This window comes from Brevibacillus jepli (genome assembly GCF_047229145.1).
In the GTDB taxonomy this organism is placed as follows: domain Bacteria; phylum Bacillota; class Bacilli; order Brevibacillales; family Brevibacillaceae; genus Brevibacillus.
Window position 1 is genome coordinate 173,015 of sequence record NZ_JBFEFW010000005.1, and the last position, 57,671, is coordinate 230,685.

The following is a 57,671-nucleotide window of genomic DNA, read 5'->3' on the forward strand; positions in this document are numbered from 1 at the left end:
CTCGTCGATATCGAGATGGATTTTGACGTTGTCTTTTGAGACCTCAATGACTTTCCCTTGCACAGATGCCCCGACAATCACCGAATTGTGGAGCGGCTTTTGGCTCATTCCTTTTTTGGACGCGAGCAAATACTTGTGCTTGAGCAAGCCTTTCTTCATCTCGGTATGGGCTTCATACACATACAGGCTCTTCCCTTTGAAATCCACACCATTGCCCAAATCGAGCACGCGATCCGTCTCTACCTCGTAAAAAATGTAGTCATTTTCATCCACGCCCTTGACCCCGTTTTCCGAGGAATGGCGGTATTCATTCAGATTTTTGCGCACCCGGTAGTGAAAATCGTCCAGCTTGCCTTTCGATGCACCCTCTGGCACACCAAAGCTGAACTTCGGCTTTTCAAAAACAGATGCCGGCATCAATCCAGTCTGAAAACGCGAAGCAAGCCGCTTGAGGAATTGCCAATCCGTCTCCTGATATTGCATGGTAAAGGAGCCAAGCGCTCCGCCATTGGAGGCCATATCCATGATGTCCATCCCCGGGTATTCCCCAGCAATCGTTTTCAAAAGGGCACCATAGGTCAACGCTTTGTTTTGAAAGGATCGGCTCTTGCGCTTCACATCGAGATTGTACGTAGGAGAAACGGCCTCAACGTACAGATAATAAACATCCCGTACGGCTTTGACGCCTATCTCCAGCACGATTCCGGCAAAAAGTGGCGTGGCGTTGCCTTCGTTATCCACCTGACTGATTTCGATAGGGGTCTGTGCTTCCGTCATTTCTACATAGCTGTCCTTCATTTCTTCTGGTACGATCCCCGTAAATGTCAGGCGAGCATGCTCATTGATCTTTTTCGTAATCGTCAGCTCTACCAGATGCGTCAATTGATAAGGAGAGATTTGCAAATTGTTGTAGGCAATGACAGGAAGACTCATATTTTCCCTTCTCCCTTCCCATTTTCATCCGACCCTGTAGACACGATCGACAAGGAATCCATGATTCCCCAGCCGATTGGCTTCCAGTCTGACAGCTCTTGCTCCGTGCAATTGAACGTACAGAGAAGCGCTCGTCCCTGCAGCGAGACAAAGCTGATCAGGTTGTAAATGTCCGTATCCAGTGCTGGCGCGACAAACTCGAAAAATCCGACGCTGTTCCCCGCGATCTCGCGTATGCCTTCCTCCTGCCAACGGGCGAGGGGCTGTGTCTTGCGCAAAACCTGCTTCATCACATCCATGAAGGCTCTCAGCTGTTCAGGAGAATCGGTCAGCCTACTCTCGGTATAGGTAAAAGCCAGATTGATCGACGCGGTTTCATTCGTAAAAATCAGCGAAGGTCTGCGTTCCGATGGATACTTCAGGGCAGCGACCTCTGGGCTCATGATGGTAAAGTTCTTGGGGAGTCGAATCTGTACGAGGTCGTCGAGGACACGCTTGTCCTCCATGGGAATTTTCTCTTCCCCGACCGTAATAAAGGATTTGCTCACCACATCCAGTCGGTTCTTTCCCTTTGGACCAAAACGTATGGCTGCTGGCTGTGCATCCTCGCCGGAAAGCTCATTCAACATGCCGATAATGCTTTCATCCATGCGCTCCATTTCCATTCACCATCCTCTCGTTAATCAACAATAACTCGCTGACGCCCGCCTGTTTTCCACTCGGGTTTTGAGGACCTTCCACCGTTCTTGGCGTCATCCAGTATGCGTGCGAGGTATTTGAGAATCTGCAGGTTCGTGTACTCTCGGTAACCAGTCCCCAATCTGTTGCCTATATAATGAAGAATCAGCTGTCGCTCTACTCTTTCTGCATTGAGGCCCTGCATGGCAAAGGCGAGATCATACGGGTGATTGGTACCAGTATTTAGCATTTCACTCGCAAAATACTGCAGGATGTAGGGAGCAAGCGTTGGCTCGTTTTGCCCAGAATATTCGACATGTACGATATTCCACGTATTGAATTCGGTTGCCATATCGGATAAATGCTGATAATCGGCGCGGAGTCGAGCACCCTCCTTGAGCTTGAAGCGCCCCAGCTCCCGTTCATCCCCGCGGGACTCTATCTCTGTATCGAGAACATAGGATGTCTCGTAGGCGTAATAGTCGGTTAATGAAGTCTCCTCGTGAAAACGAATCTTGAGCACCGTCTCCCTGCCTGCGGCCTCATACGGGACGCGCTCTTCACGTTCGAACAAGTAAATCCGCCCTTGGTGCTTGACGATGCCCCTGCCGATAGTGAGGTGACCTTCACCTATCGTGACATCCATCCCAGAAATGATGCCGTCTGTATAATCATGAAAGTATAAATCTACAAAATGCCGCGGGTAATCACGCAAGCTTTCAAGCATCTCTCGCTTGAGGATTCGCCCTTTATGAAAATTGGGATAGAGATGGGAAAACACCGCTGTTCCCCCTTCCTGTTCAATTAAGCTGCCTGGTTTTCGATTATTTCAGCCCGTCAAAGAAATCCAGCTCTGACAAGTCACTCTCAAATGCGAAGAAAACCTTTTTTCCCAAAGAGAGCTGTTCATTCAGCCGAGCTACTGGCACGACATGGAAGCCCCACTCACTGCCACTCGCAAAAACGAAGTATTTCGCCTCGCCATTTTGGATCGAGTCCGTCTCATCCTGCGGGATATGCGTACCGTACTTACTCGCGATGTCCTCATACAGCACTGTTTTGTAATGAGCAGGTTCATCCATGTACAAGTACCTCTGCCGCAGCTGTCCATCGCTTTCCTTGAGAAAGAATTCAACCTCGCTCACCCCGTAGGGACGCGAGATGGAGCCATGCACTTGACTCAACTTTTCCTGACTGTGAATGAGCACTCTCTCTTGCTTGTTATGGGTGAAGGCCGTCACGGAATACGGGACGATCGGCGCATGATTCGTAATGTTCGCTTCGATAAATCCTGCTTTTTGCGCGCTTTGATAGCGTAGTGCTCCGCGCAAGCAAGACAGCTTCAGGTCTGGCACCTTACCCGCATCCTCCGACTTTTGCCGGAATTCGATGCTGCGCCCAGGGACGAACTCTTTCAGTGCTTCACGGAAAACATCAATGCGGCACGACTGTCCAGTCAGCTTGATAATCGAGAATTCTGCCAGTCTTCCTTGCTGATAAAAATCATCGAGGAAAACACGCAAAATCTCGTAAATATCCGCCTTGATCAGATGATTGATCTCTTTGGCATTGAAGACGACATCAGGAAAGTCAAACACATCCCGGAAGCGACCGTCCTCTCGAATCGACAACACCCATCGTTCAACTGCTGTCAGCTTTAAATCAGGCTCTTGACGATTTTCGGTTTCAGCAGTAAATCGATTGCGTAAAATGCCCGTCTGACGGAAGAATTCCTTTTTCATATGGTCAGCGAGGTCCCACAAAAAGTGAAAATTGTTGCGGACGCGTTGATAATCGTCCCGGCTCTTGTTTTCGTACTCCTTGTAGCGGGTCGGTAATATCGCCTCCGCTTCCCGATATCTCGCCTCGAAGCGTTCATAGATGGAGTCTACGCCGTATTCATCCACGTACCGGAAAATTTCCGATCCGGGGATGTCAATAATCTGGTCGATGTCGGTCACTTGCCGCCCTTTGCCATAATAGTCAGCAAAGACGATTTTCATAAATTGCATGATCCGATACGTAATGTTGTTGCCGCCAAAATTGGTGTCGCCGTTTTCATAGGTGGTATCGATATCGATGCGATAGGAGATGTGTCCGTCCTCGATCCGGAAATGGCATGATGACAGATCGGTCGTTCCCCCACCACAGTCAATGACGAGCGCTTGATACGTCTCTCCGTCCAGAAAGCTGTTTTTGTCAATCTGATCAGCAATCGTATTAAACAGAACGGCCATCCCTTCATCGAGGGCGTGCTCTGATTCGATGCGATACTCAGGCAAAATCTCCGTGAACATCTCAAGGAACTGTGTCTTCAGTTTGACCGGACTCGTGATATGGAGGTGACGAAAACGGCATTTGAATTGATGCTCGGCCATCTGGATGACGTGGAGGAGATACTGACGCAGGATGTCACTTCGTTTCACAGTCGCAGTATTTCCTTGGCTATCCATGACCTCTTCCATCTTGTGATAGCTGTTCACCCAGCGCTTGATGCCTTGAAACACCGTCGCGTTCGTGCTGTACCCGTTCTTTTTCATGTGCCGCAGTGCATCATAGCCGATATGAAAGCGAACCTCATGTTGAGAGGAGCAATCCGCCACGCTAACGGCCGTCGGTAGTACCTCAATCCATTCTTCAACCTTTTGCGTCGTATCGGGGAAGGAAACGTAATTGATCGCATTCAAGCGGATGCGTCCATTCAACAAGTCGTTGCTGGAAGGAGAGCTGACATACTGATGGTCCAAAAAAACACCTGCTGTCGTCGAAGAGGTGCCAAAATCAATAGCCAGAACGGCATCCGTTTCTTCCAATTCCCTGATCTCGAGGTCAGTCACGGGTACTTTGTAGTAGTGGAGATTGACAGGCGGCAACGGATGGTCCTGATGATACGCCTTGTATAAATACTCCGAATCCTGCTTGCGGAAAAAGAGCAGACTGTAGTTTTGATTGACCGTTTTTCTCAGTTGGGCCTCTTTATGAGCGAATAGCGTAAAATGGCCCGCCCTGGTATCATCTTTGTCCTTGCGCAGATGCAGAATGCCGCATAGCTCCATATGGTCGTTCACCAAAAGCACATTGGATTCGGACAAGCCTTGGGCGGATTCGACGCGATAATTGTCCAGCTTGTCGATGGCGAGACCCATGTACAAGCACATTTTCGCAGGAATTTTGATCGTATCTACACCTGACATCGGGGTATTCAAATATTTGTGGAGGACGGCTTCGAGGCGTTCAAAACCACCCGGAACAACGCGCTCAATCAGGAGGCTTTCCTCCGCGCCCCTAAAACGCAAAATCGTATGCAGCAGCCCTTCCCGATCGAGATTGTTCACGACAGAGCCGACCAGCTTTTCCTTGTAGCAAATATTGCGGAGCTGAAAAGTCGTCATCTCCATCAGTTCATCCCGCGTGTAGGTCGCTTCGCCTGCATGATTGCGCTGATCGCCATCCCCGCTGCCCTTTTGGAGATGAAGCTTATAAGAATACGTAGACATGCCAACTCTCCTTTCTCTCGACGTTCGTTGGGGTCAATCTGTCAGAGCTTCTAATACAGTGCGACGCTGTCAATCAGCATCGTTTCCTCGACATCCAAGATACCGAAGTGGTTTCGCCAATATATCTCTGTATGGAACCGAACCGGCAGAAAAATATCCTTGATTAATGAGAGCTTGGCATGTGCGGTTTTACTTTCCGACTGCCCGACGTAAATCAGCAGCTCATCCTTTTCTTCACAATTGGCGTAAATCGTAGAGTGAGAGAATATTTTACGCATCGTATCCTTAAGTAGGTACACCGCTTCGCCGGTCTCATACAAGCGCAAAATATTGCCCGCGATAATCTCTCGCTCCTCTTTGGTAAAAAGCCGGATATTTTCCTGTACCCGACTGCCGAAGAGCCCCTCTTCCAAATCACGCAATACAAAGCGAATGTGGTATTCGCGCTTGTTCATGCCTTGCGTCAGATCGATTTCCGCGAGCAAGTGGATGATGATGTCGAACAAGGTATGCCGGAGCTCTGCATCATCCGTGTAGTTGGCATCAAAAAGATCTCGGAAAATATCATCGAAGCGGTAATACGGATTCACCTCTACCGTTTTGTCCACCGTTTTGGCGTTGATCGCCTCATGACTCAGCTCCATATAGGGCGAGTACACTTTTGCCGCTTTGAACTGGATGTCTTTTTTGGCGATCCCGGCGCGTTGTGCACGAATAACCAAATCCCAGATGTAATTCAAGCCCATTCTCCTTCACACTTGTATTCAGGAAAATACATCTGAACCTCGGAGACGAGAAAGCTCATCATGTCCTGGAGAATAAAGCTGTTCTCGCCACGTCTCCTAAACCCGAGAGACATGATCTTTTTGTCATTTTCTACGCGGACGTTATCGCTAATGAAAGGATTCAAGCCGTAGGTGGCGGGAGGACGATTATTTTTTTCCCGAATTTCTGCATACACCAGCTCCAAATGCTCGGCTGCTTCAAAGGAATGAACGATCCGAATAATTTCCCCTTTTGCCCGTACCGTTATCGCTTGTTTCCGGGCATAGCTCCCGACGAAGCTGTTTTTACGACGATTGGACACCAATTCGTAATCGAGCCTCCCGATTCGGGTCGTGACAGGCTTCGTAATTTTGCATACATTCCAAATCCCCGATTTCTCCTGCGGCGAGACGACTGTCAGCTCCTCCGGCGATCGCTTGATGTAGCGAATCAGCTCCTCATCTCCATCCACCAAATACCCGTGCTCACTCCCCGTCTTACGTAACGACAGGACATGCTCGAAATTCACTCGGTCGATGGCGGGTACTGGAAAGCCAATGTTTTTCAAAGCTAAACGCTCGATGTTCCAAAGCGGGATGACGTCCAGCTTTTTATAAGGCTCCCACTCATCGAGAGTAATCGACATTTCCAGAATCTCTTCGTCTTCTGTAAACGTGCCCTCACACGCAACCAGAATGACATCAAAAAATTTGCTGGCGTATGGATGATTCACCGTTTTCCATGGCATCCCGTTCTTTTGAAACATGTTGTACAGCTTTTCCAGCTCATCCATATACAGACGACTTTGTTGCAGTCTCACCTCGATTGGAAAGTGGTTGCCAGCGGTTTTCAGGCGTCCCTTGAACGTTCGCTTGCTCATCATCAGCGCCTGTATCCGTTCGTAATCACACTCTAGAAAAATCGTCATCAGTACCGCTTCTTCCTGGTTGCTGAGCTTGACCGCCAGCTCTTTGCGGTCGCATAGCTTCTTTTCCTCATCGCCAGGGATCATCGGGTACAAGTACTCGTGGATCGGGTCGAAGTCATCGCGGTGACAGAGCGTCACGTAGATATCATGCTTCTCTTCTTTGTCCTCGATCTCGGAAAAGACACGCTCCTCCAGCTTCTTCTGCATCTCTTCCTGATACTCGACCAGATTGAGAAAAACACCGTTCATCAGCTGCTTCAGCAACCTCCGCTGCTCCAGCTCCTCCATTTTGTTTAAACGATCCAGTACGATCTCTTTCATGGCGTTGTCGCTGCCTCCTCCTGTGTCGGGTTGGCCGTGGCTGGTGGCGGAAGTTGCTGAGTCGCCGGAGCTGTCCCGGCTGGCGGGACTGCTTGGGGTGCCGGAGCTGTCTGGTAAGGTGGAGCTACCGGATTAGCCGGAACAGCCTGATTAACCGGAGCAGTCTGATTGGCCGGGGCTGTTTGATTGACCGGAGCCGTCTGATTAGCAGGAGCTGTCTGATTGGCCGGGGCCGTTTGATTAGCCGGAGACATCGGGTTGACTGGAGCCGTCTGATTGACCGGAACTGCCGGAGGTTGACTCGCAGCACTCGTCCCCTGCACAGGTGGCTGGCCTGCTGGCGCACCTGCTGATGGCGGAGCAGCAGGCGGATTCAGCTTCTCCTCCGCTTTCGTCACCTTGCGCTCCATCGCCAAAACTTTTTCCAGCACACCAATTTCCTGATAAATTTCCTGCGCCATCGTATACGATTGGATCGCTCCCTCGAAGTCTTGCGCCGCATAGCTCTCGTCGCCCTGCTTCTCCAGCTTGTCTCCGTCTAGCGTCTTCTTCTCCTTATCTATGCCAGTCTTTTTGGAAGCTACCTCGTCCAGCTTGGTGCGCAGCTCCTTTTCTCCCGTCACAAAAGACGTTTCCAACGCCAGCTTGCGCGCCTTTTGGTAATAGGCTTCTGCACCAGCGTAATCCTGCGCCTCAAACAAGAGATCGCCTTCTTTTTTCCACTGCATGACGAGTACATACGATTGCGTCTTTTCTTTTTTCTCCAAAATCTCCGGTTCGTTAAAATCTTCGCGCCCTTTCATTTCCTTGAGCGCCTTGTCGTATTTATCCAGTGCTTTGGCGTACTGCTCATCTTTAACAGCCGTATCTCCATCCACGATCAGCTGTGTTATGCGGATCTTTTTGGCCAAGAGGGCGGCCTGCACTTTGTTTTTGACGATATTCGCTGCATTCCGGGCATCGCTGTATGCTTTGAGTGCCTTCGGATAATCGCTCTCCGCAATGAAAGCGTCCCCGGCTGTTTCATGCTCGAACATCCCTGTCGCTGCATCTGCCATGCGTTCGGCTTCCTTCATCTTGAACAGCAGAGCCCCGCCTCCAGCCAGTGCAAGGACGAGAAGGATGAGCGCCACCCGTTTGATGATCCGCCATTTTTTTTGCGGGTCAGTCTTGAATATTTTGTTCGCAAAAATAGCGGCTGCCGTGTAATTATGGACGACATGCTCCTGCTTGCTCAAAAGCACGTCTTCCAGCGTATCGATCCAGGCTTCCGGATCTGTCGCCTCTTGGAGCCCGTCCTGCATTTCGGCCGGATTGACTTTCTCCCACAGACCAGGGGTAGCAAGCAGAAAAACATCACCGTCATAGAGCGGAAGCTTCTTGGAGACAAACGGGCGAAACTCATTGGGCGTCCCCAAATAGCTCAAGAGATTATGGCGCTCCTCATGCTGATCAAGCGCGTCCTCTGCGATTTCCTCCCCATCCACCATCTGTTGGGCAAGGCTCTGATCCTTGCTCTGCCATTGCAGACGACCATTGCGAAACTGATACAGCCTGGTGTTGCCTGCGACACCGTACCTCACTCTGGCATAGTCCGTTACGATTACGGTCAAGCTCGCCTTGAGCCTGACTCGATGGCTCTCGGCTTGCAGAACACGGTGCGCTTCCTGCAAATAGCGGCGAATGCGATAGCGCGAGATCGACGGCTTTTGCAAAAAGTAGCCCAGAACGCTTTTGGCCGCCAGCTCTGCACTCTCTACTTCCTGATCGTTGTCCAATCCGCGGGCGATTACCCAGCAAGCGATATCATCCAGCTCGGCGTAGGCAAAGTAATCCTTGTTGCGAACGAAGCTGCCTGATTCGGATAGAAACCCGGTAATGAATTCACTGTTGTCCTTTCTCATTCGTACTACCCGCTCCCCCGTTACCAGCCTTTTTCCAGGATGAGAATGGTTGCGTTGTCCTGATTGGCTTTTTGCTTGCTTTCCACTGCTTCAATGATTTGGTCAGCCGCGTCATGGGCAGCGATATTTTGAAACAAAATCTGCTCGAGCTCCATCTCGGTTAACGTATCGTAGACGCCGTCACTACACAGAATGACCTTGTCTCCCTTCTCAAGCGGAAACGGCTCACGTCCAATTTCAATATTTTGAAAGTTGTCGTAGCCCAAGTAGTTGATCAGCTGTTTTTTCTGCGGGTGCTCCAGCGCCTCGTCCTTCGTAATCTCTCCAGACAGAAAACGCGCCTCCAGCACCGATTCATAGATGTCTTTTTGATTGATCGGGATGAATTCTCCATTCCGGAAAACGGTAATGATACTGTCTCCAACCGCTCCCCAATGCAGCTTGTCCTGTACAATCACGGCTGCGACCAGCGTCGTTCCACCCCGACTCCCACGCAGCGCTTGCAAAATCTCCGAATTGGCAAGGGAAGCTGCACGGGAAAAAAAGAGGGACATGTGCTTCGGATTGTCCAGCTTGGTAAACTCGCGGATAAACGTAGTCACGGCAAGCGTAGAGGCAAGTCTACCGTTAGCCAGCCCGCTGATCCCATCCGCCAAAACCGCAATCGTCCCATGAGAGGATGTTGACGTTGAAAAATAATCATCCTGTTCTTCTCGCCTGCCGATCGTCTGTCCATTTCCGATCTGGATGACAGGATTCATTTCTTGCCGAACCCAAGCTGCACGCAGACGAAACAAGAGAGTAATGGCGACGATCACGCCAAGGACGACCAGATACGGGATTACGCCATGTTGAAACATGCTCATCATTCCTTGCCTTTGTTGGAGTTGTCCCACTCAAAGTGAACGCCGCACAGCGGTATGAAAATAAATGTACTATTTCCGAGCTGAAGTACATCGTACGCAGTAAGCTCGACAGGCGTGTACACCGCTTCATTGTTATGGTAGGCAAGCCCCGACGCATCACCCGGGAGCAAGTAAAAGTTGCGTTTTTTCGGATCGTAGACAATCACCGCATGATTGCGGCGAGAGATCGTGTTGTCCCCGACGATTCGGATGTGCATATCCTCTGCGCGACCGATGAAGTTTTTCTCGGCCATAATGCGGTAATCTTGACCTTGCTGCGGCCCCTCAATACATACCAGCCACCCGGTGACAGGCTCGATGCCTTCTGTTTCCCCTAAATACGGCATCGTCTTATCATCGTCTGCCACTCTCGCTGGTGCTTTGTTTTCCGGTTTTGCCCCAGGCTCAACGACCATGCTGCAATAAGGGCAGGTGCTTCCGTGTTTTCTGGTGCTAAACATGTGACCATTCGCGCATCTTGTCAAACTCATTCTTCTGCTCCCCCGTTTCGTTCCGTGCAATGACTTTTCATAATTGTTCAAAAAGTCGTCTTTTCAGCATCGAGAAAATGGCGAGAACCTGAAGAAGGAGGAGCGCAGTGTAGGGGACCTACATGAGCACCGGACTTCAAAGGTGAACGTCAGTTTCGATGTCGAATAAGCTTTGAGGACGACTTCATGATCAAAAGATGACTTTTTGAACTACCTCTTTCTTTATTTCAGCAATAAGCGGGTGTTGGCTATGTATATGACGTCGCCAGCCTTTACTTTATGCGGCTGTTCGATCTCCAGCTTGCTCTTGTCGCGTTGATTCGGCTGCTTGATGCCTGTGCCGTTTTTGGAATGTATATCCTCGATGAACCAGTTCCCGGACGCTTGATTCAGTACGGCATGCTGCTTGCTGATCAAGGCGGCGTATTCGGCGTCTGCCAAGTCGATGTCCACTTCGTTTTGCGAGGAGCTTTTGCCAATTACGAGGGACGTCTCCCCCTGGATGAACCATTCCTTCACGCTTTCTCCCTCTTCATCCAGCAGCACTAGCTTGCTGATGCCATCCTCTTTCTGTGGCTCCGGTTCTTCGGGGCTTCCGAATTTGACGATAATGACCCCGAACAAAAAGAGCCCGCAAGCAATTCCTGTAAAAATTTTCAGGGCGTTGCTGTCCGTATAACCAAAAACATAAATAAGTGCACTAATCACAAGAATGGCAATTAACAGCTCAATGAGCTTCACCCTGATGGACTTTTGGTACCCTTTTTTCTTCGCCACATCTATCCCCCTAATCGAACGACCACTACAAACTCATGTTCAAAAATTTGTCTTTTCAGCACCGAGAAATTTACGAGAACCTGAAGAAGGAGGAGCGCAGTGTAGCGGAGCTACATGAGCACCGGACTTCGAAGGTGAACGTAAATTTCGATGTCGAGTCAGCTTCAAGAACTACCTCGTGATCAAAAGACGAATTTTTGAACTTCCTTTTAAGAAAAATGCTCCGAGCTTTGGGTGAATGGTGTAAGTCTGGACATCCATCCCAAGACAGGAGCAGGTTGCTACTACCTCTATGTCAAGAAAGAGCTGTCATCCAAGCCCGATTTTTCCATCTTATTTTTTCTTCATGCGAAAAAACTGTTCAAACACATCCGTCGTGTCCAGTGGATTTTTCTTGCCGGATTTCATGCTGTTCGGATTAATCTCGCCTGTCTTCGGATGAAAACCAAAAAAACGTTCAAAGGTGCTCCCCAAATCCTCCAGATTCACACCTGGTGCAGACTGTGCTTGCTGTTTGGCTTGTCCTGGTCTCGTGCTGCTTGTATGGCCGGTCTGTTGTTTCTTCTGCTGAAAAGCTTCATATCGCGTATCGTACGCTTCGCGCAAGGCCGGGTCCTGCAACGTCTGATAGGCCTCGGTAATTTCTTTAAAGATTCGCTCTGACTCACTGCTCCCGGCATTCACATCCGGATGATGCTGCTTTGCCAGCTGACGGTATGCTTTTTTGATGTCATTCGTGGAAGCCTGTTTGGTTAGCCCCAGAATTTCGTAATAATTTTTCATGCTCGCACCCTCTGTCTGGCATTGATTTTGGTTATTTTGTAGAGCCGTACCTCGAACACGGCTTTCAAGGTACGGCTCTTCCTACCTGACTTCGTTCAAAACCTAAACGGAGTAGCCGCCTTCGATTTTGGTGAGCTCGGTTTTGTCTTTCTTTTGCTTGATGAAGAGGCTGAATGTACCTACACCCTCGGTATCACCGAAGCTCTCGTTATAGTCCACAACGAATGCGTTCGGGAAGTAGATTTTGCGGATCACTTGATCAGCAGCGATTACTTCCAGTGTCACTTTGCGGTAGCAATCCGCTTTTTCTGCTGGTACCAAAGACCAGAGAGCCAGCTTCATGGTGTCATCGGCACTGTCGCCGTCTGTTGCCGTGATGATTTTGCCAGTCAGCTTCAGTGTTGCACCCACATCTGTGGAGCGCGCGTTGGAATCGTCTGGCGTGTCAGTGTCGTACTTCACTGTCTGGATGTTGTCCATGCCCAGCTCAATTGTTTCAGAACCTTCTACTTTGAGTCGGAAACCCATAAATAAAACCTCCTTGGAATGATAACTTGCTCTCGAGTTGCCGGTTTGGCTTCGAGGCTTATGTGTAAGGGTGCGTTTGGGAAAACACACCTCTAACCACCTGCGTAATGTGTAATAAAACCTATATCGATGCCATTCGTGGAGGAGCGACCGCGTTTTAGCGGAAAGTTTTAATGCGCTCCGGAATTTATTTATATAAATTCCTATACGTTCAAATAGCTTCATAAACAGCTCTCCAGGGGACGGGCGCTATGCTTTGACCGGAGTCGTTCCTTTGGTGATGGTGACCTCCAGGTTTTTCACATTGCCGTTAAACACCAGATCGATATGGCACAGGTTGCTCTTGTCATCGATGATGTAGCTCATGTCATCCCCATCGTGAATGATGGAGTTCACGAAGCCGCGTGTGCCCAGCCACTTGCTCTTTTGGCTGCTCGGATTGTTGCTGAAGAACTTCACGATGTTGTCGTGTTTGAAATCACCGGTCTGGAAGCGGAGAATCCGCTCGATATAGGTGCTGACCAGTGTTTTGTAGATAGAATCAAAGCCGTCCTCTGCCATAGCGAGGCTGCGTGCCTTGTACACCGTGATTCGCTTGATGTCTTTGCCTTGGATTTGTGCATTTTCCGAAGAGAAGACGAATCCAAAGTTTTTGCGATTGATCGAATCCTTGATGTTGTTGGTGAAGCCGGAGATTTCCTTGGCCATCGTGGTGACAGCACGCAGTCCATTTTCACCTGCTTCGATGTCAAAACGCACACCCGGATATTCGCGGCTAACGACTTTGAATGCTTCGCGCAAGTATTCTGGGCACTGGTACGCTGCCACGACACCTGCCGCTACATAGCTGGCACCGACATAAACACCCTCGATCCACAGCTTCAGGATGTCTTCTTTTTCCTGGGACAGCTTCACGCCGTCTTCGGTTTGCAGCATTCTGCTGTCGATGACAACCCCTGATTTGTCTTTCGGAATAATGGTAAAGTTCGGAATGCAAGGGATCGCGAACTCACTGAACTCTTTGCGCACCAGGATTCCGCATTTGTCGATGTACTTATCAATACCCGCTGTCGCCATGCTGTTGAAGGTCGTTTCTTCACCGGTACTGAAGCTGAAGAACACTTGTACCTTGAAGTCCTTGACAACCTGGAGCAGCATCGTCAGAGATTCCATCGTATTGCCATCCTGCTTGACGACCTTTTCGTTCCCACGGAAACGCTCGCGAGTCACTTTTGCTTTTCCGGCGGAATCCATATCAACAGATGGCACGATTCCGAACCAAATCGTATCCGTGAAGTCATTTTTCGCGTTGACCGTGTTCAAATAAGTCTCCAAACGTGGAATGTTGCTGGACTTCACGAGCATGTCGAGCTTCGTATTCGTGATCAGCATGGCAGGCTGCATGCCTTTGTTTTTGGTCACGTACTGATCGAAGAACATCTTCACGCCCAAAATTTTCTCGACCAAAGGCTTCACGGTTTTCACGAAGTCATCCTTGGCGTTTTTGTAAAACTCCAGATAAGTATTGTAGTTTTGTACTTCTGTCTCGATGTTGACTTCGGTATGTACCGTCGGCAGTGGGCAGAAGGTGCGCACTACAAGATCTTTTACATAGGAGGATGGCGTCTCTGTGATCGACTCGTAATCCTCTTCGAACACGTTCATGAGTCCGTTTCCGCTGTTCTCATCGAGAACCATCAGCTCGCGGCTGTCGTTCTTCGGTGCTTCGATGATTTTGAGCTCCCCGTCCTCTCCAATCGTCAGCATCCCGATCTGGATGGCTTCGGATTGGTTCTCTTCTTGCGCACCGCCCAAGAGCAATCGTGTTTTGATATCTTCAATCGCCAGCGGCAGCATCGCCATGACGTTGTTGTAGTTTTTGCTCGCATCCTCGAACATCGTGTTCAGCTTGTCGCCTAGATCGAGCTTCTTCGGATCGCCTTCGTCGAGCTTCTCGTAATGGCCGTACAAGTAGTGAATCTCTTTGCGCACCTGGCGGATGTCATCCATCACTTTTTTCGGGGAAATCATATCGAGCAAATTCTCGAATTTGAAATCCACGTTTGTGATCCCTTGGCTACGCTTCGTATCGATCAACGTAAACAGCATTTTCAAAAAGTCGTTGCTCTGATCGATCTTGATCTCGGAAATAGCGTCCTCTGCAATTCCCTCAGGCTTTTTCAAGGTGTACATCACTTTTTGGTTCGCTGCATTGTAGAACGAATACACACTCGGGGAGAACTTGTCCAAAAACTCATCGAAGCTGCGTACGAGAAGATGCTCGTTGATCTCTTTGATCTTGTCGTCGCTGAGACTGTCGATGCCTTTTACATCTCCAACAATGGTGATCAGGTCCAATTTTTCCGGGTTAATCTCTTCGAACAGCATGGTTCGGTTGGTCTGGTTAATAATGTCCATAAATGGCCCCTTTCTGTTGTCTGCATAACCACTTAGTCCTACTTGATAGAAGATGAGTCCTACTTCTCGTAATAAATTACATTTCGTGACATTTATACCAAAAACAAACAAAAAATCTTGCCTCTAAATTAAACTTTGCCCGCATATTTTGTCAACATTCCGCGGATTGCGACAAATTTCCTATATTTTGAAGACCATTCTCAGTATTTAGACCCATTTTATTCCACAAATCTTCCTTTTCTTGGATTCGCGTTTTATGCTGAAGACACCGAGTCTCCTTTCCTAGTTCTTCGAAAAAATGGCGAGATGCCTTGATTATCTTCTTTCGTACTAGGAAAGAAGCACAAGAACTGATAGATACTTCTCCCTAGTTGCCGCTGGGGAGCCGTCAACATTCACCATATCATTACATAAATGGGTTTAATTAACTTTTATATACATCGGCAATATTTATCCGATCTTTTATACGATCAACCATTTATAGGTAAATCGTCCCATTTTAGTAAGTTGTGAACTTTTTTAAATTTTTTTCGGAAAAAGGTGAATGTATGTACAAAAATCGTCAGTCTACCATCTCTCTGCCGCCACTTTTTCGAATGGTGGTCATCGGACTGCTCCTCCCTATGCTCTTCTTGTCCGCTCCCCTTTCTGCAGGGGCAAATGGAACAGCGGATGCGGGAGTAGATGCGGTCTTTGTCATTGATACGAGTAATTCCATGAACAAAACGGACTCTGGCAAAACAGCCGCAGAGGTCATGAGTATGTTCATTGATATGAGCGAGGCCACCCGTACTCGAATTGGCTTTGTCGCTTATAATGATCGGATTGTACAAGCTCAGTCGCCCGCAAGCATGGCCGAAGCAAGAGATCGGGAGCAACTGAAACGAACCATTCAAGGGTTGCGTTACTCCGGGTATTCCGATTTGGGACTTGGTTTGCGCAGAGGGGCAGAGATGATTGAAAAAGCAAAGGACCCGGCACGCAAGCCATTTTTGATCCTTCTGTCAGACGGGGGCACAGATTTGCGGCAAAATGCGAATGGCAGGAGTGTAGCAGCCTCCAACAAGGACGTGGAATCTGCTATCGCGAAGGCAAAGGCGCAGGACTATCCGATCTATACGATTGGCCTTAATAATGATGGCTCCGTACAAAAGGAACAGCTAAAAAAAATTGCGGAGGCAACAGGCGGAACGTCTTTTGTCACACAGAGTACGGATGATCTGCCAGAAATCTTCAACCAGATTTTTGCCAAGCACATTCAATCGCAGCTCGTATCCGTGGCGGCAATGACAGCTACCGGCGGCTTGCAGGAAGTGACCGTTACAATTCCCAACGCTAGCATGCAGGAAGCAAATATTATCCTGTTGTCCAACTTCCCGCTGCTGGAATCGCAAGTGTACTATCAATCGCAAAATGTGCATTTTATTCAATCCAAAAAATACTCGCTGATGAAAATAGAAAAGCCAAAGAAGGGCAAATATCTCGTCAAATTCAGAGGCAAACCCGGAGATTTGGTGAAGGTCAATTTACTGGGGAATTACAGCTTGAAGGCAGGTGTAGAGGTCAATCCTGAGCCTGTGATCAAGGGGAATCCTGCCACGTTTACTACCTACCTCCACCATTTGGAGGATGGCAAGCGACTGGCTGACAAAGATGTGTACGCATCCATGCAGGCAGAATTGATCGTGAACGATTTGGTGGGGAAAAAAGAAGAGAAGGTCCCGATGAAGAACCTTGGAGATAGTTTTACAGTCGACTATGTCTTCCCTCACACTGGCAAGTACGAGTGGAAAATCTTTATGAACGGCCCTGACTTTTATCGAGAGACCGCTGTAAATGTGTATGATATCACGAATATGGCGCCAGTCGCCACATCCGTCAATACGCTGACGATCGAGAAGGAAAACGGTGAGCAGGCCATCGATTTGGGTTCGTTCTTTACCGACGCCAATAACGACAAGCTGACCTATACAATCGTTACCGCTGATCCGGACGAGCGTTTTGCCGCCACGATTGAAGATACGTCTCTGAAGCTGTCACCAGAGAAAAGCGGCACGTCCGAAATCACCATCACCGCCACAGATGCTGAAGGAGCTGCCGTCACAGGTTCGCTTGTCATTACCGTGCATTCGGTATGGGATCGCTACATCACCATCGGCATCATCGTTTTGCTCGTAGCTGCAATCGGATATGGTGTTTACCTGCTCACACGTCCAAAGCCTGCCTTTGTCGGGCGGCTGGAGGGATACTTCCTGCACACGGCAAGCGGCAACGACATCCCTGTCAAGTTTTGGCCCCTCGCCTCTTTTGGCAAGAAACAGCGAATCACGTTGCAGGAGCTGTTCACTAGTCTGGATGTGAATGAGCATTTGCCTGAAGCACAGAAGATTTACTTCCAGCCAGGCAAAAATCAGACCTTGCTGTTGGTCAATCATAGTCACTGCACGGTAGAACGGGGCAAGGAAACCATGCCCCGGAATAAAAAGCTCGTCCTCCAATACAATGACAAGGTGTATGTGACCTTCGAGGATCGGATGACTGAGATCGAAATTCGCTTTAAGAAGTAGTTCAAAAAGTTGTCTTTTACACAGATTTTAAGAAATCTTCTATTGAGGAAGCTTCTTAAGAGATAAGCGAGCCTTCCCCTTCCAAATCAGATGCTCCGCACGAATGGCTGTCGCAAACAGCTTGAGTGTGGGGCATCTTTTTTTCGAGTCGACGGCCAATCCCCACATAATGACATTCGCTAGCAGCAGTGGAACCTCGGGGTTACGAGTTCGAATTGACGGCAAGCCATCCTCAATGACTCTAGACGCCACATCAACTGGGCGCTCTTTGGTCAAACAGTAGTACAACGTGGCAGCCAAGCTGTATAGATCCGAAACCACCCCTTGCTTGGACTGACCCGAGTAAAACTCAAGCGGTGAATATCCTTCTGTCGTCATGATCGGCTTGGGCTCATCCTTTTCGAAATAGATCGCGGAGCCAAAATCGATTAGTACAGGCTTGCCAGCTTCGGTGACCAAGATATTTTTGGGCTTGATATCGCGGTGAATGATGCCTTTTTTGTGCAAATAGTCCAATCCGTCAACCAAGGGAAGAACCGTCTGATGCAGAAATGCTCCCAAATCCAGCTCGTGCTGGGCCAATACATACTCATCCAGCGTCTTCCCCTTGCAATACTCCACGACGAGATAGCCTGTGCCATTGTCGGCAAAATGATCGACATATCCGATGATATTTGGATGACTCTGCTCTTTGTGCAAGGTAGCTTCCTGCCAAAAGCTGTCTAGTAGCCTCTCGAATTTGCCTTTTAACGAAGGTGTACGACAGATAACCTTCACATGATCCAAATCTCGCATCGCCAATGACTGTGGGAAAAACTCTTTGAGAATGAGCGTCCTCTTGCTTTTCAAATGGTAGACCACATACACATTCGACAGCTCACTTGTGGAAATGGTCTTTTTGATCCGATAGGCTTTTTGCAGGATCGTTCCTTTTTTCAGACCTCTTTCTCGTTCTACCTGTCTCACGGCATGGCCCCCTATCTTTCCTCTCAAAAAATGATAACGAAAGATGGGGGATTCTGGCAAGACTTGCTGTTCACTCCAATTAGCAATGTGAGGTTAATGGGAACATAAAGTTACCCTTCAGCAATGACTTTTTCGTTAAAACGAACAAAGCATCATCATCATTTGGCATAATGGTTGCTGTCATGCCCTCGATTGTAAAATCAGGTGTGAAAGAAAATACCACTTTTTTCGTTGCTTCCTTCACTATGCTCGCTAATACAGCTTCCATATTGGGTGCATATAGCGAAATGATATCGATAATACGCAGAGTATCCTCTTCCTCCTCCATTAGCACAATCGTTTCTAAATCTTCCACATAGAAAATAGCTTCACGAAATACTAATGTGAAATAAAATAGTAATAAACTTTCATTATGTTGAACATCTAGAGTCATTGAGTTTACATGGCGATTTTTCGCATATTTTTCAAGCAATGCAAGATCATTTTCAATAGTAAGCTGCTTTACTTTCGCATCCATATTCATTTGAATGGAGCTTTTTGCCAGGTCTACGCTAAACTCACTTTCATTTAAACGTGTAAAGCCAAACTTCGGGTAAAAATCCAAAACAGTATCATTCGCAAAAAGATACATGAAATCACACGTATTTTCGTGTTCTATCATGATATGCTGCATTAATTGCTTAGCCAAACCTTGATTGCGATAATTTTCATCGGTCATTACTGTACCAATCTGAATCCCTTTATACCTTTTCCCATTCATAATGATTGACATTTTATTAATCGAAGCATTTGAGATAACCTTACCTTCATCTACAAATGAATACGGTATATATTTGTCAGTCCAATACCCTTTGTTGTACCAGTCACGAAAATCTAATCCGAAAGTTTTCATAGCTAAGGCATTAAAACTCTCCTTCAAGCTTTCATTATTACGATAATCACTTACTAATTCATATTTTTCCATTTCTATTCCCTCCCATTTTTGTTTCACTCCTCCTAAAAACAGAAAAAGACCTTATGAGAATAAACTCATAAAGTCTTCTATACGCAAAAAATAAAGGTAACCAGCCTAAAGCTAGTGCTTGTTTATTTGCTTATATGGATTAGACATTATATCGCTTCTCTTCATTATCGCAAAAGGGCATCACTAATAAATCTATCATTAGATGATAGAATAGCCCTCCTATTAAATTCCTTGGAATTTATTTTGCGATAATAAGTTTAAGCATAAAAGTCTAATCTCCCTTCTGTTTTTAAGATTGAAGCTATATTATCACCTTTTTAGATCTTTGTCCCCCATTTATTTCATGAATTTTTTGAAACCAAGAGATGCCGCTGCCCCCATAAATACTGGCCGCGCTGATAGAACGGAAGGGCGATAAAGGTCAACAGCATAAGGATTGCGAAGATGAGAGGCCCTTGCCCAAAGCCGAGCACCTGAAGCAAAACCCCGCCAATCCACGCGCAGACACTCTGTCCAAGGAAAGCAAAGCCACTTGCTCCGTAATACGCTCCGCGCAAATGCTGTGGCGCAATCTCTCCGATCAGAACATCCCCGACGACGAAGCATAAGATTTCCCCAATCGTAAACACCACCATCGACACGGAGAGCCAGAACAAATTCGTGAACAACCCAAATCCGAACAGGCCCAGCCCAAACAATAGACAGCCCAGCTTCAACGCGGTCATCGATGAGTACCGCTTCATGAATTTGGCGAGCGGATATTGAAGCGCCAAAACCGAGATGGTATTTACTACGAATAAAAATGAATACGCCTCTATCCGATCATGCCCAATATACTGGGAGAGTGTTGTGTCCAGATGGGAGTAAGCACCGGCGACGAACAAATTCCCGAGTAGCAAGTACAGAAATACTTTGTCCGTAAAAACTATTCGCGCCATCTGATTCATTGTGATCGGCTCAGCAGCTGCATTCTTCTTCAACTGTTCCTTGAACATGACCATAAACACGACTAACATTGCTGCATACACGGCAAAAATGACAGCAGTGACGAGAAACGGCAGCAAGGATGTGCTTCCTGCCCCCAACTGCAAACCGATTAACGGGCCGATTGCTCCCCCCAGGTTGATCGCAAAATACCTGGCGTTAAAAACAGCTGAACGCTGATCATCCGGCGTAACATCCGCCAGCAGGGCGCGGGCAGTCGGTTCAAATACGTTGCGGAAAAGACCATTCAATGCACTTAAAGCAAAGAACATCCACGTATCAGTCGCAAAGACGAAGCCGATCAACACAACACTCCATGCTCCCATTGCGGTGATCATGACTGGATATCTACCCAATCGGTCTGATAATGCTCCCCCTGCAAAGCTGCTAATCGTTCCCACCAGTAAGCTGAGTGCCAGGATCGAACCGACTACTGCCGGATCAATTCCTTTTACCTTTCCTAAATAAATGCCCAAAAACGGAAGCGTCATAAAAAAGCCTGTGCGCGACAAAAATGTTCCGATGATGACACCCCATGCCACCGGATGAAATCGATTTTTCCCCATCTCTCTTCCCCATTCCCGTTTGTTCTCTCTCGTGTTATCTTCAGTATATGGATCTGGAAAAAGGGTAAAAAGGGTTCGATTTGATTCAATCCTGTCACCTTTTAGAGAACGCATTTACTGAGAAATGGGGGCCAGTATGGTTACCGTTCTGCATTTTTTAGAGCTTCGTTCGATTTTTCATCAAGAAGAAATCGGGAAACCATTCCCCGTTACGATTGAAAAGCTGTCCGGAATCTGGCATTGTACGCCTCGCTACGCCAAGCTGATTGTCCGCAAGCTGTCCGAGCAGAATTGGATCGAGTGGAAGGCTGGGCGCGGGCGGGGGAATGTCTCTGTCATGACGCTTCATGCTGATTCGGATGAAATCCTCCTCGCCGAGGTCAAGCTGCAAATCGATAAGGGTGACGTCAGAGAAGCGATGGAGCTCATGAATCGCTACGGAAAAGCAGCCGTCAAAGACCAAATCATGGATTGGCTCTCGGAAGGAATGGGCTTCTCCAGCCAAACGGTATCGAATCGTTCCCAAGATATCATGCGCTTTCCCGTGTACCGCACAATTGTGACACTGGACCCTGGCCTGGTTTACTACCACTTCGATGCACATCTGGCGGGACAAATTTTCAATACGCTCGTCCATTATGATCAGAACAGTCGGTCTATTTTGCCCTCCATCGCCCACTCGTGGGAAAGCAGTCCTGATGCTACAGAATGGACCTTTTATTTGAAAAAGAACGTGCTTTTTCATCACGGACGGGAACTGACGGCTCACGATGTCATTTTTTCCTTGAATCGGCTTCGCTTGCATCCAGACACCTATGAAGCAAGCTGGATGTTTCGTGACATCGAACAGCTCATAGCTATCGATCACAGAACCGTTCGCATTGTGCTAAAAGAACCGAATTACTTGTTATTGCGATTGTTGGCGACGATCCCCGCAAGTATTGTTCCTGAGGACATCGTGGGACATGATGCAGGTGGCTTCGGGGATAAGCCGATTGGAACGGGGCCATTTCAACTGGCGCGTCTTGACGAGGGGATTTGTATCTTGGAGGCATTTCCAGGCCATTTCCTCGGGAGACCACAGTTAGATCGGGTGGAAATCTTAATCTTCCCCGAGCTGGACATGGGACGCTTAAAAGAACCAAATTGGGCGTCAGTGATGGTATCACATGGGGTCCAGACGAAAGCACAAGCACTGAAGGAAGCTGTTATCCGTAACGCCGAAGATTGGTGTGATACTGAAGCGTTTTTTTCCTGCTGTAATTTGCTCGTTTTTAACCAATGGAAGAGCGGTCCGCACAATCACCTCAAATTCCGTCAGGCGCTCGATCAGCTGATAGATCGGGAGCAAATGATCGCCGACTTGGGTGGAGACCGAATTTACCCGGCAAAAGGATTCCGTACGTATCATCCGGCGTTAAGAGAAGTGAGAGAGACATCGAATGAGCGTCTCAGTCATGCCGAGATTATGTCTCTGCTACAGGAAAGCAACTATCAGGGAGAGACGCTACTCCTCGTGACGACACCCTACCACGAAGAAGACGCGCTTTGGATTCAAGAACGATGCAGCTCTTATGGTATTCGCGTGGAAGTCGATGTGAGAGAGCCTTCCGAATTCGCCAATCGAGAGTGTTTACCCGAGCATGACTGTCAGTTGTATGGCAACGTGTTTAGTAGTGATCAAATAAGCGAACTGGAGATGTATTTGCAAAAAAATTACTTTCTCCCGGCATTCGATGAATCATTGGCTCGGGAGATTAACCAAGAGATTTTCTTGACTTTTCAGGAGCCAGACAGACTTATGCGGGAGCACCATCTCGCCAAGATCGAGGCGATGATCAAGGAAAACTGTGCAGTCTTATACCTGGTTCAGAAAAAGACTTTTACATCCTTCCACAAATCACTGCGGGGCGTGTCAGTCAATTCGTCAGGGTGGTTGGACTTTCATAAGATCTGGTTTCAGCCGGAGGCATTGCAGGAAGCGGAGCGATAAGGGATTTAGATGGAGCAGATCAACGAAAACAGCGGCGGATTAGGAAGAGAAGCGTTGCATTCCTAGACTGCCGCTAAGTTAAAACAAAAAGAATGGTAGATTAGACAGTTTGACCACGTAGTTGTTCGAAGATGTGCTATTTAATCAGCACTAAGATTTGATTGTTTCCTGTCCGTTTCATTACTCGATAACCCGAGCCCGAAGCCGTTGCGATCCCATCATCGTTCGGCTTGCAATACCCACCCGCCCGGCACGTTCCATCGTCGTGAAGAAGCAGTTTCCCGATAAGACCGACAGCTACCCAGTTGGGCATGTCTCTGCGCGTCTTACATTTTTGGTTCGGGTCCCAGTATGGATTAATTTTGGGCCTCACCTCTGTTCGTTCAGGTATGATTATGTTCCCTTCCCCATCAGTTACTGATGGAATCACAACCTCGTGATATTGTTTCCGACTCCACTCATCGAATACGAACTTGCTGCATCCCGGATCTTCCAAATCGGCCAAAATTGCAGGGTTGGAGCTTGTCACCCCCAGAATGTAGTCGTCGTTTGAAGTTGCTTTGCGAATGGTTTCACTATCTCCGTCAAAGGTAACAAAAAAACCTGCATCAATCGGCTGGCCATCCGCTGTTTCAAACATTTCGGCAAAATCGCAAGCGCCGGCGGCTATGTTAAACGCTGAAGCTGTCACGGACGAGTCGAAACACGCACTGCCATTACTCAAAATTTTGGCAACGACTCCCGTTATGTCACACGGAACTACCCCATTGACGAGATACCAGGAAAACGGCAAATCTACCGCAGGATTAGGAGAGCCGTTAGTCCCCATTACATGCGCTCCCACAAGTAAACCGGCACATGTATTACTTCCTTCCGTATGAGAAAGGTTTCCGTTCGCAATCGTTCTAAATCCCTCCGCATGAGATGCATCTCCAAAGGCACTTGTCAGATTCCCTTCGGCATGGGACGCAATTCCACTAGTAGATGTACCAAAACCCTCGGCATGGGACGAATCTCCATGAGCAGATGTACTACGACCCTCGGCATGGGAGTCATTACCGATTGCCAGTGTCAAACTTCCTTCTGCATGGGAAGCAAATCCTCTGGCCTCTGTCGAATTACCTTCTGAATGGGAGGCAATACCTATTGCCTCTGTACCTCGACCCTCGGCATGAGAGTCATTTCCACTGGCCACTGTCGAACTACCTTCTGCATGGGAAGCAAATCCTCTGGCCTCTGTACCTCGACCCTCCGCATGGGAAGCAAATCTACTGGCCACTGTCGAACTACCTTCTGCATGGGAAGCAATTTCTCTTGCCTCTGTATTTGAACCCTCCGCATGGGAAGCAGTTCCACTTGCTGTTGTGTTTTCCCCCTCTGCATGTGCAGCATTTCCACTTGCCGTTGTGCTTTCCCCTTCCGCATGGGAAGCACGTCCCCCTGCCGTTGTGGAGATCCCCTCCGCATGAGCTGCCAGTTGAGTTGCGGTTGTCAAAAGACCCTCGGTATGGGAAATCAGTCCGCTTGCGATCGTGCCCTTCCCTTCTGCATGCGATTCGTCCCCGCTTGCCGTCGTGTTGAATCCTTCCGCATGAGCGGCAATACCGCTTGCTGTTCCTCCGATTCCTTCTGCATGAGCTCCAAAATTACTTGCTATCGAGTTGGATCCTTCCGCGTGCGAGCATTTACCGCTGGCTCTAGTATTGCACCCTTCGGCGTGGGAACCATCTCCACTTGCAACCGTGCCGATCCCTTCCGCTTCAGAGCACTTTCCGCTTGCATTCTCATTGCAACCGTGTGGCATTCGATACCCCCCTTAAATTAAGAGTTCTTATATCATATGCCATGATAGAAATCGCAGATTAGACAGTTTGACCACGTAAAAGGTGGAAGTTGTTTTTGCTTCTGTCATTCGTAATCACTGTACTAGCAGGAAGCCTTGGCGAGAAATACACCTACACAAAAAAGCAATCCAAGAGCGACCTTGGACTGCTTTTTTCTAACAAAAACTATTTCGACTGGTGATAAACCTCTTTACCTCCAACGAAAGTCATCGTCACGTCAAATTGTTCATTCAATACAGTGATATCCGCATCGTAGCCTGCTGCCAGACGTCCTTTTCGCTCACCCATACCGAGGATGCATGCTGGTGTCGAGGAAGCCATTTCCACTGCATCTGGCAAGGCAACACCGCTCAGTGTCACCATGTTGCCGACGGCCCGATTGAGTGTCAGGATACTTCCGGCAAGTGTTCCATCTGCGAGCTTCGCCTGATTGTCGTGAACGTGAACCTCTTGTCCGCCGAGGTCGTAGGTCCCTTCTCCCATGGCTGCTGCCCGCATGGAATCGCTGACGAGCGCGAGCCGTTCTGCCGTTTTGACCCGGTACAAAATCTTCATGACCGCCGGATGAACATGGATGCCATCTGCGATCAGCTCCGTGCTCAAATGCTCGTGATACATGGCGGCGCCAACAACTCCCGGCTCCCGATGATGCAGCCCTGTCATGGCATTGAAGCAGTGCGTAAAATGGCGCACACCCGCATCTATCGCTTCCGTTGCTTGGGCAAACGTAGCTCCGGTATGTCCAGCAGATACGATGACATCACGTTCTTTTAACCAAGCAATCGCTTCAAGTGCTTCGGGCTGCTCAGGGGCAATCGTTACGACCTTGATCAACCCTTCTGCCAGCCCGTATAGCTTTTGCACCGCGTCGAGCTTTGGTATCGCGATATTCTCTTCTTTTTGCGCTCCCTTGTAACGAGGATTGATCCACGGGCCTTCCAGATGGATGCCGATCGTTTGTGCACCCGGCAACCCTTCCTTGCTGTTTTGTGCGATGTTTACCAGCACCTGCTCCAGGTGATCATAGGGAGCCGTCATCGTCGTCGCCAAAAAAGACGTCACCCCATGTCGCGCAAGTGCAGACGAGATGGCCTGAAGTGATTCCGGCGTCCCGTCCATCGTGTCGTATCCATTAATCCCATGCATGTGCATATCCACGAATCCAGGGCAAATCCAGCCATTCTCTACTGTGACAACATGCTCTGGCAAAGCTTTGGCATAAGCTGCAGCCTCACCTGCATATGTGATTGTTCCATTCATCACGACTACAAGACCGTCATTGATTTCCTGTCCATCTGCGACAATGTTTCCCTTGAGGGCGTATTCCTGATTCAAGTTGATTCCTCCGTCTTTGGCGTGGCTTTCGTTGCGCGCTTATTCTACTGGGGCTGCCCCAGATTGCTGCAAATTCTCGTCGTCTCCGCTCCCAGCTTTTCAACCAGCTCACTCGCACTGATTTCCTGGCTGAGTGACGCTGCCTGACCTGCCCACATCGACATGAACGCACTTAACTGCTGCTTGCTCGCTGCGGCTCGAATATCTTTGGTCAGGGCATTTTGTACCGGATAAGTCGGGAGCTCGTGATCGAATGGAGCGAGTGTTGTCATGAACTCATTTTGAATACCTCTTGCCCATTTTCCAGAGAAGGCACGCGTCATCACGATAGACTCTTCGCTCGCTTCCAGAATGGCTTTCTTGTGCAGGACATGTGCTCCGCTCTCCTTGCACGTCAGAAATGCCGTTCCGAGCTGTGCGGCCTGTGCACCTAGCGCAAGAGCAGCTGCGATCCCTCGCCCGTCCATAATTCCACCAGCTGCGATCACGGGAATCTTCACTCGATCCACAATTTGCGGGACGAGTGCCATAGTGCCGATCATATTGCTTGGTGAATCCGGCAAAAAGGAACCGCGGTGTCCGCCTGCCTCGCTGCCTTGGGCGGCAATCATATCGACTCCACTCACTTCCAAGGCAATGGCTTCGCGAACGGTCGTCGCTGTACCGATGACAGTAATTCCCCGCTGCTTCAACTCTGCCATCAGGCGATGATCCAACACGCCAAAGGTAAAGCTGAAAACAGCAGGCTGCTCCTCCAATACAACTGCCATCTGCTCGGCAAACGGCTCTGTAAAATGAGTCACCTGTGGGTCGTGCGGAATGCCCAATCGATCTCGCACATCATTCATTGCCTGGGCAATTCCCTCTGCAATCGGCTGCTCGGCGTCGAAGTCTTCCGGGATAAACAGATTCACGCCGAATGGTTTGTCCGTCAATTCCCGGATGGACTTGATCGCCTCACGAATCTGCTCAGGAGTCATATACGCCGCGCCGAGCGTCCCGAGTCCGCCTGCTTCGGAGACGGCTGCTACCAATGCAGGTGTCGTCGCTCCCCCTGCCATCGGCGCCTGAATAATCGGCCATTTCAAATGTAAACGCGAAGTGATAGGATTGTTTGTCCACATATATTTCCACTCCTTTTTATTCGTTTACTTGCTGATTGATTGGTCGTCGTTGCGAAGCACCTCAAGAAACTGAGCCAGTACGCGAGCGGTTAACCCCCAGATGACACGCCCGTCCATCTCGTAAAACAAATGCTCGACTGTCCCTTTTCGCCACGGATACCGCTTGCCACCAGGGATCAGATGGAAAGGAAAATCCTCTTCAGGCTCGGTCATGACAGAGGAAAGATACTTCGCTGGCTGCATTGCCAACAAACGATCGAGTGGAAGGATAAAGACCTCTCCGACCTCATCTGGATTCGGCTTCATGTCCGTGATTCCTTCCACGAATCCAATGTAAGGGGTAATGATGGAGGAGCCTGGCCCAATCACCTGATCCAGCTCGCCTATATAATGAATCCGCTCAAGTGGAATCCCCAGCTCCTCGCTTGTTTCACGAGCAGCCGTCGCCCATCGGGATTCGTCACTCTTCTCGGCTCGTCCTCCCGGAAAACAAACCTCGTTCGCCTGTCGCCGCATGGTGCTGGCTCTTTTTTCAAACAAAATGCCCAACTGATTGTCTGCCATTTTGAAGAGCGGAAGCAAAACACTGTATGCGCTGCTCGTTCCTTGTTCACGTTCTTGCAATCTCTTGGATATATCCATGATGGCAGGATCAAGAGAAGCCTTACATGGTTCTTGCGATATGTACTGGGAGACCTCGATCAAATTATCGTCCGGATCACGCAAATACACCGAGCGTATCGGTCCCGTAGCCCCTGTTTTTTGAACGGGTCCCTCCACCAAATGGCCGCCGCATGCGTTGATATGCTGAATGACTTGCTCGAGTGGTAACGATGTGACCAGACACAGATCAGCCGAACCTGCCATCGGCTGCTTTGCTTTTGGCTCGAATTCTTCTCCGATTTGATGCAGATTGATTTTTTGCTGGCCGAAGTGCAAGGCCCTCCTGTCGTCGCCAAAGGTAACAGCCTTCATACCCAAGACTTTTTCGTAAAAGTGACAGGTTGCTTCGATGTCTTTTACCGTCAAAACCAAATGGTCTAATCGATCGATCATATGCCTTCTCCTTCTCGTCCCGATACATGCTCATGCTGTTATTATAGCAAACACAAGGCCGTTGCTTCTTCTCCCCATTGTCCTCCAACATTTCCCTCATTTCAATTCCCAAATTGCCGCGTACATAATAAGAAAGACCTATGAAGGTCCTTCTGAAATGAGTCAACATAGTGGAGGAGAAGAAAAAGCACAGTTCTCTCCGACTCTGACACGCCAGCAGGGGGGATTCTCACTTGCTTTATTGGTTCATCGATACCTTTTAAAACGTAGAATGATCATTGTGATTGTTCTTTCAAAATGACACAACTGCTGTCTCAGAACTAATAACCGCCTATCTAAAGTATACGGGCTTGCGCACACACAAAAATTATACTTTGCTGATATTACAAAAAACGAGCGTTTCCCTCGTAACTAGAAGGGAAAACGCTCGTTTTTTACCACACTTCCACCTATGCTTTTGAACGTGCGAGCAGGTACAAGAAATACGGAGCACCGATCACGGCTACAACAATACCGGTCGGAATCTCCGACGGCTGCATGATCCAGCGGCCAATCGTGTCTGCCACGATGACCAATAGTGCACCAGTCAGCGCTGATGTAGGCAGGAGCATCTCGTGCTTCGGCCCCACCAATCTGCGAGCCAGATGCGGACCGATCAAGCCGACAAAACCGATACCTCCACTCACTGCCACGCAGGAAGCGGCAAGCCCGACTGCGGCAGCCAGCAGCTTCAGTTGCTCTTTGGCAACAGGTGCGCCCAAGCCCTTCGCCAGCTCTTCACCCAGATTGAGTACGTTCATGACACGTGCTTTGTAGAAAACGAACGGGAGTAAAATCACGATCCACGGAAGCAACGACAGAACGAACTTCCAGTTGGTTCCCCAGATGCTTCCAGCCAGCCAGGTCGCCACGAACTGATACTTGTCCGGACTCAGCTTCAGCGTCAAGACGATCATCGCCGCACTCATCCCAGCTGCTACGGCAATCCCCGTCAACACGATCCGAGTCGGAGATAATCCCTTGTGCCTTTTATAAGACAGGACGAAGATCAGCGCTGCAGTTACGCTGGCTCCAAGCAATGCCAGAACAGGCAGCAGAAAAACAGGTGCCGCAGACGTTGATGGGTAAAACGAAATGAATAGCATCACCATCAAGCCAGCACCAGCGTTGATCCCTAAAATACCAGGTTCAGCCAATGCATTGCGGGAGATCCCTTGTATGATACAACCTGATACGGCAAGCCCTGCCCCAATCAGGAGAGAGATAACAATCCTCGGCAGTCGGAACTCAAACAAGATCAGGTTTTGTTTGTCTGTTCCAGAACCGATCAACGTCATGAGCAAATCATTTGGCGACAATCGTATGTAGCCCGTGTTCATACTGATAATAAAAGCGATGAAAATGAGGATCGCCAGTATCGTCATTACCACAAAAGCTCTGTTTCTCTTGCGGGTTTGGTATTGGGAAACAATATGCTGCATGATTACAACTCCCTTCTTTCTTTACGCGCCAAGTAAAGGAAGAACGGCACGCCGATTAGTGCAATAAGTGCCCCTAGCGGCGTCTCATACGGTGGATTGACCATTCTCGCTGCCAAATCGGCGAATACGACGAGCAAGCTACCCAAAATGGCTGAGCACGGAATGATCCATCGGTAATCTACCCCAACTAAAAAGCGAGTTAAATGCGGCACGATCAAGCCCACGAAGCCTACAGCCCCGACAACAGCTACTGCCGATCCAGCCAAAATCAAGACGATGACCATACCAGCCAGTTTGACCAATGCCGTCCGCTGGCCCAATCCTTTGGCGACGTCTTCACCAAGACTGAGCATCGTAATGGAACGCGACAACATCATAGCCCCAATCAACGCTGCGAGAATCCATGGAAACATGACTTCAAGCTGAAACCATTTCGTTCCCGCCACACCGCCTGCATACCAGAAAGCCAGATCCTGTCCGATTTTAAAGTAAAGGGCAATTCCTTCGCTTAACGCAGACAAAAGAGCAGTCAATGCGGCACCCGCCAAAACGAGACGTACCGGAGTCAATCCACCTTTTGCCAATGACCCAATGCCGTATACCATGCCCGCCCCAATTCCAGCTCCCAAAAAGCTGTACATAATCAGGTACATGAACGGAAGACCTGGGAAAAAAGCAAAGCATAAGGCCAAAACAAACCCGGCACCTGCGTTCAATCCCAGCAATCCGGAATCTGCCAGCGGGTTGCGGGTCATCCCTTGCATGATGGCGCCTGCTACAGCGAGGCTGGCCCCGACCATCGCGCCCCCAAGTAATCGCGGCAAACGAATCTCCTGAATAATTTGGTGTTGCGTAATATCAGGATTAAAGTGAAAAATAGCTTCCCATACGACAGCAAAGTGGATGTCGGCTGCTCCAAATGACACAGACAAAAACATCCCCAGAATTAATGCGAAAACCCCGCCCGTCAAAATCAGCGTAGCTGCCCAAGGACGAGAGCGAAACGAAACCGGCTTCCCGTTATTCCCCTCTTGCAGGGAATGTGCGTGTTGACTCATACTTGCCACCTTTTTTCGTTAGTATGGAGCTGAGTTGTTTTTGTTGATATTGATTCTTATTATCACATTTGAATTTTAGGCGATGTATGAAAATAGTGTCAATGGACAAATGCGAGCTTTTCTTTGTACTATCACGCTAATACTTTCAAGACATCGTCGACCTTTTTTCCATTGGCGATCACGCCGTGATTCATCCACGTCATGAAATCCACCTGGTACGCCCGCTTGTTGCGTACAGCTGGGAGGGCCTGCCACACCGGGTGGTTGAGCTGTAGCTCCTCTGCGCCTTGCTTCCCCTGATGCCATTTGTCAAAGGAGAAAAAAATATGATCGGCATCGAGCGTAGACAGCTCCTCCCACGATACCCCTTCTCTCACCTGCTTGGCAAATTGTTTTTTTACCAGCAGATGCGGCTCCATTTCCAAATCTTGAAACAACACCTGCGATGTGTAGTTTTGTTCCACAAGGATTTGATCTGCCGATATACGCAAGAAGGCGAGCTTTTGCCCTTTGATACTGCGGCTTAGCGTAGTTTTGGCAGCTCTCACTTTTTGCTCATACTGCTCGATTGACTGCTCTGCCAATTTACTTCTGCCCAATCGATCACCGAGTGTACGCAACGTTTTCCGCCACTCAGGACCGAACTGCTGAATCACGCATGTCAGAGCGATCCGTGCACATTGTTCATACACGTCCTCCTTCCAGCCTGTACATGGCCGAAGCATAATGACATCTGGGGCTCCACTGGACAAAAGCTGCACGTTATCTGTCAGCACATCGTATGTCGGTACGTCGTGCAAGCCCAAATAGTCCTGCTGCCCCCAATATGTATGCGCCCATTGAATTACGGGTCGAATGCCAAGTGCCAGCAAATAATCCTCCATATAAAGAGAGACGACCCGCAAATCATCCCGATGGATGTTGCGGTATTTGCCTGGCGCGAGCCCTACGCTCTGCTTAAAACGGCGATTGAAATAATACTCGCTGTTGAACCCGACGTTTTGCGCAATCTCGTTGATCCGATCACCTGTCATGAGCAGCAGCTGCTTCGCCCGATTGATTCGCAGGTGATTGATGTAATCGAGCGGGATTTGTCCTGTCATTTCTTTGAAGAGCTGCGTATAGCGCCAGCGTGCCACATGTGCTTCTTCCGCCAGCTGCTCTACGGTCAGCGCGTCCTGGTAATGCTCATCTACATACTCAATCGATCGTTCAACCGCTCTACGCGGGTCCAGACTCGTTTTGCCTGGCACATTTTGCCGGGCCAAATTGCATAGCAATTCCTCAAAGCGGACGTGATTATAAAATCGTTGCAACGACTCTGTGGCTTCACGATGCTTGTATATCTCCGCAATTGCTTCGACTACACGTGAAAAAGGCGTGCAAGTCAACTCTCCTATGCAGAAAAAATCTTCTGGAGCTGATTCAGCAGTAGTAGGTATCGGTACGCCCATGTGGACGATACGAAAAGTCAGATGATAAAAGTCGAGAACATGACTGGCACAGCTGATCTGAATACGCTGACGGGGGGCAGTAATCCAGCAACGCTCCCGAATAAATCGATTGATCGATGACTCGATTTCAATGAACCCTTCTCCGCCTGTCGCTACTATCAATGTGTAGTCTTCCGTCTCGTGATAGTGCTGCCCTGTGTTATTTTCCAACGTTACTTTTTGGATGTCCGTCATCACATAAAATGATGGTGGAGATAGCTTGACCCCGGATGCTTCGTTATTCATCTCCCTCACCCTTGCCGTGAGAATGATTATCATTAAACATTATAAAGTTAAAACAGCGCGCCGACAAGCTCCACACAACAAAAAGAAAGCGCATCAGCTGATCTGACACACTTTCTCTACTGAGCTCGATTACTTTACAAACGCTTTAACCAAGTCGTCTGCCTTCTTCATATTGGCCAGAATGGCACCGGATTGCCAATGTGTCCGCTCCATTGGGTAGACATGACCTTTTTTCACAGCGGGAACAGATTGCCAGATTGGGCTCTCCAAAATCTTGAGCGCATCCTTGTTTTCTTCGGAAGTCCACGTACCGTTCGACGGGAACACAATGATATGGTCTGCATCGATAGCCGGAATGGCTTCTTCTGATAATACCACGTGCGTTTCTTGATTTTTGGCAGCGGAATACGGCGTAAGGCCCAGCTCCTTATAGAGCATGCCTGTATAAACATTGCCATCTCCGAAGAGGGCCAAATTCGGCTTATTTCCCACGTTCAAACGTATGACGGCGACCGTTTCCTTGCCAATCGCCTTTTCCAGCTTTGCCTTGGTATCCGCTATTTTCGCATTGTACTTTTGGATCGCTTCGTCTGCTTTTTCTGGAACACCTAGCACCTCGGCGATTTTCTTGAGTCTTCCAATCGTGTCGTTACGGAGTTCATCCGGCAGCTTGTACGTAGGCGCTACCTTGCTGAATTCCTCGTATTTCTTGGGATCAGCGTAGCCATCCACAATGATGAAATCCGGATTGGCTGCAAGCAACGCTTCAATACTTCCTGTAATATCAAAAAGCGGCACATCCAGCCCGAGGTAATCCTGTTTGCCCCACGCCGGGTGATACCACTGGACAACCGGGGTCACACCCAGTGCTGTCAAGAAGTCCTCCTGATAAATCGCCGCTATCCGCTCTGGCTTTACCGGAATCTCTACATCGCCATACGCGTCTTTCACCACTTTGGTTTTCGCAGCGGTGTTCTCTGTCGAGGCTGTCTGCTCAGTGGATGCTGGCTCCGCTGCTTTTTCTGCACACGCAGTTAACACGAGAAACATGATCAATAATAATGCCATCCATGCCAATCCCGCATTCCGAACCGTTCTTGCCATCTTTCTACCCTCTCTCGCATCTGTTGTTGATTATTGTATTGATATTCATTCTCACTATTTGTATCCTGATCATATGTGTTTCCTTGCCAACTGACAATGCATTTTCTCCATTATTTTTTGTACAAACTCCACAACTGTCCGTGTGAAATCCTTTCCTTTTTGTAGAAGCGCAAAAATGGAATGGGGGCGCTGCTCTTGCCAGAGAGAGATTGCTGCAAATGCTCCCGCTTTTGCTGCGCCATTCTTCCTGAAGCAAACAGGCCAGCTTCCCTGTCGTGGGGAATCGCTGGCCTGCTTACTATTACTCCTCTGCTACCATCCATGCTACGTTTTTTGCTTGGAGTCCTTTATTCCATTCTGCTGGTGCTGCCGTATCGCTGATGATGATGTCGACCTCTCCCAAGTCTGCAATCTTGCACAATGTGCTGACCCCGATCTTGGAGTGATCCGCTAGCACAATGCTTTCATTGGCATTTTCGATGAAACAACGGGCGAGTTCCGTACGATCCGGCTCATAGCAGGTCAAGCCTTTATGGAGCAGGATGCCGTCTGCCGCGATAAACGCCTTGTCCACATAAAATTGTTTCATCATCTTCTCTGCATAGGTCCCGCTTACCCGATGATGCTTGGCGCTCACCTTTCCCCCCAGGAAGTAGATGTCTGCCGCAAGCATTCCATTGTTTTGGTACTCGATTAATCGATTCAGCGCCGTGATCGAGCTAGTGAGGATCGTCAAATCTTTTTTCGTCACGAGGAAGCTGATCATTTGCAAAGGCGTCGTCCCTTCATCGATGACAATGGTATCACTGTCTTGCACCAAGTCTGCTGCCAGCCGTCCAATCCGTTTCTTTTCGTCCGCTCGCAAGACCTCGCGGGCAAAATGAGAGGGCTCGGAGCGCTCTACTGTCAGCTTAACTGCACCACCGTAGACGCGCTTCAGCTTCTTCTCCGCCTCCAGCTCTTCCAAATACCTGCGGATCGACTCAGACGATACTTGCAGCTTTTCGACCAGCTCATTGGTTCGTACCTTGCCATTGGAATTGATCAACTGCAAAATGATTTGCTTACGCTCTTCCCCGAACAACGACACGCCGAATGTCCCCCTATCTCGTACTTTACGTCAGTTCGATCTTCTCTTCATGGATGTAAATCTGACGTTTTGCCAGCTCGTGAAAAATCACAGCCGGATCAAATGCTTCTTCTGGTGTAATGACGCCAATAGCGTTTACGTTTCCTTTTGCGATCTGCTCAGTCGCAATCGCCAGCGGGATTCCTACGTTGCGGGTATAAGCCCGCAGCCCTGCCCAGTCAGCTACAGAGCCATCTGATGCCGGATGTGTATGGTACAGGGTGTGGCGTACTTTGCGACCGTCCTTGGTACCTGTTACCTCGACATGAAGCGAATACCCGTATAATTCCGTCTCTTTTCCCTCCCTAGAATTGTAGAGGTATTGGGAGATACAATCAAGGATTCCTACCTTTGTTTCCCCTACCGTGATGGGATCGTTCCGTAAAAAGCCATAATCATAGAGGGCTTTGACCAGCTCCATGTTTTGCTTCGGCCATGTTCCCCGCACCTCGATCAGCTTTACTCCTTTTGGAGACAAAGCCTGTGCCAGCGTCTTCGTCTCCGCATGAGGAATGATGTACTGAACCGTTGTTCCATACGGCTCGGGAAGCTTTATTTCGCGAGGGCGAGCAAATGGCGGGACTTGAATGAATGCACCATTTTCATACACGACGCGCCCTGGCAGGTCTGGATCATACTCATAGGTCGTCGTCTCTGTAATTGATTTGGAAAAGGCAATCGGGCGAAAGGAACCGTGACTGACGCGGACCTCGTCGACTTCATCGAGCTGGTTCGCTGCATGCATCGCCATCATTTGGGTCAGTCCAGGCGTCATGCCAAAGCCAGGCAGGCAGGTCTTCCCATGATCGCGGAAGATCGCATCCGAGGCGTTTTCTTCCCCGAAACCGTTCAAATTGATGCCATGGCAGCCAGCCTCCGCAATCGCAGCAGTAGACAGGCCGTTCAGTGTGATCGTGGTACCGTCCATGACAATATCATAACCGCGCATTTTTTGGACCGTATCCGCATGATCGCGTACATTTACCCGAACAAAGTCTACGCGTGGATCATTCAGCCACTCGACTACCTTGCGACCTTCTTCTTCATTAAAATCACCGATCGTAATCTGCTCAAAATCCGAATGCATCACGAGATCGAGCACAGCTTCCCGACAAATATTTCCCGCTCCACCCAAGCAAAATACTTTCATCACGATAGCCTCCTTTAGATTTGCGCGTGCCAGAAACGATTTTTTTCCATTGCAGCGATTAATCTCTCGATATCCTCTGGATAAACCTCTCCGATATTGCCAATCCGGAACGTGTCCGCTTGCGAGATTTTGCCCGGATATATGACGAAGCCTGCCTGTTTTAGCCGCTCATACAGCTCGGCGAAGGTGAATGCCTCGCTCTCGGGATAGTAAAAGGACGTGATGAAGGGCGATTGCGATTCTTTTGGCAAAAGAATGCGAAATCCGATGCGCTCCATGCCTTCTGCGAGTAGCTGCTGATTGCGCTGGTAACGCTCATACCGTTTCTCAACTCCGCCCTCTGCCTCAAGCTCCACCAACGCTTGATAAAACGCGCGAACGACATGAGTAGGAGAAGTATACCGCCACTTTCCGTTTTGCTCCTCCATCGTCTTCCACTGACTGTACAAGTCGAGGGACAGCGTACGGGCAATCCCTTCGCATTTGCTGAGCGCAGACGTTTTGGCAATGACAAAACCGAAGCCAGGCACACCTTGGATGCATTTGTTTGCGCTTGAGATCAGGAAGTCGATCGAGAGCCCCGCTGCATCCAGCGGAATGCCACCGAAGCTGCTCATCGCGTCTACGATATAGACTTTGCCGTACTTCTTGGCGACTTCACCGATTTCCTTGATGGGATTGAGCATTCCCGTAGTCGTTTCTGAATGCACGACCGCCACATGCGTTATCGTCGCATCCGCCGCTAGCCTCTGCTCCAATGCCTCTGCATCGGCTTTTGTCACTTCGCCAAAATCAATTACCTCCGTCGCGATTCCATGTACTTGTGCCATTTCCACGATCCGATCACCGTATGCGCCATTCGTGAGGACGAGCAGCTTGCCGTCTGCCGGAATCGCACTGCTTATCACCGCTTCCACACAAAAGGTTCCGCTACCTTGTATCAAAACACTCGTATACTCCTCCACCTGTGAGGTTGCCATTTGCACGAGCTTCTGGCGGATTGCCTGTACCAGCTCATTGTAATCACGATCCCAGGTGCACCAGTCCCGCAGCATAGCTTCGCGAACAGTTGAAGAAGTGGTCAATGGTCCAGGGGTTAGCAACAAGTACGGATTGTCGGTTGGTCGTGTCTGATTCATGGTCTCTCTCCTTCTGCATGACGCTTCTCGATCTTTTCCAGCACTTCATCCAAGCATCCGATCTCCTCGATCACGTAGTGAGCACCTGCCGCCATTAATCGCTCTGTTGCGATAGCCAGCCTTTTATCCAGCTCTTCCTGTGGCAGGCTCGTCACTTCCTCCAAGGACAGGCCGAGCTCGCTTCCGCCATTCAGGACGCCAACGGTCCACATCCCGGCGTTTCTTCCTTCTTTCATATCGCTTGTCGTATCGCCGACCTTGACGATCTCGTTCATTGGGTACACGTCCAGCAGGATCGCATTTTGATAGCACATCCATGGGTACGGACGTCCTGCTGGCACTTCACTCGGGGTAACTAGTGCGTCTGGCACGTAGCCCTGTTGTTTAGCCGATGCCGCTACGACATTCATCATTTCCCTCGTGTAGCCTGTCGTCGAGCCGATTTTGATTCCTTGCTCACGCAGCCGTCCTACCAGCTCCAACGCTCCCGGAACTGGGGTAGCGTATTCATGCAGCGTCGCCATCAGCATCGGTTCGAAGTCGGCGTACAATTCGTCCACATCCGCTTCATTCGGAAGACGACCATAACGCTCTTGCCATAGCGCTGCTACCCGCTCCATTTTGCACAGCGCCTGGATGTGATCGCGCTTGAGCATCCCCATCGGTTCGCGAGCTTCTGCTGCAGTCAGCTCAATCCCCCGTTTTTTGAACACCTGCAAAAAGACAGCCAAAGGAGCGAAACATCCGTAATCTACCATCGTTCCTGCCCAATCAAAAACTACTGCTTTCATGCTTTATGCCACCTGCCCTTTCTCTTGGCTAGATCCTGTTGTCCGCTTGCGAAGTCTGGATGCGATCCATTCTGCGCCTGCACGAGCGATGATGTTGAGAGCGACGATCAATACCGACATCGCTGCTGCCGGAGCCACATCCCCAGCATCATCCATGTTGACGATGGAGACAGACGCCAGCTTGAAATCCGCTGCGTACAGAAACACAACCGCCGAGATCGTCACCATCGAATTGATGAAAAAGTACACCGCCATCTCGACAATCGCCGGCATACAGACGGGAATCGTGACGCGCCACAATAGCTTTGTCTGCGAGATTCCCATGGACTCTGCCGCTTGCTCGAACTCGGGATCGAGCTTTTTCAACGCGCTCGTCGCTGTAATGAAGCCGACTGCGAAAAAATGAATGACATTCGCCAAAATCAAAATCCAAATCGTTCCGTACATACCGTGAAATGGATTCGACGGATTGTTGAAGAAGAAAATGTACGCCAGCCCAATGACCATCCCCGGCAATGCTAGCGGGAGAATCGACAGGAAGTATCCAGCTTGGCGAAGCCCCTTCCACACCTGGGATTTTTCAATCGTATAGGCGGTAATAAATGTGACCGCCGTCCCGATCACCGCCGTCAGCAAGGCGACGAGAATGCTGTTCCACAGTGGCTCGATTCCTTCCCCTGCTACGTTGGAAAAGTCGTAATGATCCAAGCCGAGAGTCAGATTGTACGGCCATACTTTGATGAAAGATGCCAGCACTACCGCAGCCATGAGGAGCAACAAAAATCCGCTGACGCTCGCACAAAGGATGAAATAAAACAAGTCGCGCAAACGATTTTCCTTGATTCGATACGGCTTGGACTTGGCTGTTACAGCCGCGTGCTGCTTACGCTCAACAATCCGGTCAACGACAAACGCCACGAGAGCGGGAATGATCAATAGCAGCCCAACCGTTGCGCCCATCGTCATATTTTGCTGGCCAATGACCTGCTTGTAGACGTCTGTCGCCAGCACGGAAAACTGCCCGCCGACAACCTTTGGTGCGCCGAAGTCAGTAAACGAGAGAGTAAAGCAGACAAAGCAGGCGCTGACGATACCGTATTTCACGCTGGGAATCGTCACGGCAAAAAACTTGCGCCAATGGTTGGCACCGAGCGTATCCGCCGCTTCGTATAGCTGATAGTCGGCAAAAGCAAGGGAAACAGCGAGAATCAAATACGCTTGCGGGAATACATAGACGATCTCCGCCAAAATAATCCCCACTGGGCCGTACAGATCGATGTCCCATTGGAACGGGAGCAGCCCGAAGATTCCCGTCGTCACCAGCCCTTGATTCCCAAAAAGGTAGGTCAGGGCGATTCCGTGCATCATCGTGGGTGCAAACAGCGGCAGCAGCGCGATCGCCCGAAAGACTCGTTTTCCGCGAATCCCGCTGCGCGTCAAGGCATACGCGAACAGAAAAGCGAGTGTGACGGCGATCAGCGTCGTCATCGCAGAAATATACAAGGTGTTATTCAGCGACGCGGCTAGTGCAGGGGTGGAAAAGTACGTAACGAAATTGTCCAGACCGATGAACTGACCGTTTTTGTCATAGAATGCTTTGGAAAACAGCTGGCCCAGTGGCAGCAGCACACTTGCTGACAACCCAAGTACGACGAGAGCGATGAGCCACTTTTGCATGGCTTTTCCATCGAAGATTGACGTCATTTCCTTCATGCTGCTCACCCCTGCTCCTCTAAGGCTGGCGCATGCTCAAAGGTCAGCAAATTCTCCAGCGGAAACTCCAGCCACACCTTTTTGCCTCGGATCATTCCAAGTCTTTGTGCCTCTGCAGCTATCAAATCGATTGTCAGAAGCTCTTTTTTTAGCTGACCTTCCTCTTGCCACTCCAGAAAGATTCGGTAAAAAGCACCGCGAAATTCTATCTCGGAAATAGTCGCAGGTATGGCGCATTCGGATTCTTGCTGTAAAATCCGCACATGCTCCGGTCTAATCGCAAGCAAGCGATTCGGATCAGATTGCGCATTCTCAAATCGGCTGTACTCAAAAAAGTTAATCGCTCCGATAAAATCTGCAACAAACGGTGTGGCTGGTTTGTTATAAATCTCCTCTGGCGTGCCGATCTGAACGACCTCACCGTGATCCATTACGACGATTTTGTCCGCCATGGTCAATGCCTCATCCTGATCATGCGTGACCATCACCGTCGTCATTCCGTACTGCTCATGCAAACGCCGAATCTCCCGACGCAGCTTTTGTCTTACTTTTGCATCCAATGCGGATAGTGGTTCATCTAAAAGCAGGACATCCGGCGATAGTGCAATCGCTCGCGCCAAGGCAATCCGTTGTTGTTGACCGCCTGAGAGCTGGCTGGGATATTTGGCGGCGGCATGAGACAAATCAACCATGTCCAGCGCTGCTTCTACTTTGGCTGCGATCTCTTTTTTTCCCAGCTTCTTTTCTTGCAAGCCAAAGGCAATGTTTTGGGCAGCAGTCAAATTGGGAAACAAGGCGTACGACTGGAACATCATCGCGATGTTTCGTTTTGCCGGGGGCAAGGAGGTGATCTCCCTGCCTCCCAGAATCATCTGGCCTGTCGTCGGCTGCTCCAATCCTGCCAGCATTCTCAGTAATGTCGTTTTGCCGCAGCCACTGGGACCGAGCAGACAAACAAATTCATTCTTGTCAATTTCGATGGAGATGTGCTCCAACGCGGCAAACAAACCAAAGCGTTTACTGATCCCTTGAATGGATAGATAGGATTGTGTCATGCTGTTCTCCTCGCTGCTTACTTAGGTTCGCTCTTGGTCGCGTATCTTTTTTCCCACTCAGCCAAGGTGTTGTCACGATTTTGAGCGGCTTGATTCAGGTCGAGCTTGATTAATTGCTTGATCGGATCTACTGCGTAGCCTTCCGGGAGCGTTGCGCCTTCTTGCTTGACACTGACGATGGCGAAGTTCTGGTTATAGGCTTTCATGACTTCATCCGAGATGGCCCAGTCCAAGAACAGCTTGGCTTCTGGCTTGATCTCACTCTTTTTGATCAAAGCATTCGCCTCTACATCCCAACCCGAGCCTTCTGTTGGAAAGACGACTTCAACAGGTGCGCCTTTTTTCTTCTCGGTAATGGAGCGGTAGCCAAAGGAAATGCCGATTGGATATTCGCCCGATGCGGCCATTTTCGCTGGCTTCGAGCCGGAATGCGTGTAGATCGCCATATTTTCATGCAGCTTGTCGAGGTACGCCCAGCCTTCTTGCTCCCCTTTCAGCTGCATGATTCCGTTAATCGTGAGTAGCCCAGTTCCTGAAGACGCCGGATTTGGCATTACGATCAGTCCTTTGTACTCCGGCTTGATCAGGTCTTCGTATGAGCGTGGGATGGGCAAATTGCGTTTTTCCAGCTCCTTGGTGTTGACCGCGATTGCTGTTTCCCATGCATCAATTCCTACCCAGCTCGCAGGTTCCTTGGAATCCTTAAACTCTGGAGACACTCTCTCGATTCCTTTTGGCGAATAGCCTTCGAGCATGCCTTGCTGGTCGAGCACGAGCAGGCTTGTCGCTGCCGTTCCCCATACGACGTCTGCTTGGGGATTGTCTTTTTCCGCCAGCAGCTTTGCTGTGATGATCCCTGTAGAATCGCGGACGATATTGACCTTTACATCTGGATATTTCGCTTTGAAGGATTCCAGATACGTTTTGATCTGATCATCCTCCAGCGCCGTATAGACTGTAATCTCTCCTGAGGCGGTTGTACTTTCTGTTGTGGAACCTTGTGTGTTTGGTTGCGACTGAGGTGATTGCCCACATCCTGCCAAAAATGCGATGGATAATACGGAAGCAAGTAAAGGATAATGCCATTTCTTCATGAGAACCTCTCCTCTTTGCGGAATGTTCATTTCTTGGTTCCTACGAGACCAATCTTACGGGGAAAATATTAAGAGGATATGAACGCAACGTAAATTGATTGTTTTTATGTGTGTTTAGTTGTTTTTAATTGGATTTATACACAAATAAAAGACTGAGTCATCCATCCTAGTAGCAAATGGTATGAACTCAGTCTTTTGTTTTTTCCTAGCGTCTACCGCAGAGCAGCTTCCACAGCCGCTACTGCATGTATCGCAGTCGTATCAAATACCGGGACCGTGCAATCTTCGGCGGAGATCAGCAAACCGATTTCTGTACAGCCGAGGATGACTGCCTCTGCACCTTCCTTGACCAATCGCTCAATGATCGCCTGGTATGTATGCTTGGATTCCTCGCGAATGGTTCCTACGCACAGCTCATGATAAATGATGTCATGGACGAGTTTTCGCTCTTGTTCATCCGGCAGCAATACCTCTAATCCATGAACATCTCGCAGACGCCCTGTGTAGAAATCCTGCTCCATCGTGAATCGCGTCGCGAGTAGTGCCACTCGTTTATGCCCGTGGCTCACGATCGCTTGGGCTGTCGCATCCGCGATATGAAGAAAAGGCAGGCTGGTCGCTTCCTCGATGGCATACGCCAGCTTGTGCATCGTATTCGTGCAGAGGACGATCAGGTCAGCACCCGCTGCTTCCAAACTTTTCGCCGCGATTGCCATCCGCTCGCCTGCTTCTGCCCAGCGACCTTCTCGTTGCATTTCTTCAATCTCGGCAAAATCTACGGAATACAGGATGCTTTTTGCCGAATGCAAACCGCCCAGCTTCTCCTTGACGGTTTCATTGATTAAACGATAGTAGACCAAGGAAGACTCCCAGCTCATGCCGCCAATTAATCCGATTGTTTTCATTGTTTTCTACTCTCCTTTGTCAGTTATCGTTGCCACTCGTGTTTTGCTATCCCACTCGACGTTCATAGACGTAAGCTCTGCCGCAGTTCGAAGCGGAATCATCAGCTTTCCGCTAATCAAGCGCGGACGCTCCGTCATCGGCAAAAAATGTCCATTCACACTCACTTTGCCACTCTCCCAAATCTTGTACTCCTTGTCCCCGATTGGCAGTGTGAGCGACTTTTCCTCTACATTCTCCGACACGCTTATTCCCAGCTTCGTGAAAAATGACTGAGCCGGGACATAGACACTCCCCTGGATCAAAAGTGGCTGTTGCGCCAGGACGAGAGGCGTAGAGCCTAAGCGCAGCTGTATGGAAGGAGCTTTTCGCTCGATGACGACCAGCGCATTGCTCAAGTCCCGACCGGGTGTAGTCAACAGCTTCCCATGTGCGTAGAGGCCTGACGAAGCACCGCCATCCATATTCATTGCCGATACCAGACCCATGGACTGACAGATCGTCGCCAGCTGTGCCAAGGTAACATTGGGGACAGTCCCCATCACGAGCTGGTTGTCCGCCGTGTATCCGATGAAGGAGCGCTGTCCACTCAGCTTCACGAGCTTTGGGTCTTTCATCCCTTCTGCAAGCGGATTGACGACGACTTTTCCATTTTGTACAAGGGTAGGCCCGGCGCTCGTGACATGCTCGTATTGTTCCTCTTTCATCTGCGCGCTCGAAGCAATGACAGGACGCATATTTCCATTAAAGCCAATCGAGGCTCCGCTGCTTCCTTCGTTCTTTTTGTCATAATCGATCACAATCGTGCCCCATGGCGGCTTGTATGCATCCTTGTTGTACGCCATGAAAAACGTCCCGTTCATTGCAGCCAGAGCATTGTGCTGCTTCGCCATGGCAGCGAGGCTCTGTGTTTTACCCAGTTCACCGTGAGCGAGAACAGGACGAACCTCCAAGCGCGTGTCGTTCAGGTTGATTTTGACGAACTGGACTGTGCGTTTTCCAGAGGTTGTCTGGAAGGTTTGACTACCTGGTTGTACGCTCTTTACCACTTCCTTTTGCGGTGACTGCGCTGCATAGGCAGGCTGTATGATACATGCTGCAAATAAACAAAAGGCAAGGAGCCACTTGCTGACCTTCATGTTATCCTCCTAGTTGCTTCAAGCGTGATTGATTGCTTCCTCTGCTCCCACCTGACGAAAACGGGTCCGTAGCAGTTCATGCGCCTTTTTCGTACTTAGCGAAGTATCCAACGGAATCCCGCGTTCTAGCGCCTCCGCTTCGATTAACATGGTTTCTTTTACACCATTTGCATTCAGCCCTAAAGCCAGAGCCATCTTTTTGTAAAAAGAATAATAACTCTCTTTCTTTGCTGGACCGAGATGAAGCGTTCCGAGGCAAGAGCTGTGTAGCAATTCGTGAATGGCATTCCCCACGTCTTCCACATGGACAAACGTCTTGTACAAATTACTAGATCGCCTTACATCTCTGCCAGCTTCTAAGTCTTCGCACAACGAAACGACTCGCTTATCCCATCGCCCAGCCGCATTGCGTCCATAGATCGGGCCCATTCTCACGATGACATGATTGGAATGCTTCTCGCGAATTTGTGCTTCCCCTCGTATTTTGGCATTCGAATACGCAGCTAACGGATTTCTCTCATCCAATGGCTCGGGCGGATCTTCTTCCCGATAAGAGCCTGTTCCTCTTCCGAAAATACCGTCTGTGGAGATGAAGATGAATTTGCTCGTTTCTGGCAACTGAGATAACAGGGCATCCAAGCCTTTTTCTATTAGCTCTCGTTCATCTGTTGCACTCATCAACGCCCAAATGACAACATGCGGTGAAAAACCTTGCAGCATCGCTGTAAAAGAAGGGGGATCGGTCACATCGATTTGGAGCAGATGACCAGCAGCTGGTGCCGAAAAGCATGTACCTGTGAGTTCAGTAGCATCATCCTGCGAAAGCTCATGATAGATTTGACTTCCTAAGTAGCCGCTTGCCCCGAGTAACAATACGCGGCGTTTCTCCATGGCATGTCCCCCTCCATCGCTCACCATTTCCAATATGATCCAATATACCACTATCTCCCTTTTTCGGCGACGCTAAAAATTAGTCAAGTCTCCTAGACCACTTGTCCACACCACTCTAGCTTCCCTCGCATACGATAAGGTAATAGAGAAAAAAGGGGGGATATCCATGAAAAAAAGAAAATACCGCGCAAGACGCAATGGCAATGGAAACGGAAGAACGATTCGCCTCACGCTTCGTCCAGGTGACAGACTGATCGTACGAGTACGCAACCGCAACGATTAACATTTCTCACGACATCCCAAAGAGAGCCATTCCCCTTTTTCGGAGCATGGCTCTCTTTCCTGTCTGCTTTTTACGTTGCCCGCTACTCTTTGTTCAGCTTGTGAAAATGGGTAAACAACTGATCGCAGTCCTCGCGCTTCTCCACCTTGATCATGTTCAAAACACTCGTATCCTTACCGGAAAAATAGTCGCGCAGATGCTTGTCCGAAAAACCGTTCTCATGTGCATCCTCCGCAGTCGAGCAGTAATGAACGACCTTGATGCCGGACCAAATGATAGCCCCCACGCACATCGGGCAAGGCTCGCAGGTCGCGTAAATCTCGCAGCCTGTCAAATCCATCGTGCCCATCGTCTTGCACGCTTCGCGAATGGCTACCATCTCTGCGTGCTGGGACGGGTCCATATCTGCCATCGTGCGATTGCTGCATACGGCGATCACTTCGCCGTTTTTCACGACAGCCGCCCCGAAAGGTCCTCCGAGCTTGTTGTTCATACCTTCCATCGTTTTTTCCACTGCCAGCTTCATGTAATCCATAGACTTGCATCCTCCCTTAAGAGGCCATTATTTTACGATGTGTGTCCCTGCTTTGTTCGTAATCGCATCCTTTAAGCTCTCCGGGTTCGTGATGATCACGCTTGACCCGTTTTTCTCCAAGAAGCTTAAGCTGGCTTCAATTTTTGGCAGCATGCTGCCTTTTGCGAAGTGCTCTTCACGAACGTATTGCTTCGTTTCCTCTACCGTGATGCGCTCCAGCGCCTTTTGATTCGGCTTGCCGAAGTTAATGCATACCTGCGGAACACCCGTCGTAATGATCAAGGTCTGTGCATCAATTTGCTCTGCCAGCAAGCTGGTGGCAAAGTCCTTGTCGATGACAGCATCAATCCCATCGTACGTATTTTCGCCCGTTTTCACAACCGGAATACCGCCGCCGCCAACAGCGACTACCACATATCCCGCTTCGATCAACGATTTGATTGCGTCTTTTTCCACGATGTCGATTGGCTTCGGGGAAGGAACCACTCTTCTGTAGCCGCGACCAGAATCCTCAATAAATACCCAGTCCGGATGCTCTTTGCGCATCTCTTCCGACTGCTCCAGCGTGAAGAAGGAGCCGACCGGCTTCGTTGGATTATCAAAGTTCGGATCATCCTTGCTGACTTCTACCTGTGTGATGACGCTCGCCACTTTTTTATTGATCCCTCTTTTGGCAAATTCGTTGGTGAGTGCCTGCTGGATTTGATAGCCGATTCCCCCCTGCGTATCCGCCACGCAATTGACCAGAGGGATCGTAGGCATCCCGGACACTTCATTGGCAATTTCGCATCTTTGCAAAGCAAACCCAACCTGCGGTCCATTGCCATGGGTAACGACAACGTTGTACCCTTCTTGCACCATATCTGCGATATTTGCTGCGGTTTCACATACGGCTTCATACTGGTCTTGAATCGTGTTGCGACCATTATCTTTAACTAATGAGTTGCCGCCGATTGCAACAATAACGAGTTTTTCCACTGGGCACTTCTCCCTTTGTTAAGATACTTTTGCAGCTGTTTCTCTCTGCGTGATCGTGCTTGTTTTGTTCCGTTTATAGCACAGTGCATATAAGACGCCGGATATGATCGTCCCGCTAAGGAACGCTGACTTGCTGATATTTGCCAACAGTGGCACATTCGGCAAGAAAGAGCCGGATAACGTAATCAAGAAGCTGACGATCAATACGCCGCATGCCACCATATTAAAACCGTTTTTGTATTCCCCGTTTTCACCTGGTTTTACGTAGATAGCAGCTAAATCCAGCTTTCTTTTTCTTTCCATGAAGAAACTGACCAGCATGATCCCCGTAATCGGACCGTACATGGAGCCGATAAAGCTATAGAACATATACAGAGCGGCCGTGCCGTCCACCAGCTTCCAAGGTAAAATGACAGTCCCCAATACAGCTGTTAAGATAGCCGCTGATTTCACTGTAAACATTTTCGGAAGAAGCGCTGTCATTTGCAGCCCAGATGGAAGTAAATTTCCAAACACAACATAGCTCGTCGAACCTATATTCAGTGCCAGCAACAAGATAATCACGGCAACAGGATTCCCAATTTGATCAATGGCAGCGACTACATTAAAGTCTGTGATGCCAAATGCGATTTGCGTTCCAACCAACAATCCTACACACGTAATTCCAAACAGGATGTAGGATGCAATCATCCCAAGCGGCAGACCAATCATCGGAGCTTTCGGGTGTTTTGCCCGTTGCGTAAGGTCTGCAATATTGACAATCGGGCCACCCCAGTTCGATACCAATGCACTTACACATGCGATAAATACAAGCCAATTCTCCATCGGTTTGGCAGGAGCATAGGCAAAGATCGGACCAAATCCTCCAGCAACGCTGATCGCCCAAATCGCTGCACCCACGATGAAAATATAGATGATCGGCGAAGACCATTTACTAAACAGACTGAGAATTTTCATTCCACCTAAAAACAATCCAACTGTAATGACCCAGAGGATCACATAAGAAAGCATGGTCGGGAAGTCTAATCCGAGAAAATCAAAGCCTGGAACCATATTCATATAGCCCGGGAATATTTTCTCAAAAATAACATTAAAGGATTGTGCGCCAATAATTGTTTTGTCCCAAAAAACACAACACCAGCGATAAGCCCACGACATATAGCAGGAATGATCGAACCTTTTACACCAAAGGAGCTGCGCAAAAGCATCGAATAGCCAATCCCGTACTTCTGTCCCGCATAGCCATTCAACACATAGCCAGCCGAAACAATCAAGGCAGCAATCATGACTGCCCACAAGACTTGCGGAACGGATAATCCGAGGACAAAGAATCCGGCTACAGTCATGTACGACATAAGATTGTGCACAGCGCCCATCCACACGGTCACGTAGTTAAAGGTGCCCCAATCTCGATTTTCGGAGGTCTTTGGCAAAATATCGTCCGCGTATCCATAGGACTTGAATTCTTCATATGATTCCTTTACGTTTGCCTGTCCCATGTTCATTCACCTTCCTCATTCAACCCAGCTTTCGCAACCTTCTTTTGCTGCGAAAGCTGAGTCACCTAGGATGAAAAGCTATTCGCTAATCGTTTCCGTCACTGCGAGCAATGCCTTTTCAAAAGCTTCCATTGGTGGATACGTAATACCCGCACCGATCATGCCGATGCCTGCGTCTTTATGAGCAATCGCCGTATTAATGATCGGCAGAATGCCTGTTTGAATCACCTGACGAATATCGATTCCTGTTGGTACTCCACGGAAGTCCAGGAGTGGAATCGTGACGTTTGGATTGTCGGCTGTCGTGATTTCCTTCATTGTCGTAGAGAAGCCAATCGCTTCTTCAACCGTTCCGCCTACGAGCGCGACAATCGCAGGTGCTGCCGCCATCGCGAAGCCGCCGATTCCGTACGTTTCAGTGATCGCACTGTCCCCGATATCCAAGCCGGAATCCTCTGGCTTGTAGCCTGCAAACATCGGACCGATTACCTTTTGTGCAGGTCCTGTGAACCAAGTGTTGCCTGCCATGCCGCTCACGCGAATACCGAACTCTACCCCATTACGCGCCATCGTAGTGACAATCGTGCTGTTCTCGATTCCATGTGCTGCATCCAGCGCGCATTTGCACATCGCCATCCATGTTGGACCGGAGAAGTAGTCGCTGCTCGCTACGAAATCGAATACTTCGCGTTTTTGTTCTTTTGTAAAATCTGTCTCCAAAATGTACGGAGTCAGAGCTTGAATCAACAGGCTCGTACCTGCGTTGTTGCGGTTATGGCATTCATCGCCCATGTGCAGCGCTTGCGCCAGCATGAGACGCAGATCAATTTCACCAGCGATTTTCATTGCATCACGCAGCATTGGTCCCAATACATCGCGCATCCAGTTCAGACGGGCGATGACGCTTTCATCGTTGGCACCCATCCGAAGAATTTTGGCCATTTGCTCACTCAGGTTGGTGTACGCGACGTTGCCGTATGTTTTGTTTTTCACCACATGCATGAACATCGACGCGGATGTCACACCTGCCATGGAACCTACGCAGTTGTGTTCGTGGCATGGAGAGAACGTGATTGCACCGGAAGCAGCTACCTGTTCAGCTTCCTCGATGTCTTTGGCCAAGCCCTCGAATACGATTGCGCCGGTTACCGCACCTTTCATCGCGCCGCACATTTTGTCCCAAGTAATGGGCGGACCTGCGTGCAGAATCGTGGTTTTTGTCATGCCTGGTACCACATTGATCGCTTGGTCGAAGCCAACGAGCATCGGCTGGGAGTTGATGATGCGCTCTACCGCCAGCTTGTTTGCCGCTGCGATTTTCCGAGCGACAGCCGCATTTTCCAGTCTGTCGAGAGCGTTGATCAGCTCAAGCTTTCCACCGCCTGGCGGCTTCCAATCCAGATGAGACGCATTCGCATTTTGCTTGATGATATCGTCTTTGAAAAACTCGATCCCTACGTTGATCGCATGAATTTTCCCGTTAAACAGCTCATTGATTTTGCTCATGATTATTCCCCTTTCGCAACAAATTCTCTAGCAAGAAGACCCGCGTTCGTGCTGCTGCTCGCAATCGTGACACCCGCATCCATCAGCTTCTTCACTTGCTCATCGAAGTTCGGGGTATCGAGGTCGGTACCCAGCACATAGCCCAGGATTTCCAGATGTCTGCCTTCCTTGGCAGCCTGCGCTTTTGCTTCGATGATCGCTGGCAGCATCACGCCTACAGGATCTTCGTGAGAACCGAAGCCCAAAATGAAGTCCATCAGAATGACGCCGACAGAAGGATCTTTTGCTTCTTCCATAAATCTTGCAATGCGCAAGGACGGATCGATCATTGGATGCGGCTTGCCGTTTGTAAAGTCGTCATCGCCCATATCGAGGTAGGTGTGAGCCTTGCTCTCATGGATGTTTTTCAGCTTGTAGTCCGCCTTCTTCTGGATGTTGCTGTATACGTCTTCATACTTGTCCATCGCGAGGTACATCGCTTCATCGCACAGTGTTCCGCCGCAGAACAATCCGCGAACGTATTTTTGTTCCGGTGTCAGCTTGGCCCGCACTTCTTCAATCAGCGGCCAGTTAAGTGCGCGCTTGTTGAGCTCGTCTTCGTTGGCGCCAGCCAGCACAACTGCCTTGATGGCTGCCTCTTTGCTTGTCTTGGCAAAATGCCCCCCAGCTTGTACAACCGCTGCTTCGTCTCCACCGATGAAGTACACGACGACTGGCTTTTTGCTGTTCTTCACTTGTGCCAGCACTTTTTCTTGAACGCTTGGTGCTGGTGGCTTGGAAATGAGCACGATGACCTTCGTCGCCTCATCCTCTTCCAGCGCTTTGATTCCGTCGAGCATCATGATGCCGCCGACTTGCTCGGAGAGGTCGCGACCGCCTGTACCGATCAGCTGCGTGATACCGCCGCCGAAGTCGTGAATACGCACGCTCACCTCTTGGCTTCCTGTACCAGATGCACCTACGATTCCGATGTTGCCTTTTCTCACGGCGTTTCCGAAGCACAGTGCCACATTGCCAATAATCGCAGTACCGCAGTCAGGTCCCATCATCAAGAGGCCTTTTTCATGCGCGAATTGCTTGAGGGCGATTTCATCCTCGATGCTCACGTTGTCGCTGAACAGCATGACGTGCAGGTCGTTTTCCAATGCTTTTCTCGCTTCTCTCGCCGCGAAAGCACCGTTTACCGAAATCACTGCGAGGTTTGCCTCTGGGATGCTGGCTGCTGCTGAATCAATCGTGGAGTATTTAATCTCTGTTGCTGATTTGCTGCCGCCTTTTTTCTTGAACAGTTCCTCGATAGCGATGAGAGCGCTTTCGCACAGCTCGTCTGTCGCCGCCTTCACCACGATCATCAGGTCGCTCGTTTTCGCTGCTTCCAGTTCAGGGGTGAGTAAACCAACGTTTTTCAATACCTCTTTGTTCATGTCGGTGCCCATCGCGATAACCGCTTGTTCGACACCTTCAATTTGATTCGCTTTTGTAGATAGAGACATCAAGGATACCGAGTCAAAATACGTGCTTTGCTTGATTACGACTTTGGTAGACATACGTTACCTCCAGCTTCTAGATTTCGTTCCAAACCGCATAGAATGCCAAGCAGGATATCTGTTCCCGACGAGGAGCCGATTCCGACGATTTTATCCAAGGCAGGGACAAGCTCTTCCAAGGAGCCTGCCACCATGCACGAAAGCAAATTTTGGAGTGACTCTCTTACTTGTCCGCTGGCAGCTTTTTTCAGCGTAATCGCACTGATTTCGTTCGTGAATGTTTCGGACGAACGGACGATTTCATCGAAAAATGGGCATGACAAACTACAGGAAATGTTTTGCAACTTGTATACACTACACAATCCCACTAAAAAATCGTCACCCGAGGGTGTTAACCCTGGCCCCAGTCCGATAAGACTTATCGCATGCTGAGTAGCTGACTCTATGCGGTTGTTCGCCAGTTCGTCGGAAAGCATGCCTGCACGCTCGATCAGCATACGGGACATCTCTTTCTCAAACGGACTGGCAGGTTGGGAGGACATTTTCATGCCCCCCGTCTTGCCGTGTACGTCCACGTAGTTCTTCGTGAACGCCAAATTTCTTCGCAATACCTCTACGCCTTCTATGTCACAAGGATAGGAAGGAAGCTCACCTTCCCACTTTGTTGCTTGCTGAATCCATATTCGTAAATCCGCTCCGATAACGAGCGTGTTCTCTTCCGTAATGACCGGAGCATGAACGGACAGCCCCAGCTCTGAAAAGCCTTGTACATCAATGATGAGCGTGTTCGGTGCATTGTCTAGCTGACGATTGCCAATGGTGTACAATTCCCCGTTTTCGCTGCATGTCAGATTGATCGTTCGCTCAAAAATACTGTGTACGGTCCCGCTAAAGTTTGCTCGTGCCAAACGCTCAAGGAAACCGGCATCGCCAGACAGCGCCTGGATGTACATGGGACGCTTTACTTCGCTCCTGCTGCAAGCAGAATTTGCTCGATTTCGGTGTAGCCTTTTCTTCTTGCAAGCTCAAGCGGTGTTACGCCGTATTTATCTACCATGTGCACGTTTGCACCATGCTCAATTAACAATTTGATGATCGTTTGCTGTTTTTCGCCGCCATCACCCAGGATGATTGCTTCGATGAGTGGTGTCCAGCCAACAAAGTTGGTGTGATTCACATTGATGTCCGTTGTTGTTACCAGCTCACGCACGATTTCTACATGACCTTTTTCAGAAGCTGGTGTAATCCCTACTCCACCAAAACGAGTCAACAGCTCCAGGTTTGTTCCTGCCTTGATCATCATTTTGACGAGTTCCAGCTTGTTGTTGATGCAACCGAACAGAAACGGGTTGAAGCATGTCTCATCCTGCAAATCTACATCTGCACCCGCTTCTACCAAAAACGATACCGCTTCCAATTTGTCGTTCATAGCAGCAGTCAGAATCGCTGTACGCTTTTGTCTGTTTCTTGCGTTAATATCTAAGCCCTGCTCCAGATGCTTTTTCAGTGCTTCGATATTCCCCTCAGCCGCTGCCTCGAGAAATGCTTGTACTACGCTTTTGTCTGTCATAGTAAGCCCTCCATGATCTCGTGATTGAACAACCCGCCAAGATTGGCTCCGCGCTGCTCTATTAAAAAACAATTAGACAAGCACTCTTACTTACATCATTATTTTAGACAGGATGAATGGAATCGTCATTGTGTATGGAAACTAAAAAAATTGACGTTCACTTGTGCACATTGCACAATTACAGGAATCCCTTTGTGGCAAAGGAGTGAACAGGGTGCTGACCATTAAAGATTTGCTTACTATCCAATCCATAGACGGCATCAAAATCATCGCCGGGGAGCAAGGCATCAATAACGTTATCTCCATCGTCAATATTATGGAAAACCCGGATGCTTTTGACTGGCTGTCTTCCAATGAATTACTGCTCTCTACCGGATATATTTTCAAGGACAATCCCGAGCTGCAAAATAAAATCATCAAGGAACTGGCAGAGATCAACTGCTCCGGGCTCGTTATCAAGATGCACCGCTATTTCGATCAAATCCCGCAAAACATGATTGATCATGCCAACAAATACGGGCTGCCACTCTTGGCCCTGCCTTTTGAATACACGCTGTCTAAAGTGATTGCGATTATTAATGAGAAAGCCTCCGGGCGTTATGATTTGTTGAACCGCAAAACTTTGGACATGCATAACGCGCTATTTCGCATTGCTCTCGAAGGTGGAGGACTCGATCGTATTGCCTCCGAGCTGTCCGAGACGATCAACAACCCGATCCTTATTCTCGATCAGGACTGGCATCTACTCCATTACACGGAAATCTGGCACAATCCGATTCCGCTCGACTCATGCCTGACCTTGATCAAAAACAGACCTGTTTTTACCCGTGACTTCACAGATTCTGTCCCGAAAAATATTAGCCAGATCAAAAAGTCGATCAAGCGTATTTACCACGCAAAGGATTATGAGATCAAATGCAGGATTCTTCCTGTTGCCGTTGCCAATCACATCTACGGATACATCGTCGTCTGGCAAACCGTTTGGGAGCTGACTGAATTTGACTACATCGTGCTGGAGCAAGCATCCACGATCGTGGCGCTGGAGCGGATCAAGGCGAGGGAAATCGAGGAAGTGAAGCTGAAGATCAGACAAGACTTTTTCGATGACTTGTTAACGGGAAAAATCACCTCGTCTGACTCGCTGCAAACCTTATGTGATTTGCACGGACTGCAATCGAGCTACATGTATTTTTGTATGGTCATTAATATCGAGCCTGTGGAGCTGGAAAATTTGGAGGATATCATCGATCGCAAGTATGAGCTGGATCGAATCGCCAAAAGATGTGTGGATCTCGTCTATGACCATTCGAGTAAAGCTCCTGGAGAAATCACATGCTTTTATCGGAACAACCGGATTATCATCCTCATCGGACAAAATGAGCAAAAACCCGTGGTGTCAGCAAGTGAAGCCAAGCAATTCGCCAATGAGCTGTACAACGCTCTCGTGGATAAAATCAAGAAAACCTTGTTCTTTATTGGGGTAGGACGTCAGTATAAAAACATCGCTTCGCTGCATAAAAGCTTTTCTGAAGCACATGAAGCGATCCGCCTGATGCAGAAGTTCAATAGCAAGGGTGACGTCTCTCATTTTGATGATTACTCCGTCTATCATTTCCTGGATTCCAACATTAAGGACATCGAGCTGGAAGACTTCTTCTTGAAGCGTTTGGGGAAGCTGTACGAGCATGATCAAGAGCTCGGCACGAGCCTCATGGTGACCTTGGACAATTACTTTCTGTACAATCAAAACGTCAGCGAAGCGGCGAAAGCGATGTTCATTCACCGCAATACGTTTATTTATCGGATTGAGAAAATCAAAGAGATTTTGAACATGGATTTGAAAAACTCGGAGGAGCTGCTCCAAATCCAGCTGGCGCTCAAGATCGGCAAGCTTTTGCACAAGGAGTAGAGCTCGAAAGAGCTTGGTCTTCAGGCTGTAGTGGTCGGGAGGAAGGCGTGCCACATGTTTTCCAGTCGCCTTTTTCCTCACTTTGTTCGGGCGGTCTCCTTCCAAACATGTGACACGCCTTCCCGTACAGCTGCTTGGGTTGCTCGGTTTGGACTACACGTAAGAGTAGGAGCTTGGCGAAGATTTCGCTTGAATATAAAAGAGCCTCTTTCAAAGAGGCTCTTCCTGTTTAGTTATGAATGTACTTTTCAAAGACTTTCCCAAAATCTTTCACGACGTACTTGGCGCGGATGTCCGTCAGCCAGTCAAAGGTGTATTGGTTGAGTGCTTTGAATTGCGCAGCGACGTCTGCTTGCTGGCCTGTTACGCGGCCGAGAGTGCTTTGGGCGACGTGGAGGCTTTCTTTTGCGTGATGGAGCGCGATTTCGTTTTCGTGCGTAATGGATGCGATCTGCAAAAGTGCTTTGTAGAGGTCTTTTAGCTCTTCCAGATGCTTTTTATTTACATCAATGGAGTAGTGCTCATTCCCCATGGTGAACTTGATTTCCACATCCAAATCGACAGTTCCGGCTGTTTCCAGATAGACGTTGGAGATTTGGTGGGTGTGGTAGGAGAAGCGGCGCAGCATGCGCTTTTTGCTGGTGGCGCTCGTTCCATCCAGATGAACCAGTCCCAGGTTGGTGAAGCAATACTCATCGGACTTTGATTTGATCAAGAAATAGATTTTCTCATTATCCTCGTGCATGATGTAATCATCAGCGTCCACCTTGTCATAATCGGATGGTTTTACCACGATACCTACATTGCTCAAGCCAAGCGCGTCTGCCGCAAGCTTTCCAAACATAATCAAACAGCTCCCCTCGATATGTACGGTTAAACCTTTACCATTTATACGTTCGCGGGGAGACTTAGTTGCAACAAACTACTGTGCTTCACCCAATTTTTTGAGAAGACCTGCAAGGACATCAAAATCAAATTCTTTTCCGTCCCGAATTTTGATGGTCTTCCGATCAGCATGGTCAGACTTCTCGAAAAATCCCGCTGGCGCAGCCAGATTCGCCGCTTGAAACAGCGTTACGTTAATCCAGCCCTTTGCCGGAAAAAACACGCATGCTTGTTTGCCCTGGATGGAGTAAAAAGCTTGTTTATACTTTACCTGCTCTTCTACATTCGGGATGTTTTCATGGATGAGCTGGCGAATGCGATTGCAAACCTCTACCTGAGATTCATTGGTTATGTTTTGGATATAATCCGTTACTTGTTGATTCATGAATAGTCCTCCGCTTCCACAAAGTGATGGTGCTTCTTGTCTTTATGATAATCGCCATATATACTCGGAGGCTTCTTCTGGATTGCTATTCTACTAATTACATCCAGGTCGTCTTCTCTTCCGCTGCTACCCGACTGGTCTCAGGTGCATCTACTTCGGGATACCCAATAAACAACGTGCCCACGACCTTTTTATTTTCAGGCGATCCGAGGAATTGCAGCAAGCGCTCGTCGCGAACCAAGCCGACGCCTCTCGTGCGCCATACCATGCCCAGTCCGAGCTCCTTGGCTGCGAGCCACATGGAGTGAATCGCGCAGCATACTGCATATTCATTATCCTCCGAGGATGCTTCATCGCCCGGGATCACATCTGCTGTCGCGACGATGACGAGCGGTGTCTTTTCCAAGACTGCCAAGGAATCCTGTACGAGATTCGGCTTGGTCGGAAAGCGCTCTACCAAAAACTGCTTCGCGATCTCTTCGAACCGCAGCTTCGCCTCTCCTCTGATCACGTAAAAATGCCACGGCTGACGCAGACGGTCGTTTGGCGCCAACACCGCGCAATCTAGCAGTGCCTTGATTTTTTCTGTTTCTACTTCTTTTGGAATATAGTTGCGAACAGCTCTTCTGCTTTTGAGTGCTTCTAATACGGACACTTTGCTTCCTCCTTGAAACCACCATTTTCTTACTTTTCTCACTCATTATAATGGAGGTTGTCACGGTTCGTACAGGCATCCCTCACCGGGAATGAATCGCGGAATGGACGCGATGTTCGTCTTCTTTTGCCACGTAGATGTCGTACTGCACACGATCTTCGTGGGGAAACATGGCCATATCGCAACCAAAATGACGGGGTGCATTGGAGTGAGAGCGTGTCCGAAAACGAATGCCATGCGCCTCCAATTGATACGCGACACGTAAGTACTCTTCATGCCCAATGGCTGTGTAGATCAAGCATTTGTACTTGGAAAAAAGAGTGAGAAAAAAGTCCATAGCCAGTTCCTCCTACGCTCTTTCTTGTAGTATATTCCAATTATTATAAAAAGGGATGGTGTTTGTATGATGGAACGAAAGAAAGTATTCACGGGCTCCCCGTGGGAACCAATCGTCGGTTATTGTCGGGCAATCCGCATAGGTGACCGGATCGAAGTCGCAGGCACAACCGCCATGAAGGACGGAGAAGTCGTTGGTATAGGGAATGCCTATGAGCAAACCAGATTCATTTTGGAGACGATTGAAAAAGCATTACGGGAATTACATGCAGATATGTCTCATGTCGTCAGAACGCGGATATTTGTTACGGATATCAGTAAATGGGAAGAGATCGGGAAGGCGCATGGCGAGTTTTTCCGCGAGGTTCAGCCTGTCGCTACGATGGTGGAGGTCAAAGCATTGATTGATCCGCGTTTACTCGTCGAGATTGAAGTGGAGGCGATTGTGGTTTAGTTTGATTAAAAAAGGAGGTTTACATGAAAATTGTAAGGCTTCTCCTCTTTATTTGCTGTATGGTATCGGTCATGTCGATGGCGTAAAACGGAAGCTGGACGTTCATCTATTGGTCCGCTGACGACAATCGCGTAGATATTATTTCAGACCCTATCAAAATCATGAACCATATCAATAAACGTACTTACTGCGCCCGACTTTGTTTTGCATGAGCTTCAATTTGATAATCCAAAGGAAGCAAAGCAGTTTCGCTCTCTAATCTTGTAGAAAGTGTACTAACTAAGTGCTAAAAACTAAATTCTGGGGAGGAGTCGATATGACCACCATATTGGTAACAGGATCTACAGGGAATATCGGGAGTTATGTTGTAACTGAGCTACTCAAACGAGAGGCAAAGGTTCGAGCCGCAGTGACCAATATTGAGAGGGCAAGAACATTTTTTCAACCGCATCCCAATTTAGAAATGACACCATTTG

49 protein-coding genes and 1 pseudogene (2 of these 50 running past the window's edge) are annotated in these 57,671 nt (G+C 49.0%); 5 read left to right on the forward strand and 45 right to left on the reverse strand.

Annotation, left to right across the window (positions count from 1 at the left end):
• The 13 genes from AB1L17_RS07775 to AB1L17_RS07835 form a co-directional block, all read right to left on the reverse strand.
• Positions 1–933 carry the 5' portion of a contractile injection system protein, VgrG/Pvc8 family gene (locus AB1L17_RS07775; protein WP_412846465.1) on the reverse strand. It extends 492 nt beyond the left edge of the window, so 933 of the gene's 1,425 nt are visible here — the first part of the coding sequence; the start codon lies at positions 931–933; its stop codon lies beyond the left edge, outside the window.
• On the reverse strand, positions 930–1,598 hold the full coding sequence (locus AB1L17_RS07780; RefSeq protein ID WP_412846466.1) for a hypothetical protein: 669 nt from the start codon (positions 1,596–1,598) through the stop codon (positions 930–932). The genes AB1L17_RS07775 and AB1L17_RS07780 overlap by 4 nt, the downstream gene beginning before the upstream one ends.
• A gap of 14 nt (positions 1,599–1,612) precedes the next feature.
• Positions 1,613–2,392 carry a DNA and RNA helicase gene (locus tag AB1L17_RS07785; protein WP_412846467.1) on the reverse strand — a complete coding sequence of 260 codons (780 nt, stop codon included), beginning with the start codon at positions 2,390–2,392 and terminating at the stop codon, positions 1,613–1,615.
• Positions 2,393–2,435: 43 nt separating this feature from the next.
• Complete coding sequence (locus tag AB1L17_RS07790; RefSeq protein WP_412846468.1) at positions 2,436–5,108, reverse strand: molecular chaperone; 2,673 nt, start codon at positions 5,106–5,108, stop codon at positions 2,436–2,438.
• Between the two features lie 50 nt (positions 5,109–5,158).
• A complete protein-coding gene (locus AB1L17_RS07795) occupies positions 5,159–5,854 on the reverse strand; it encodes an iron-dependent peroxidase (protein ID WP_412846469.1) in 696 nt (231 codons plus the stop codon).
• On the reverse strand, positions 5,845–7,122 hold the full coding sequence (locus tag AB1L17_RS07800) for a normocyte-binding protein (RefSeq protein ID WP_412846470.1): 1,278 nt from the start codon (positions 7,120–7,122) through the stop codon (positions 5,845–5,847). The genes AB1L17_RS07795 and AB1L17_RS07800 overlap by 10 nt, the downstream gene beginning before the upstream one ends.
• Positions 7,119–9,026, reverse strand: a complete 1,908-nt coding sequence (locus tag AB1L17_RS07805) for a PP2C family protein-serine/threonine phosphatase (protein ID WP_412846471.1) — start codon at positions 9,024–9,026, stop codon at positions 7,119–7,121. Before AB1L17_RS07805 ends, AB1L17_RS07800 begins: the two co-directional genes overlap by 4 nt.
• A 20-nt stretch (positions 9,027–9,046) precedes the next feature.
• Positions 9,047–9,886 (reverse strand): PP2C family protein-serine/threonine phosphatase, encoded by an 840-nt coding sequence (locus AB1L17_RS07810; RefSeq protein WP_412846472.1) that lies wholly within the window; start codon positions 9,884–9,886, stop codon positions 9,047–9,049.
• A 5-nt stretch (positions 9,887–9,891) separates the two neighbouring features.
• Entirely contained in the window at positions 9,892–10,422 is a 531-nt protein-coding gene (locus AB1L17_RS07815) for an FHA domain-containing protein (protein WP_412846473.1), read from the reverse strand.
• 222 nt (positions 10,423–10,644) lie between these two features.
• Positions 10,645–11,199 carry an FHA domain-containing protein gene (locus AB1L17_RS07820; RefSeq protein WP_412846474.1) on the reverse strand — a complete coding sequence of 185 codons (555 nt, stop codon included), beginning with the start codon at positions 11,197–11,199 and terminating at the stop codon, positions 10,645–10,647.
• 333 nt (positions 11,200–11,532) lie between these two features.
• A complete protein-coding gene (locus tag AB1L17_RS07825; RefSeq protein ID WP_412846475.1) occupies positions 11,533–11,982 on the reverse strand; it encodes a J domain-containing protein in 450 nt (149 codons plus the stop codon).
• Positions 11,983–12,084: 102 nt separating this feature from the next.
• Positions 12,085–12,510 (reverse strand): membrane-associated protease 1, encoded by a 426-nt coding sequence (locus tag AB1L17_RS07830; protein ID WP_412846476.1) that lies wholly within the window; start codon positions 12,508–12,510, stop codon positions 12,085–12,087.
• A 249-nt stretch (positions 12,511–12,759) separates the two neighbouring features.
• The gene (locus tag AB1L17_RS07835; RefSeq protein WP_412846478.1) at positions 12,760–14,928 is read right to left on the reverse strand and encodes a transcriptional regulator; all 2,169 of its coding nucleotides are present in this window, start codon (positions 14,926–14,928) and stop codon (positions 12,760–12,762) included.
• Positions 14,929–15,476: 548 nt separating this feature from the next.
• Between AB1L17_RS07835 and AB1L17_RS07840 the strand changes: the two genes are divergently transcribed.
• The gene (locus AB1L17_RS07840; RefSeq protein WP_412846479.1) at positions 15,477–17,495 is read left to right on the forward strand and encodes a VWA domain-containing protein; all 2,019 of its coding nucleotides are present in this window, start codon (positions 15,477–15,479) and stop codon (positions 17,493–17,495) included.
• A gap of 39 nt (positions 17,496–17,534) precedes the next feature.
• On the opposite strand, the gene AB1L17_RS07845 is transcribed toward AB1L17_RS07840, so the two are convergent.
• From AB1L17_RS07845 to AB1L17_RS07855, 3 genes are all read right to left on the reverse strand, one after another.
• The gene (locus tag AB1L17_RS07845; protein WP_412846480.1) at positions 17,535–18,461 is read right to left on the reverse strand and encodes a serine/threonine protein kinase; all 927 of its coding nucleotides are present in this window, start codon (positions 18,459–18,461) and stop codon (positions 17,535–17,537) included.
• 79 nt (positions 18,462–18,540) lie between these two features.
• Positions 18,541–19,425, reverse strand: a complete 885-nt coding sequence (locus tag AB1L17_RS07850; protein ID WP_412846481.1) for a GNAT family N-acetyltransferase — start codon at positions 19,423–19,425, stop codon at positions 18,541–18,543.
• A gap of 341 nt (positions 19,426–19,766) precedes the next feature.
• Positions 19,767–20,975, reverse strand: a complete 1,209-nt coding sequence (locus tag AB1L17_RS07855) for an MDR family MFS transporter (protein ID WP_412846482.1) — start codon at positions 20,973–20,975, stop codon at positions 19,767–19,769.
• Between the two features lie 136 nt (positions 20,976–21,111).
• Between AB1L17_RS07855 and AB1L17_RS07860 the strand changes: the two genes are divergently transcribed.
• The gene (locus AB1L17_RS07860; protein ID WP_412846483.1) at positions 21,112–22,968 is read left to right on the forward strand and encodes an SgrR family transcriptional regulator; all 1,857 of its coding nucleotides are present in this window, start codon (positions 21,112–21,114) and stop codon (positions 22,966–22,968) included.
• A gap of 136 nt (positions 22,969–23,104) precedes the next feature.
• Here AB1L17_RS07860 and AB1L17_RS07865 read toward each other — a convergent pair whose 3' ends face one another.
• From AB1L17_RS07865 to AB1L17_RS07985, 25 genes and pseudogenes are all read right to left on the reverse strand, one after another.
• Positions 23,105–24,772, reverse strand: coding sequence for a peptidase G2 autoproteolytic cleavage domain-containing protein (locus tag AB1L17_RS07865; protein WP_412846484.1), 1,668 nt, complete (start codon positions 24,770–24,772; stop codon positions 23,105–23,107).
• 205 nt (positions 24,773–24,977) lie between these two features.
• Positions 24,978–26,147 carry an N-acetylglucosamine-6-phosphate deacetylase gene (gene nagA, locus AB1L17_RS07870; RefSeq protein ID WP_412846485.1) on the reverse strand — a complete coding sequence of 390 codons (1,170 nt, stop codon included), beginning with the start codon at positions 26,145–26,147 and terminating at the stop codon, positions 24,978–24,980.
• A gap of 44 nt (positions 26,148–26,191) precedes the next feature.
• Positions 26,192–27,271 carry an NAD(P)H-dependent flavin oxidoreductase gene (locus AB1L17_RS07875; protein WP_412846486.1) on the reverse strand — a complete coding sequence of 360 codons (1,080 nt, stop codon included), beginning with the start codon at positions 27,269–27,271 and terminating at the stop codon, positions 26,192–26,194.
• 24 nt (positions 27,272–27,295) lie between these two features.
• On the reverse strand, positions 27,296–28,327 hold the full coding sequence (locus AB1L17_RS07880; RefSeq protein ID WP_412846487.1) for a VOC family protein: 1,032 nt from the start codon (positions 28,325–28,327) through the stop codon (positions 27,296–27,298).
• Between the two features lie 449 nt (positions 28,328–28,776).
• The gene (locus AB1L17_RS07885) at positions 28,777–29,808 is read right to left on the reverse strand and encodes a FecCD family ABC transporter permease (RefSeq protein WP_412846488.1); all 1,032 of its coding nucleotides are present in this window, start codon (positions 29,806–29,808) and stop codon (positions 28,777–28,779) included.
• A 2-nt stretch (positions 29,809–29,810) separates the two neighbouring features.
• Positions 29,811–30,866, reverse strand: a complete 1,056-nt coding sequence (locus AB1L17_RS07890; protein WP_412846489.1) for a FecCD family ABC transporter permease — start codon at positions 30,864–30,866, stop codon at positions 29,811–29,813.
• 131 nt (positions 30,867–30,997) lie between these two features.
• Positions 30,998–32,605 carry a helix-turn-helix domain-containing protein gene (locus AB1L17_RS07895; RefSeq protein ID WP_412846490.1) on the reverse strand — a complete coding sequence of 536 codons (1,608 nt, stop codon included), beginning with the start codon at positions 32,603–32,605 and terminating at the stop codon, positions 30,998–31,000.
• Between the two features lie 129 nt (positions 32,606–32,734).
• Complete coding sequence (locus tag AB1L17_RS07900) at positions 32,735–33,709, reverse strand: ABC transporter substrate-binding protein (RefSeq protein WP_412846491.1); 975 nt, start codon at positions 33,707–33,709, stop codon at positions 32,735–32,737.
• Between the two features lie 301 nt (positions 33,710–34,010).
• Complete coding sequence (locus AB1L17_RS07905) at positions 34,011–34,799, reverse strand: DeoR/GlpR family DNA-binding transcription regulator (protein ID WP_412846492.1); 789 nt, start codon at positions 34,797–34,799, stop codon at positions 34,011–34,013.
• A 25-nt stretch (positions 34,800–34,824) separates the two neighbouring features.
• Complete coding sequence (locus AB1L17_RS07910) at positions 34,825–35,988, reverse strand: saccharopine dehydrogenase family protein (RefSeq protein WP_412846572.1); 1,164 nt, start codon at positions 35,986–35,988, stop codon at positions 34,825–34,827.
• Positions 35,989–36,002: 14 nt separating this feature from the next.
• Positions 36,003–37,127 carry a 2-aminoethylphosphonate--pyruvate transaminase gene (gene phnW / locus AB1L17_RS07915; RefSeq protein WP_412846493.1) on the reverse strand — a complete coding sequence of 375 codons (1,125 nt, stop codon included), beginning with the start codon at positions 37,125–37,127 and terminating at the stop codon, positions 36,003–36,005.
• Positions 37,124–37,918, reverse strand: a complete 795-nt coding sequence (phnX, locus tag AB1L17_RS07920) for a phosphonoacetaldehyde hydrolase (protein WP_412846494.1) — start codon at positions 37,916–37,918, stop codon at positions 37,124–37,126. The genes phnW and phnX overlap by 4 nt, the downstream gene beginning before the upstream one ends.
• 3 nt (positions 37,919–37,921) lie before the next feature.
• Positions 37,922–39,631: a putative 2-aminoethylphosphonate ABC transporter permease subunit gene (locus AB1L17_RS07925; RefSeq protein ID WP_412846495.1), complete on the reverse strand. Its 1,710-nt coding sequence runs from the start codon at positions 39,629–39,631 to the stop codon at positions 37,922–37,924.
• A gap of 5 nt (positions 39,632–39,636) precedes the next feature.
• On the reverse strand, positions 39,637–40,686 hold the full coding sequence (locus tag AB1L17_RS07930; protein WP_412846497.1) for a putative 2-aminoethylphosphonate ABC transporter ATP-binding protein: 1,050 nt from the start codon (positions 40,684–40,686) through the stop codon (positions 39,637–39,639).
• 17 nt (positions 40,687–40,703) lie between these two features.
• A complete protein-coding gene (locus AB1L17_RS07935) occupies positions 40,704–41,780 on the reverse strand; it encodes a putative 2-aminoethylphosphonate ABC transporter substrate-binding protein (RefSeq protein ID WP_412846498.1) in 1,077 nt (358 codons plus the stop codon).
• A gap of 212 nt (positions 41,781–41,992) precedes the next feature.
• Entirely contained in the window at positions 41,993–42,685 is a 693-nt protein-coding gene (locus AB1L17_RS07940; protein ID WP_412846499.1) for an aspartate/glutamate racemase family protein, read from the reverse strand.
• Between the two features lie 6 nt (positions 42,686–42,691).
• A complete protein-coding gene (locus AB1L17_RS07945; protein WP_412846501.1) occupies positions 42,692–43,822 on the reverse strand; it encodes a phosphodiester glycosidase family protein in 1,131 nt (376 codons plus the stop codon).
• 18 nt (positions 43,823–43,840) lie between these two features.
• Positions 43,841–44,713: a sugar nucleotide-binding protein gene (locus AB1L17_RS07950; protein ID WP_412846503.1), complete on the reverse strand. Its 873-nt coding sequence runs from the start codon at positions 44,711–44,713 to the stop codon at positions 43,841–43,843.
• A 365-nt stretch (positions 44,714–45,078) separates the two neighbouring features.
• The gene (locus tag AB1L17_RS07955; RefSeq protein ID WP_412846505.1) at positions 45,079–45,531 is read right to left on the reverse strand and encodes a nucleoside deaminase; all 453 of its coding nucleotides are present in this window, start codon (positions 45,529–45,531) and stop codon (positions 45,079–45,081) included.
• Positions 45,532–45,558: 27 nt separating this feature from the next.
• Positions 45,559–46,509, reverse strand: a complete 951-nt coding sequence (gene arcC, locus AB1L17_RS07960; protein ID WP_412846506.1) for a carbamate kinase — start codon at positions 46,507–46,509, stop codon at positions 45,559–45,561.
• An 18-nt stretch (positions 46,510–46,527) separates the two neighbouring features.
• A pseudogene (locus AB1L17_RS07965) lies at positions 46,528–48,008 on the reverse strand (cytosine permease).
• A gap of 78 nt (positions 48,009–48,086) precedes the next feature.
• Positions 48,087–49,514 (reverse strand): YlbE family protein, encoded by a 1,428-nt coding sequence (locus AB1L17_RS07970; RefSeq protein WP_412846507.1) that lies wholly within the window; start codon positions 49,512–49,514, stop codon positions 48,087–48,089.
• 2 nt (positions 49,515–49,516) lie between these two features.
• A complete protein-coding gene (gene fdrA, locus AB1L17_RS07975; RefSeq protein WP_412846509.1) occupies positions 49,517–51,061 on the reverse strand; it encodes an acyl-CoA synthetase FdrA in 1,545 nt (514 codons plus the stop codon).
• Positions 51,043–51,954 (reverse strand): oxamate carbamoyltransferase subunit AllH family protein, encoded by a 912-nt coding sequence (locus tag AB1L17_RS07980; protein ID WP_412846510.1) that lies wholly within the window; start codon positions 51,952–51,954, stop codon positions 51,043–51,045. The genes fdrA and AB1L17_RS07980 overlap by 19 nt, the downstream gene beginning before the upstream one ends.
• A gap of 8 nt (positions 51,955–51,962) precedes the next feature.
• Entirely contained in the window at positions 51,963–52,571 is a 609-nt protein-coding gene (locus tag AB1L17_RS07985) for an ankyrin repeat domain-containing protein (protein ID WP_412846511.1), read from the reverse strand.
• A gap of 214 nt (positions 52,572–52,785) precedes the next feature.
• On the opposite strand from AB1L17_RS07985, the gene AB1L17_RS07990 reads away from it, so the two are divergent.
• Entirely contained in the window at positions 52,786–54,480 is a 1,695-nt protein-coding gene (locus tag AB1L17_RS07990) for a PucR family transcriptional regulator (RefSeq protein WP_412846513.1), read from the forward strand.
• A 229-nt stretch (positions 54,481–54,709) separates the two neighbouring features.
• On the opposite strand, the gene AB1L17_RS07995 is transcribed toward AB1L17_RS07990, so the two are convergent.
• The 4 genes from AB1L17_RS07995 to AB1L17_RS08010 all read right to left on the reverse strand — a co-directional run bounded on the left by AB1L17_RS07995 (position 54,710) and on the right by AB1L17_RS08010 (position 56,742).
• Complete coding sequence (locus tag AB1L17_RS07995; protein WP_412846514.1) at positions 54,710–55,324, reverse strand: PH domain-containing protein; 615 nt, start codon at positions 55,322–55,324, stop codon at positions 54,710–54,712.
• 78 nt (positions 55,325–55,402) lie between these two features.
• Complete coding sequence (locus AB1L17_RS08000; RefSeq protein ID WP_412846515.1) at positions 55,403–55,750, reverse strand: DUF1801 domain-containing protein; 348 nt, start codon at positions 55,748–55,750, stop codon at positions 55,403–55,405.
• A 97-nt stretch (positions 55,751–55,847) separates the two neighbouring features.
• Complete coding sequence (locus AB1L17_RS08005; RefSeq protein ID WP_412846516.1) at positions 55,848–56,405, reverse strand: nitroreductase family protein; 558 nt, start codon at positions 56,403–56,405, stop codon at positions 55,848–55,850.
• Positions 56,406–56,487: 82 nt separating this feature from the next.
• Positions 56,488–56,742: a hypothetical protein gene (locus AB1L17_RS08010; RefSeq protein WP_412846518.1), complete on the reverse strand. Its 255-nt coding sequence runs from the start codon at positions 56,740–56,742 to the stop codon at positions 56,488–56,490.
• Between the two features lie 69 nt (positions 56,743–56,811).
• On the opposite strand from AB1L17_RS08010, the gene AB1L17_RS08015 reads away from it, so the two are divergent.
• Together AB1L17_RS08015 and AB1L17_RS08020 are read left to right on the forward strand one after the other, a co-directional pair.
• Entirely contained in the window at positions 56,812–57,195 is a 384-nt protein-coding gene (locus tag AB1L17_RS08015; protein WP_412846573.1) for a RidA family protein, read from the forward strand.
• Between the two features lie 316 nt (positions 57,196–57,511).
• A protein-coding gene (locus tag AB1L17_RS08020) for an SDR family oxidoreductase (protein WP_412846519.1) crosses the window boundary here: on the forward strand, positions 57,512–57,671 show its start. Its footprint extends 707 nt past the window's final position; only the first 160 of its 867 coding nucleotides appear in the window; it begins with the start codon at positions 57,512–57,514; its stop codon lies off the right edge, out of view.

What these genes read in the sequence shown, in the direction of transcription:
- AB1L17_RS07815 (WP_412846473.1), bottom strand. Translation starts at nt 10,422, where the DNA reads ATGAGTTTGACAAGATGCGCGAATGGTCACATGTTTAGCACCAGAAAA.
- AB1L17_RS07800 (WP_412846470.1), bottom strand. Translation starts at nt 7,122, where the DNA reads ATGAAAGAGATCGTACTGGATCGTTTAAACAAAATGGAGGAGCTGGAG.
- phnX (WP_412846494.1), bottom strand. Translation starts at nt 37,918, where the DNA reads ATGAAAGCAGTAGTTTTTGATTGGGCAGGAACGATGGTAGATTACGGA.
- AB1L17_RS07895 (WP_412846490.1), bottom strand. Translation starts at nt 32,605, where the DNA reads ATGAATAACGAAGCATCCGGGGTCAAGCTATCTCCACCATCATTTTAT.
- AB1L17_RS07805 (WP_412846471.1), bottom strand. Translation starts at nt 9,026, where the DNA reads ATGAGAAAGGACAACAGTGAATTCATTACCGGGTTTCTATCCGAATCA.
- AB1L17_RS07980 (WP_412846510.1), bottom strand. Translation starts at nt 51,954, where the DNA reads ATGTACATCCAGGCGCTGTCTGGCGATGCCGGTTTCCTTGAGCGTTTG.
- AB1L17_RS07780 (WP_412846466.1), bottom strand. Translation starts at nt 1,598, where the DNA reads ATGGAAATGGAGCGCATGGATGAAAGCATTATCGGCATGTTGAATGAG.
- AB1L17_RS07890 (WP_412846489.1), bottom strand. Translation starts at nt 30,866, where the DNA reads ATGAGTCAACACGCACATTCCCTGCAAGAGGGGAATAACGGGAAGCCG.
- AB1L17_RS07865 (WP_412846484.1), bottom strand. Translation starts at nt 24,772, where the DNA reads ATGCCACACGGTTGCAATGAGAATGCAAGCGGAAAGTGCTCTGAAGCG.
- AB1L17_RS07910 (WP_412846572.1), bottom strand. Translation starts at nt 35,988, where the DNA reads ATGAAAGTATTTTGCTTGGGTGGAGCGGGAAATATTTGTCGGGAAGCT.
- AB1L17_RS07850 (WP_412846481.1), bottom strand. Translation starts at nt 19,425, where the DNA reads ATGGAAAAATATGAATTAGTAAGTGATTATCGTAATAATGAAAGCTTG.
- AB1L17_RS07880 (WP_412846487.1), bottom strand. Translation starts at nt 28,327, where the DNA reads ATGATCGATCGATTAGACCATTTGGTTTTGACGGTAAAAGACATCGAA.
- fdrA (WP_412846509.1), bottom strand. Translation starts at nt 51,061, where the DNA reads ATGTCTACCAAAGTCGTAATCAAGCAAAGCACGTATTTTGACTCGGTA.
- AB1L17_RS08015 (WP_412846573.1), top strand. Translation starts at nt 56,812, where the DNA reads ATGGAACGAAAGAAAGTATTCACGGGCTCCCCGTGGGAACCAATCGTC.
- AB1L17_RS07970 (WP_412846507.1), bottom strand. Translation starts at nt 49,514, where the DNA reads ATGAGCAAAATCAATGAGCTGTTTAACGGGAAAATTCATGCGATCAAC.
- AB1L17_RS08000 (WP_412846515.1), bottom strand. Translation starts at nt 55,750, where the DNA reads ATGAATCAACAAGTAACGGATTATATCCAAAACATAACCAATGAATCT.
- AB1L17_RS07875 (WP_412846486.1), bottom strand. Translation starts at nt 27,271, where the DNA reads ATGTGGACAAACAATCCTATCACTTCGCGTTTACATTTGAAATGGCCG.
- AB1L17_RS07925 (WP_412846495.1), bottom strand. Translation starts at nt 39,631, where the DNA reads ATGAAGGAAATGACGTCAATCTTCGATGGAAAAGCCATGCAAAAGTGG.
- AB1L17_RS07835 (WP_412846478.1), bottom strand. Translation starts at nt 14,928, where the DNA reads ATGGACATTATTAACCAGACCAACCGAACCATGCTGTTCGAAGAGATT.
- AB1L17_RS07885 (WP_412846488.1), bottom strand. Translation starts at nt 29,808, where the DNA reads ATGCAGCATATTGTTTCCCAATACCAAACCCGCAAGAGAAACAGAGCT.
- AB1L17_RS07900 (WP_412846491.1), bottom strand. Translation starts at nt 33,709, where the DNA reads ATGGCAAGAACGGTTCGGAATGCGGGATTGGCATGGATGGCATTATTA.
- AB1L17_RS07955 (WP_412846505.1), bottom strand. Translation starts at nt 45,531, where the DNA reads ATGGATTACATGAAGCTGGCAGTGGAAAAAACGATGGAAGGTATGAAC.
- AB1L17_RS07830 (WP_412846476.1), bottom strand. Translation starts at nt 12,510, where the DNA reads ATGGGTTTCCGACTCAAAGTAGAAGGTTCTGAAACAATTGAGCTGGGC.
- phnW (WP_412846493.1), bottom strand. Translation starts at nt 37,127, where the DNA reads ATGAATCAGACACGACCAACCGACAATCCGTACTTGTTGCTAACCCCT.
- AB1L17_RS07930 (WP_412846497.1), bottom strand. Translation starts at nt 40,686, where the DNA reads ATGACACAATCCTATCTATCCATTCAAGGGATCAGTAAACGCTTTGGT.
- AB1L17_RS07825 (WP_412846475.1), bottom strand. Translation starts at nt 11,982, where the DNA reads ATGAAAAATTATTACGAAATTCTGGGGCTAACCAAACAGGCTTCCACG.
- AB1L17_RS07950 (WP_412846503.1), bottom strand. Translation starts at nt 44,713, where the DNA reads ATGGAGAAACGCCGCGTATTGTTACTCGGGGCAAGCGGCTACTTAGGA.
- AB1L17_RS07940 (WP_412846499.1), bottom strand. Translation starts at nt 42,685, where the DNA reads ATGAAAACAATCGGATTAATTGGCGGCATGAGCTGGGAGTCTTCCTTG.
- AB1L17_RS07860 (WP_412846483.1), top strand. Translation starts at nt 21,112, where the DNA reads ATGGTTACCGTTCTGCATTTTTTAGAGCTTCGTTCGATTTTTCATCAA.
- AB1L17_RS07945 (WP_412846501.1), bottom strand. Translation starts at nt 43,822, where the DNA reads ATGAAGGTCAGCAAGTGGCTCCTTGCCTTTTGTTTATTTGCAGCATGT.
- AB1L17_RS07985 (WP_412846511.1), bottom strand. Translation starts at nt 52,571, where the DNA reads ATGACAGACAAAAGCGTAGTACAAGCATTTCTCGAGGCAGCGGCTGAG.
- AB1L17_RS07935 (WP_412846498.1), bottom strand. Translation starts at nt 41,780, where the DNA reads ATGAAGAAATGGCATTATCCTTTACTTGCTTCCGTATTATCCATCGCA.
- AB1L17_RS07855 (WP_412846482.1), bottom strand. Translation starts at nt 20,975, where the DNA reads ATGGGGAAAAATCGATTTCATCCGGTGGCATGGGGTGTCATCATCGGA.
- AB1L17_RS07795 (WP_412846469.1), bottom strand. Translation starts at nt 5,854, where the DNA reads ATGGGCTTGAATTACATCTGGGATTTGGTTATTCGTGCACAACGCGCC.
- AB1L17_RS07810 (WP_412846472.1), bottom strand. Translation starts at nt 9,886, where the DNA reads ATGTTTCAACATGGCGTAATCCCGTATCTGGTCGTCCTTGGCGTGATC.
- AB1L17_RS07790 (WP_412846468.1), bottom strand. Translation starts at nt 5,108, where the DNA reads ATGTCTACGTATTCTTATAAGCTTCATCTCCAAAAGGGCAGCGGGGAT.
- AB1L17_RS07995 (WP_412846514.1), bottom strand. Translation starts at nt 55,324, where the DNA reads ATGTTTGGAAAGCTTGCGGCAGACGCGCTTGGCTTGAGCAATGTAGGT.
- AB1L17_RS08010 (WP_412846518.1), bottom strand. Translation starts at nt 56,742, where the DNA reads ATGGACTTTTTTCTCACTCTTTTTTCCAAGTACAAATGCTTGATCTAC.
- AB1L17_RS07840 (WP_412846479.1), top strand. Translation starts at nt 15,477, where the DNA reads ATGTACAAAAATCGTCAGTCTACCATCTCTCTGCCGCCACTTTTTCGA.